Raw genomic sequence first — 54,584 nt, forward strand, 5'->3', positions numbered from 1 at the left:
GTGTCCGTGTGCAACACCACCTCATTGTCGGCGTAGGGCAGGGCGCCGAGGATCGATTGTTCGGCTTCGCTGGGCGCTGCCAACAGTTGCAGGGCCTGATCGCTGTGGCAGGCGAACACCACCTTGTCAAAACGCTCGCTCCCGGCGTGACTGTGGATAACGACACCCTCTGCATCGCGTTCGACTCGCATCACTGGGCAGTTGAGGCGGATTTTCTCGCGGAAGCTGGCGGTCAATGGCGCGATGTAGGCGCTTGAACCGCCTTCGATGACCTGCCATTGCGGCCGATTGCTCACGGACAGCAAGCCGTGATTCTTGAAAAACCTGACGAACGAGTGCAGCGGGAAGGCCAGCATGTCAGCCATGGGCATCGACCAGATCGCCGAGCCCATCGGCACAATGTAGTGCAGGATGAAACGCCCGCCGTAGCCGCCGGCTTTCAAGTAGTCGTCCAGCGTGGTATCGGGCTTGATCCGCTGTTCTTCCAGGTCACGCAGGGCTTGTTTGTTGAAGCGCAGGATGTCCCGCAGCATGCCCCAGAATCCCGGCGACAGCAGGTTGCGGCGCTGGGCGAACAGGCTGTTGAGGTTGTTGCCGTTGTATTCCAGGCCGCTGTCGGGGTCGGTGACTGAGAAGCTCATTTCGGTGGGCTTGAAGCCCACGCCGATCTGGCCCAGCAGACGAATGAAATTCGGATAGGTCCAGTCATTGAACACGATGAAGCCGGTGTCCACGGCATAGCGGTGACCATCGACGGTCACGTCCACCGTGTGGGTGTGGCCGCCGATCCAGTCGCTGGCCTCGAACAGGGTGATCTCATGGCTGCGATTGAGTAGATACGCACAAGTCAGCCCCGAGATACCGCTGCCGATAATGGCAATGTTCACGGCTCGTCCTTGATCGGTGGATGGCTGCGAACCATGCGTTTGCCGATCGCCAACTTCATCCGGCCGGGCAACTTCGACAAGGGCCAGAGGGCGGCCATGAACAACCCTGGAAACGCGATTTCCAGCGGTCGATCCTTGAGTTTGGCGAAGATGTGCCGCGCGGCTTTATCCGCCGGCCAACTGAGAGGCATGGGGAAGTCGTTTTTTGCGGTCAGGGGGGTGTCGACGAATCCGGGGCTGACCACGGTGACTTCGATGCCTTCCGGTGCCAGATCGATACGCAGCGATTCGAACAAATAACGCATCCCGGCCTTTGAGGCGCCGTAGGCTTCGGCCCTGGGCAGCGGCAGGTAGGTCACGGAACTGGCCACGCCCACCAGGTGCGGCGCAGTGCCTGCCCGCAACAGTGGCAGCGCGGCTTCGATGCAATAGCTGCTGGCAAGCAGGTTGGTACGCACCACATGTTCGATGATCGAGGCATCGAACTGCCGGGCATCCACGTACTCGCAGGTGCCGGCGTTGAGGATCACTGTATCCAGCGAGCCCCAGTCCTCGGCAATCTGTTCGCCGATTTCACGCACGGTCTGGCTGTTGGTCAGGTCTCCCGCCACCACCAGCACTTGTCCCGGATAACGTTTGGACAAGACTTTCAACGGGGCCACCGAGCGTGAGCTGACCGCCAGGTGGGCGCCGGTCTTGAGGATTTCTTCGGCCAACGCGGCGCCAATACCGCTGCTGGCGCCGGTCAGCCAGTATCTTCGTGGAGGTGTAATGCTCATCCCATTCTCCTTTTCAGCCAGGCAATCGCCCGGCCCAAAACCGGTAGATGTTCATAAAGCAGTGCCCCGGCATCGAAGTAATCCCGGTGGCAATAGACCTTGTCGCGCCAGCGCAGGTGCGAACAACCGTCGACCCGGATCAGCCGGCCACCCGCCAGGCGCGGATGGCGATAACTCATGACCCAGCGCAAATAGCCTTCGCCTTCAGTGATCTGGTCGAAACCATGAAGGTCGAAGCGCAGCTCGCTGACGTTGGCGTAAAGCTCGGTGAAGTAGCCGCGCAGTTGCCCGAGACCCTGCACTTCGTGCAGCGGATCGGTGAAGCGCACGTCGTCGGTGTACAACTCGCCGAGGCGTTGCAGATTGTCTTTATCCAATTGCGCAAACCGCTGGGCGAACTGGCGCAGGAAGCTACTCATCCTGACCTCCGGCGTTCTGGCGTGACGGCAGGTTCTTGAACGCCGCCAGGGCGCGAGCACGGGACGCGTTCAGATCGACGATCGGGGGCGGATAATCCGCCACGCCGAACAAGCCACCGAGTTTCGCCGGGTTGTGCACTTCCTTTTTGTTCAGCCCGGCCAGTTCCGGCAACCAGTGCTTGATGAACACGCCTTCGGCGTCGAATTTTTCCGACTGGCTCAGCGGGTTGAAAATCCGGAAGTAGGGTGCCGAGTCAGTGCCGGTCGATGAGCTCCATTGCCAGCCGCCGTTGTTGGCGGCCAGGTCACCATCGATCAGGTGACGCATGAAAAAGCGTTCGCCCTCGCGCCAGTCGATCAACAGGTTCTTGGTCAGGAACATCGCCACCACCATGCGCAAGCGGTTGTGCATCCAGCCGGTTTCCAGCAATTGGCGCATGGCCGCGTCGATGATGGGTACGCCGGTACGCGCTTCTTGCCAGGCCGTCAGTTCTTCTGGAGCGTCGCGCCAGGCCAGGGCTTCGGTTTCCGGGCGGAAGGCGCGGTGACGGGAAACCCGTGGGTAGCCCACCAGAATGTGTTTGTAGAACTCGCGCCACAGCAGCTCATTGATCCAGGTGACAGCGCCGACCTTGCCGCTTTCGAATTCGCCCTGATTGCTTTGCAGCGCCGCGTGCAGGCACTGGCGAGGGGAAATCACCCCGGCGGCGAGGTATGCGGAGAGTTGGCTGGTGCCGGGTTTTGCCGGGAAGTCACGCTCGCTCTGGTAGTAGTCGATCTGGACGTCGGCGAAGGTGTCGAGGCGGCGGCGGGCTTCGGCTTCACCGGCCGGCCACAACGCGCGCAAGCTGTCGCCGGGTGTATCGAAACCCTGGACCTGTGCCGGGATCGGATCGCTGATGATGTTCAGCGGCGCTTGAGCCCTTGGCGCGCTCACCAGGCGCGGCAATGATCGATGCAGGCGTTCGTAGCACACCTTGCGGAATTGGCTGAAGACCTGGAAGTAGCTGCCCGTCTTGGTCAGTACGCTGCCGGGCTTGAACAGCAGTTGATCCAGGTAACGGCGGGCGTCGATGCCTTGGGCCTTGAGCCGATCGGCCACCGCGGCATCGCGGCGGGTTTCATGCAGGCCGTACTCTTCGTTGAAGTGCACGGCGTCGACGTTCAACTGCCGGCACAGGTCCAGCAGCACCTGGGGTGCATCGTCCCAGCGCGGGGCGTTGCGGATCAGCAGTGGAATGTTCAGTTCGCCCAACGCCTGGCTCAGCGTCTTCAGGTTACGTAACCAGAAGTCGACTTTGCACGGCGCGTCATCGTGTTCCAGCCATTGCTCCGGGCTCGGCAGATACACCGCCACGCAGGGGCCAGCCGCAGCGGCGGCCGAGAGTGCGGTGTTGTCGTTCACGCGCAAGTCACTGCGCAACCAGATCAATTGCATGGGAATGCCCGCATTAAATAAGCCCGCGCTGAACCAGTACTTGATGAGCTGCCAAAGGATCTTCAGCCACGTACAGATCAGCGATCTCTGATGTTTTTACGGACAACTCGGCGTGGTGGATGCATACCGTTGGTCCGGCGATCATTTTTGGGCAACTCACGCCATTGAAAAGTTTCGGCAGCTGCGAAGGCGTGATGGCTTTGCTGGAATACAGCAGGACGCCACGGGGTTGCAGATGATCGACCGCCAGCGCCAGTTCGCCGGCGGGCAGGGGCCAGTCGAACACTTCCACCGGGCAATCGGCACTGCTGATCAGCCACGCGGTCAGCCACAGGTGTGGTTCCAGGGGCAGGTCCGAGTGGTTGATCAACAGCAACGGCGCGGTGTGTAGCTGACGATTGTTATGGTAGATGCGCGCGCCGAATTTGCTGCGCAGCCAGGAATACACAAACACCCGCTCCATTTGCGCACCGAACTGGCCTTGCCAGCGTTGCTCCAGGTCGGTGAGCAATGGCATCAGCAGTTGTTCGCACAAGGTCCGCGGTGGATACAGGGCCATGGCCTGGTTGACGGTGTCGTCCAGGGTGCGCTCGGATAACGTCGCAACGGCTTGCAACAAGGTCTGGCGAAGACGCTGCCAATCGTTCTCCGCGGACTCGCTGAAGTCTTGCGGGGTGTCGAGCAATTGCTTGACCTGGCTGACGGCCACGCCGCGATTGAGCCAGGTGAGGATGGTCAGGATGCGTTGCACATGTTCGGTCGAGAACAGTCGATGCCCCTTGGGCGTGCGCTGCGGCACGATCAGGCCGTAGCGTCGCTCCCAGGCGCGCAAGGTGATGGCGTTGACCCCGGTTTGCCGGGCCACTTCGCGGATCGGCAGCCAGCCCTCATCCAGGGCTTTCTTGAAATCGGCGCCAAGGTCTTCGCTGGCGCTACTGTCGAGAGGGACTTTCATCAGATGGCGTTTCGCAGGCTGAGGTTTTCCGGGTGCGGTTGCAGGTAAACCTGCTGCGCGATGTATGGGTCCGGGTGCTGGCGAAAGTAGTGCTTGAGCAGCGTCAGCGGCACCACCAATGGCACGATGCCGTGGCGGTACTGGCCAATGACGTGTTGCACTTCCTGTTTATCCTCGGCGCTGATTGCCTGTTTCAAGTAACCGCTGATGTGATGCAGAACGTTGGTGTGGGTGCGGCGGGTCGCGCATTTTTTCAGGGCTGCCATCAACTCGCTGAAATAGCGTGGGCCAAGCACCTTCGGGTCGGTGCGGCCCATGCTGCCCAGCAGATTGCCCAGGGTTTTGTATTGCACCGGGTTGTGGGCCATCAGCAGGTATTTGTAGCGCGAGTGGAAGTCTGTGAGACCGCGTCGGGTCAGGCCTTCTTTCAGCAATTGCTGCCATTCGCTGTAGGCGAATACACGGGTGAGAAAGTTTTCGCGCAGCACCGGGTCGTTGAGTCGGCCGTCTTCTTCCACCGGCAAATCCGGATGCAAGGAGCAAAACGCCTGGGCATAGATGCCTTGGCCGCCACCGTCCTGCGGTGCGCCATTGGCGCGGTAGACCTTGACCCGCTCCAGTCCGCAGGACGGCGATTTCTGCATGAAGATGTAGCCGCTGATATCGCGTAGCTCGGCCGCCATTTTGCGGCCGTAATCGGCCAATGGCTGAGTGACATTGATCTCGCGGTTGATCGTGCCGACGGCTTCGGGTTGATTCGGATCACCCACCAGCCGGATCGGCTCCCGGGGAATGCCAAGGCCAATCGCGACTTCCGGGCAGACCGGCACGAAATCGAAGTAGTCGGTGAGGACGCGGCTGCACAGTCGCGATTCCTTGTGCCCGCCGTTGTAGCGCACTTCTGCGCCCATCAGGCAGGCGCTGATGGCGATTTTTGGTTTGGCAGGAGATGGGAGCATTGGAGCACCTCAAAATCAAAACCTATACAGATGTCACGATCTGTACAACATAGGTTCATCATAGATTCAAAGGTGTACAAGTCAAACAATTTGCACAAGTTTTTCCGAGGCGTGCCTACAGCCAGCCGAACTTCCAGTGATCCTTATCGCAAAGGGCCTGCCACTTGAGCTGTTCGCTGCGTTGGGTCAACACCGCTTGCAACTCGACCTCCAGCACCTCCCCTTCGTCGTTGCGGATCAGCTCGGTCACCAGAAAGTGTTTCTCGCGGTTTTGCGGATGGGCTGCTGTCCATTTCGACAGCAGCAACTTGTTTGGGTTGATGCGGTTCACTGGAGGTGCTCATGCAAGCGGCGGGCGGCTTCCTGACCGCTGAGCCAGGCGCCTTCCACGCGTCCGGACAGGCACCAGTCGCCACACGCATACAGGCCCAGGTCGGCATCGGCCAGCGTGCCCCACTCATGGCTGCTCGCGGGACGGGCATAGAGCCAGCGGTGGGCGAGGCTGAAGCTCGGGGCGGGCATGGCACTGTGCAGCAACTCGGCGAAGGCGCCGTGCAGTTGTTCGATCACGGCTTCTTTCGGCAGGTCGATGTGTTGGCGACTCCAGGCGCTGGTGGCATGCAACACCCAGGTATCGAGGGTGTTGTCGCGGCCCGGTTTACTGCGGTTGCGTGCCAGCCAGTCCAGCGGACTGTCCTGCACGAAACAGCCTTCCATGGGGGTGTCCAGCGGGGTTTCGAACGCCAGTGCGACCGCCCAGGTAGGGTCCATTTTCACCCCGGCGGCGGCACCGGCAAGCTTCGGCGCGGAGGCCAGCAACGCGGTTGCCTGAGGCGCCGGCGTGGCGATCACCACATGGCTGAAGGGACCATGGGTGAAGCCTTCGGCGTCTTGCAGGTGCCAGTGTTCTTCGCCGCGATAGACCTCGGTGATGCGACAGGCGAAATGCACTTCCAGGTCGCCGAGCAAAGCGCGGGTGATGGCGCTCATGCGCGGCGTACCGACCCACCGGGTCTGTTCGTCCGGTGACAGGTTGAGCTGGCCGCCATGAAAGGTGTACAGCTGCGGCGTCCATTCGGCGACCCAGCCGTTGGCTTGCCAGCGCTGCACTTCGGTGACGAAGCGGCGATCGCGAGCGGTGAAATATTGTGCGCCCATGTCCAGGGCGCCCGCGTCGCTACGCTTGCTCGACATGCGTCCGCCACTGCCGCGGCTTTTATCGAAAAGTTGAACGACATGCCCTGCATCTGTCAGGGCTTGTGCGGCGGATAATCCGGCAATGCCGGTGCCGATGATCGCGATAGGTACAGTCATAAGGGCCTCGTTTACCTTTCTGTACAGACTACGCCGGGGTTTAAACCTGTACAATATTGTTTTTTGGTATAACTTTTAGCGTTCTTGTTCTGACAGCTTGGCCTATTGTTAAACACAGAGCCTGCCCGATACCAAAAGATCCCTTGCTTATAAAAATAGACTAGTGATCAGGGTAAAACGCCACGTGAGGAAGATGTCATGCACATATTGCTGACCGGCGGTACTGGTTTGATAGGACGTCAGCTCTGCCGACACTGGTCGAGTCAGGGGCATCGCCTGACAGTCTGGAGCCGGACGCCTGAAAAAGTCGCGAAAATCTGTGGCGATCAAGTGCGTGGAATCGCTCGGCTCGAAGACCTGGGCGCCGCCCCCGTCGATGCCGTGGTGAATCTCGCCGGCGCACCGATCGCGGACCGTCCATGGACTCACAAACGCAAAGCCTTGTTGTGGAGCAGCCGTATCACCCTGACTGAAACCTTGCTGGCCTGGCTTGAAGGCCGTGAGCACAAGCCACAGGTATTGATTTCCGGGTCGGCGGTCGGTTGGTACGGTGATGGTGGCGAGCGCGAGCTGACCGAGGAATCACCACCGATCAACGAAGATTTCGCCAGTCAGCTTTGCACCGCCTGGGAGGAAACCGCGCAGCGCGCCGAGGCTTTGGGGATTCGTGTGATCCTTATACGCACCGGGCTGGTGTTGTCGGCCGAAGGCGGCTTTTTGTCGCGGCTGTTGTTGCCATTCAAATCAGGGTTGGGCGGCCCGATTGGCAATGGTCGCCAGTGGATGCCATGGATCCATATCAACGACCAAATCGCCCTGATTGATTTTCTTCTGCATCGCAATGAAGCCAGCGGTCCATATAATGCCTGCGCACCGAAGCCGGTGCGCAATCGCGAATTTGCCAAAACGTTGGGCAGCGTGCTCCACCGCCCGGCGTTCATGCCGTTGCCGGCCTTTGTATTGAAGATCGGCCTGGGCGAGTTGTCATTGTTACTGCTGGGCGGTCAGCGAGCCACTCCGGTTCGTTTGCTACAGGCGGGTTTCACTTTCCAGTTCACTGATTTGCGCGCGGCCCTGGACGATCTGTCCGGCCGCCTCTGAAATAGGATGTTGCATGACGGATCACGCATTGCTTCTGGTCAACCTGGGCTCACCAGCCTCCACCTCGGTGGCGGATGTACGCAGCTACCTCAATCAGTTTTTGATGGACCCGTATGTGATCGACCTGCCATGGCCGGTTCGGCGCTTGTTGGTGTCGCTGATCCTGATCAAGCGCCCCGAGCAATCGGCCCATGCCTATGCCTCGATCTGGTGGGAGGAGGGCTCGCCACTGGTGGTGCTCAGCCGTCGCCTGCAACAGGCCGTGACTGCCCACTGGAAGCATGGCCCGGTGGAGCTGGCGATGCGTTATGGCGAACCGTCCATTGAGTCGTCGCTGCTGCGTCTGGTGGCGGCAGGAATCAAGCGAATCACCCTGGCGCCGCTTTATCCACAGTTCGCCGACAGCGCCACCACCACGGTGATCGAAGAAGCCAGGCGGGTGGTGCGCGAAAAGAAACTCGACGTGCAACTGTCGGTGCTCCAGCCGTTTTACGATCAGCCGGAATACCTCGATGCCCTGGTGGCCAGCGCCAAACCTTATCTGCAACAGGACTACGATCACCTGTTGTTGAGCTTTCACGGGTTGCCTGAGCGCCACCTGACCAAGCTCGATCCGACCGGCCAGCATTGCTTCAAGAATGACGAATGCTGCAGGAATGCTTCGCCGGCCTCCCTGGCGACCTGTTACCGCGCCCAATGCCTGCGTAGCGCGGCTGAATTTGCCAAGCGCATGGGCTTGCCGGACGGCAAGTGGTCGGTGTCATTTCAATCGCGACTGGGCCGCGCGAAATGGATTGAACCCTACACCGAAGCGCGCCTCGACGAACTGGCCAAGAGTGGCGTGAAAAAGGTGCTGGTGATGTGCCCGGCGTTCGTCGCCGACTGCATCGAGACACTGGAGGAGATCGGTGATCGCGGACGGGAGCAATTCCGCGAAGCGGGCGGCGAGGAGTTGGTGCTGGTGCCGTGCCTCAACGATGACCCGCAGTGGGCGCGGGCGTTGAGTGCGTTGTGCGAGCGAGCGCCGTTGGCGCTGTAGGCCTACAACCTGTGGCGAGGGAGCGAGCGCCCTCGCCACAGGGGATCATCTGTTACAGCAGCGGCTCATCCGCCTTCTTGTGCTTCCAGCTGTCATTGCCCGGCAGAATCAGGTTCAGCGCAATCGCCACCACCGCGCACAGCGCGATGCCTTTGAGGCCGAAGTCATCGGGGCCGGTGCCGGTGCCGACCAGTACGCCGCCAATCCCGAACACCAGGGTCACCGACACGATCACCAGGTTGCGTGCTTCGCCCAGGTCGATCTTGTGGCGAATCAGCGTGTTCATGCCCACGGCCGCGATCGAGCCGAACAACAGGCAGAGAATCCCGCCCATCACCGGCACCGGAATGCTTTGCAGCAGTGCGCCGAACTTGCCGATGAACGCCAGGCTGATGGCGAAGATTGCCGCCCAGGTCATGATTTTCGGGTTGTAGTTCTTGGTCAGCATCACCGCGCCGGTGACTTCGGCGTAGGTGGTGTTCGGTGGACCGCCGAACAGGCCGGCAGCGGTGGTGGCAATGCCATCGCCGAGCAGGGTGCGGTGCAGGCCGGGTTTTTTCAGGTAATCGCGACCGGTCACGCTACCCACGGCAATCACACCGCCAATGTGCTCGATGGCCGGAGCCAGGGCCACCGGAACGATGAACAGGATCGCCTGCCAGTTGAATTCCGGCGCAGTGAAGTGCGGGATGGCGAACCAGGGGGCGGCGGCAATTTTCGCGGTATCGACCACGCCAAAGTAGAACGCCATGGCAAACCCCACCAGCACGCCGGAAATGATCGGCACCAGGCGGAAAATGCCTTTGCCGAACACCGCGACGATCAGGGTGGTCAGCAACGCTGGCATCGAGATCATCATCGCCGTCTGGTAATGAATCAGCTCAGTGCCGTCACCGGCCTTGCCCATCGCCATGTTGGCGGCAATCGGCGCCATGGCCAGGCCAATGGAGATGATCACCGGGCCGATGACCACGGGCGGCAGCAAACGGTCGATGAAACCGGTGCCTTTGATCTTCACGGCCAGGCCGAGGAAGGTGTAGACGAAACCGGCCGCCATCACGCCGCCCATGGTCGCGGCCAGGCCGAACTGGCCTTTGGCGAGGATGATCGGGGTGATGAAGGCAAAGCTCGAGGCCAGGAACACCGGCACCTGACGCCCGGTGACGATCTGGAACAGAATCGTCCCCAGGCCGGCGGTAAACAGCGCCACGTTCGGGTCCAGGCCGGTGATCAGAGGCATCAGCACCAAGGCGCCGAAGGCCACGAACAGCATCTGTGCGCCGGACAGTACCGTGCGCCAGAGCGGATCGTTGAACTCATCCTGCATGGTCAAGCGTCCTTCTGCTTGGTGCCGAAGATCTTGTCACCGGCATCGCCCAGGCCCGGGATGATATAACCGTGCTCGTTCAATTTTTCATCGATGGAAGCGGTGTAGATGGTCACGTCCGGGTGAGCTTTCTCGACCACGGCGATGCCTTCCGGCGCAGCCACCAGCACCATGGCGCGGATGTCCTTGCAGCCCGCTTTCTTGAGCAGGTCGATGGTGGCGACCATCGAGCCGCCGGTGGCGAGCATCGGGTCGATGATCATCGCGAGCCGTTCGTCGATTTCAGGTACGAGTTTTTCCAGATAGGTGTGGGCTTCGAGGGTTTCCTCGTTGCGGGCAACGCCCACGGCGCTGACTTTGGCGCCCGGGATCAGGCTCAGCACGCCTTCGAGCATGCCGATGCCGGCGCGCAGGATCGGTACTACAGTGATTTTCTTGCCGGCGATTTTCTCGACCGACACCGTGCCGCACCAACCTTCGATATCGTAGGTTTCCAGCGGCAGGTCTTTGGTGGCTTCATAGGTCAGCAGGGCGCCGACTTCCTGAGCGAGTTCACGGAAATTCTTGGTGCTGATGTCTGCGCGGCGCATCAGGCCAAGTTTATGACGGATCAGCGGATGGCGGATCTCGAGGATGGGCATGGGAAAGGCTCCGGCGGCGGGCAAAAAAACCGGCCTAGATTAATCTATCCGAGGGTGTTGTCCTATAGACATTCAGTACGTTAGTCCACAAACGCTTGATCTGACCTCGCTTGATGCGTACCTTTGCCCGCTTTTCCCGAATCCGTCACCCCCTGGAGAGCACCATGTCCGCTGATCTCGAGCATATCCGTCAAATCATGCGAGAGGCTGACTGCCTGTACACCGAAGCTGAAGTCGAGGCGGCCATCGCTCGCGTCGGTGCGCACATCAACGAACAACTGGCGGACAGCAATCCGGTGGTGTTCTGTGTGATGAACGGCGGGTTGATTTTCGCCGGCAAACTGCTGACCCATCTGCATTTCCCGCTGGAAGCTTCCTACCTGCACGCCACCCGCTATCGCAACGAAACCAGCGGCGGCGAACTGTTCTGGAAGGCCAAGCCGGAAGTGTCGTTCATCGACCGCGACGTGCTGATCATCGATGACATCCTCGACGAAGGTCACACCCTGGGCGCGATCATCGACTTCTGCAAACACGCCGGCGCGCGCAAAGTGCACACTGCCGTGCTGATCGACAAGGACCATGACCGCAAGGCGCGTCCGGACCTCAAGGCCGACTTCGTCGGTCTGCCGTGCATCGACCGTTACATCTTCGGCTACGGCATGGACTACAAAGGCTACTGGCGCAACGCCAACGGGATTTTTGCCGTCAAGGGTATGTAAGACCATGACCAACGCGAGCTTTCTTGATCAAACGCTGTTCGCTGAGCTGGCCGAGAAAGCCGCGGCCAACCCTCGCGGGCGCCAGCATCACAATTTCCACCAGATGGAAGAGGCTTGTCACCGCATGGCGGTGGGGTTGCAGCCCTCGACCTATATTCCGCCTCACCGGCACCTGGGGGAAAACAAGGCTGAAACCTTGCTGGTCCTCAAGGGGAAACTGGGGTTGTTGATCTTCGACGAATCCGGCGCAGTGCTGAGCAAGTCTGTCCTGCAGGCTGGAGGCGATTGCGTTGGCGTGGACCTGCCAGCAGGCGTGTTCCATGGTCTGGTGGCGCTGGAGGCCGACAGCCTGATGTTCGAATGCAAGGCCGGTCCTTACCGTCCGGTGGGTGAAGGCGAGCAGGCCCACTGGGCACCGCGTGAAGGTGAACCGGGTGTCGCGGAGTATCACGCCTGGATGCGCGCGCAGTTCGACTGAACCATGACCTGCAGGAGCGAGCCTGCAAGAGATGTGTTCAGCCCTCCAGTCCTGTTGGCTCATGCTAGAGTGCTCAGCCCCGATTCCGGAGCCTGTCATGAGCCGTTCGATCCGCTGCTGCGCCGCCCTGTTGCTGACCCTCAGCCTTCCCCTGGCCGCCGCCCCGGCGCCGATGCATGCGCAGTTCCTGCCACCGGATGACCTGACCCTGCGCGATGCCGCGCCTGAGCAGCAACAACTGATGCAGGTCACCGACTATTCAGTGGTGGTTGGTGCGCAACGCCAGTCCAACCAGCAACCGATTCCGGTCACCTCGCCGCTGTCGATCCGCCTCAAGGGCAAATCCTTGAACAAGGGCGCCACGATCAATCAGGTGCTGGTCAACTTCGACGGTGAAAGCAAAAGCCTGAAAAAACCGGCCTACGACGACAAGAGCAAGACCCTGACACTCTATTACCCCCTGGCTCATTACCGGGTGGTGATGGACTTGCTACGCAATGACACGGTGTATTGCCAGTTCCTCAGTTATGCCAATGGCCATATCTGGGCCGATCTTCACACTGGCAGTGTTCGTCCGCGTTGAGTGCCGGGCCCGCGCAGGGGTAAACTGCCCGCCCCGTGAAATGTCTGCGAGCTGGAGTCGGCAATGCGTAAAGATAAGAAACAAGTGATTGGTGACGAGATCGGCGATGAGCAGATCAAGTTGTTCCTCGATTTCGAACCGGTCGACGCCACTTCGCCTTCGTTGCACAAACTGGTCAAGGCTTATCGTGGCCTGCGTATCGATGATTTCGAGCGTTTTCTGACGTTCTTCGTCGAGGCCGGTCTGGACCTGAACGGCAAGGACGAGCACGGCAATGATTTTGTCGCCCTGATCAAGGATCAGCGCAACGCAGCGGATTACATCGAGCTGATCGAGAAAGCGCGCGGCTGATTTGTAGCGAAGGAGCAAGCTCCGTCGCTACAACGATAGGTTGACCGCCCATAAAAAAACGCCCCGCTCTCAATGAGAACGGGGCGTTTTTTGTGTGGCTCAATCAAGCGTAGCTTTCGGTTTCGCTGCTTGCTTCAACCAGTTCCAGCGCGACGTTGTTCTGCGCGTTGATCTTGCGATACAGCGCAGCGTCGGTTTCCAGGACTTTCTCACGGGCCGGGAAGATTTCTGCCAGTTTGGCAGCCCATTCGCCCTTGGCTTTGCCCGGGAAGCATTTTTCGATCAGCTCGATCATGATCGAAACGGTCACCGAGGCACCCGGCGAGGCGCCGAGCAGCGCGGCCAGGGAACCGTCCTTGGCGGCGACCAGTTCGGTGCCGAATTGCAGGACGCCACCTTTCTTCGGGTCTTTCTTGATGATCTGTACCCGTTGGCCAGCCACTTCCAGGCGCCAGTCTTCGGCTTTCGCCTCCGGGTAGAAGCGGCGCAGGGATTCCAGACGCTGTTCCATCGATTGCATCACTTCGCTGACCAGGTACTTGGTCAGGTCCATGTTGTTTTTTGCCACGGCGAGCATCGGGCCGATGTTGCCGGCGCGAACCGACATCGGCAGGTCCATGAAGGAACCGTGCTTGAGGAACTTGGTGGTGAAACCGGCATAAGGTCCGAACAGCAGGGACTTCTTGCCATCGACGACCCGGGTGTCCAGGTGCGGTACGGACATCGGTGGCGAACCCACGGCAGCCTGGCTGTAGACCTTGGCCTGGTGATGCTTGACCACTTCCGGGTTGTCACAACGCAGCCATTGGCCACTGATCGGGAAGCCGCCGAAGCCTTTGCTCTCTTCGATGCCCGAAGCTTGCAGCAGTGGCAACGCCGCGCCGCCAGCACCGAGGAAAACGAATTTGGCATCGACATCACGGGAACTGCCGCTGTTGACGTCCTTGATGCTGACGGTCCAGCCGCCGTTATTGCGCTTCAGGCCGGTCACACGCTTGCAGTACTTGACCTGGGCATCGGGTGCGCTGGTCAGGTGCTTGAGCAACTGGTTGGTCAGGGCGCCGAAGTTGACGTCGGTGCCATTGATCACGCGGGTGGCGGCGAGGGTTTCGCCAGGGTCGCGGCCAGGCATCATCAATGGCATCCACTCTGCCATTTTAGCCTTGTCTTCGGTGTATTCCATGCTGGCGAAGGCGTGGTGCTTGCTCAGCACCTTGAAGCGTTCCTTGAGGAACGACACACCACTTTCACCCTGCACGAAGCTCAGGTGTGGAACCGGGCTGATGAATGATTTGCATGAGCCGAACGTGCCTTTCTTGGTCAGGTACGACCAGAATTGCTTCGACACCTCGAACTGGGTGTTGATGTGCACGGCCTTCTTGATGTCGACGGTGCCATCGGCAGCCTGGGGCGTGTAGTTCAACTCGCACAGGCCAGCGTGACCGGTGCCGGCGTTGTTCCAGGGGTTGGAACTCTCCGCAGCACCGGAATCCATCAGCTCGACGACTTCCAGCTTGATCGCGGGGTCGAGCTCTTTGAGCAGTACCGCGAGGGTGGCACTCATGATGCCGGCCCCAACCAGTACTACGTCGACTGCTTCGTTATGCGCCATTTAACGCGTCTCCAAAATCTGCAGCACCAAATTGACGGCATGGCTGCCAGGCGTTCCGGGGCGTGTCAGTGATGCCCCAGGTACTCATGGCCAGGATCGCCATGTCCGAATCTTCGCAATTTTTCGCAACTTCGACGGACGCTACCTGCCGGGCCTATGAGCCATATGAACTCATTTCAGCGCGCGGGAGGCAATTCGACTTATGGTCGATACATCCGTTTGTGCAACCAAATCCGTAGCGGACAGGCTTCAGGCTCCGGTGTTCGAGGAGTACTCGATCCTGTGTCGTTGGGCTGTTGTAGACGCTAATGGTGCATGTTCAGACGCAAAACTATTCATTTGCTCGCCACACTCTTGTGAAGTTGTGAAAACCCGTTTTTTTCACGCTCTTTTGAAGACGTGAACCTCAAAAAAGGGCTGTCCCAGCCTGGCACCGTGCCCGGATGGCTTGCCGCCAGGGAAACCATGGCAGGCAAAACGGGCAAACAGCTCAGTGACCGAGCGTAATGACAGCTCTACAGATTCGCGGTAAGTGGAGGTTTTGCCGAAGAAAACAGCAAGCGCGCCAGCTTCACTCGATCTGTGTGGGCGGCTCTCTGTGGGCGGTGCGGGGTGCCAATACCTGGGCATTGACGATGCTGCGAGGCCCGATCAGGAGACGTCCTTATAATCGGGGGGAGATTGTATCTAAGAAATGCAGGGAAATGGTCGTGTTTAATGACTTTTATTAGGCGTCTGGTCAGGTCGTTAGCAGATGTTGCACCCGCGAACGGGATTGATGCTGACTGATGCGGGCGCCAGCGGGCAGAGGTCGGTGCAACCAGTTGAGGCGAATTTCTTCGATTTCGACCCAGCCATCGCCCATCGGTTGAAGGCTGCATTGCTTGAATGCCTGGCAATGGCCCTTGCTGTCGAGCAGGGCAAAGCTGCGGTGGCGCGGACGTGGGGTGAACAGCGAAACGAGAAAGCGCATGGCGGATTACCTTTTGGGTGGTTACCGACAAAGGTGGCAGCCAGTCGTGACACACAAGTGAATGGCGGATGAAAAATGTGTGACAGGAACCGCGTGGGCGAGGGTGTGTCAGAGATTTCAGTAATCGTTGCATGACCCTAGTTAGCCGCAGTGGCGCACCGCTATACTGCCGGCCTGTTTGTGCCTGATTCTGGAGAGAAGAGCATGTTGCAACGCCTGTTGTTCGGTTTGATCACTGTGACCAGCTTGACGCTGGTCGGCTGCGCCCACAGTCCGCAACAACTGAGCCCGGAACCCAAGCTCACCGCTCAACTGGCGCCGGTGGGCCACGGTCAGCCGGTGGTGGTGCGTGTGGTGGACGGCCGTCCGTCGCCGACCCTGGGCACCCGTGGTGGCCTGTACCCGGAAACCAGCGCGATTACCGTGCAAGGCCAGCAGATCCTGCCGAAGTTGCAGGCTCAGGCCGAAGCCGCCGTGCGCCTGCTGGGCTTCACCCCGACAGCCAACGCGATGAATGCGCCACAACTGACCGTGACCCTGACCGAGCTGAAGTATCAGTCGCCCAAAGAAGGCATGTATGTGACCGAGGCGACCATCGGTGCGACCTTCCGCTCCGATGTGCAGAACGCCAATCGTCGCTACAGCGGTCGTTATGGTTCATCCCTGGACCAGCGTTTCGGCATGGCGCCGAACCAGGAAACCAACACCAAACTGGTTAGCGACGTGTTGAGCGATGCCTTGACCCGACTGTTCAAGGACCCGACCGTGGGGCAGATTCTCGGCGAGTAATGCGAGCCCCTGTAGGAGCGAGCCCGCTCGCGATGGACTTGAGGACGCCGCGGGGGCATCAGATACCCCGCGTAATCGTTAACGACCATCGCGAGCAGGCTCGCTCCTACAGGGGGACGTCGTATCAAGCTGCTTGCGAGTAAAAATCCAGCACACTCACACCCGTCAGCAAATCCGCTTCGGGCAAGTCGGCATGTTGATGGCCGCCCAGCGCGCAATACACCAGCCAATGGCGGTCCTGAACGTTGAAGGCGAGGCTGCCGACGAGGGCTTGTTGTTCGTCGCTGTGATTGATGAGGTAGAGGCGATCCTGGTTTTCTGCGTGCAACATGACACGGTCCCTGTCGGTTTCGAGGGGCGACAGACTGACCGATACAGATGACGATGCCGTGACGCAGGGCAACCGTTGGTCAAATGCTTGTTATTTGTCGGAAAGAGCGGGCAGACGCCCAGGCTTTCGGTAGAATTCGCGCGCGGTCGTCGGTTCGGCGTCTGCCACATCTGTTTCCCCCGAGGCCCATGATGTCGCTGCATTTGATGACGCTGTTTACCGCCCATCCCGCCAAATTGATCAATCTGCTGGCCTTGCTCTTTGCTTGCCCCGGCGGATGGCTGCTGCACGCGACCCGCCGCCGCGAGCAGCGCGCGATGGCCAGCCTCGAGGCGCATAGCCAGAGCCGTCGCATCGATGAGCCCATGTTGTTTCTTGATGGCGCGACCGTGCGCATGAACCGGTTTTTCTACAGCTTCGGTTTTGCCTGCCTGGGGTTGGCGTTGCTGGTGTCGTGGATCAGCACGCGGGTCTGAAGTTGACCTGAACCCTGTGTGGGTTGATCAGAAAAAACAAACGGCGCCCAAAGGCGCCGTTGTCGTATCCGCGAACAGCTTTACAGCGGCAATCCTGCCTTCACACGGTACTGATTGCGTACCGGCGTCGCATATTGCACCACCAGGAAGGGGCGGTGCTCCTCGGGGCAGGCGTCCAGGCGCTGTTGCCATTGCTCCTGGGCCTTGGCCAGTTCGTCGGCCGGGAATATCTTGGCGGCGCTCGGTACCTGCAATTGCGGGTCGGCGTCCTTCCATTGCGCATAGGCGAGGTAGTGCACCGGGAACAGGCGATAGCCGCCGAGGATTTGCTTGTCCATTTCGACGGCCAGTTGCTTGGTGTCTTCGAACAGCTCGGTGATCGGTGCGGCAAAGTTCACATGGACCCGACCCTTGTAGCCGGTAATGCCCTTGGCGATGCTGACGTCGTCCTCGCCTGGCACTTTGGTGTAGCTGCCGGTGGTGGCTCGGATATAAAGCTCACGGGCCTTGGCCAGGTCGCACGGGTCGTATTCGTAGCTGATCGACACCGGCGTGAGGTTCAGCGAGCGAATGACTTCGCCAAATGGCTCGTCCTTGCGGCTCATGTGGAACATCTTGAGGATGGCCGACTCGGTACGGTCGTCGCCGTCCTTGGCCCGGCCCTCGGCCTGGGCGATCCAGATCGAGGCGCAATCGTTGCGGATCGAATGATTGATGTACGCGGAGAGCAGTTGGTACGCCGCCATCTTCTCGCGGCGACCGCTGATCGAGCGGTGCACGATGAAGCTCTTGTTCAGGCGCATCAGGTCGCTGACGAAGGGCTTTTGCAGCAGGTTGTCGCCAATGGCGATGCGTGGCGTCGGCAGGCCGGCGTGGTACACGGCGTAGTTGACGAAAGCCGGGTCCATCACGATGTCGCGGTGGTTGGCGATGAACACGTAGGCGCTGCCGGACTTGAACTGCTCGACGCCGGTGTACGTCACACCGTCCGTGGCCCTCTCGATGGTGTGGTCGACATACACCTCGACTTTGTCCTGCAACGAGGCGACCGAATTGACGCCGGCGAACTCACGACGCAGCCGATGAGCTATAAGAGGTTTGAGCGCCCAGCCTAAAGCGCCAGCGAAACGCGGGAAGCGGAAGTGGGTGAGGATATCTAGAAACGCCTTGTCGCCGAGCAACCGTGCCAGCACCGCTGGGACTTCGCTGTCGTCGTAAGGTCGGATGGCATCGAATTCGCCCATCATGCTCTCTTGTTGGAAACGGCTAGGGTAAGTAAAGGTTTTGATCGAAAACCGACGGGGCACGGTCTGAAAAGTAGTCAGACAAAAATAGCCCTGCAAATAGACCGGCGATTATACGCACAAGTCACCTGGGAGACCGCGATGCTGGAAACCGAGCATTATCAATGTCCGTATTGTGGTGAAGTTTGCGAGGCGGTTCTGGACTTGTCTGGCGGTGATCAGCAGTACATTGAGGACTGTCCCGTGTGTTGTCGGCCGATTGTGTTCACGCTGCAAACCGATGGTCAGGAATGGATGCTCGACGTGCATGGCGAAAACGAGTGAGAGCCCTTTATGCAGCGCATCTACGAACCGGAAAACCTGATGGAAGGCGAGTTGCTGCAAAGCATGCTGGCCAGTGAGGGCATCGAGGCGCATCTGGTCGGTCGGGATCTGGTGGGCGGCGCCGGCGAACTGCCGATCTTCGGCCTGCTGGGATTGGCGGTGGAGAACGATCAGGCGCAATACGCCCGGGAGCTGATCACCGCGTACAATGCCGCGCTGCCGCTGTCCGGCGATGAACCGGACAGTTTTCCCGGCACGCTGGTCTGTTAGGCTGGCGTTCGTTTGATCAAGAGTCGTGTTGCCCCATGTGTGGACGTTATGCCCTGTTTCGCTGGAATCCCGCCTTTGCGGCCTTGCCCGGTTTTCCCGCCGATCAGCAGGCGCAGTGGAACATTTCCCCCAATGATTCGGTGTTGATGCTGCGTGCCGGTGCGGACGGTCAGCGCGAGTTGGCCCGTGCCCGTTGGGGCCTGACGCCGCCCTGGCTGACCGATCTGTCGCGCACCCCGGCCCACGCCCGCGCCGAAACCGTTGCCGAACAACCGATGTTTCGCCAGGCCTTGCGCGAACGTCGCTGCCTGTTGCCGGCCAACGGTTTCTACGAATGGCGCGGCACCACGCGCAAACGCCCGTACTGGTTGACGCCAGGGGAGGGCTCATCGTTGTTTTTCGCGGCCATCTGGGAGGCGTATCCGGTGCAGGAACAGGTGTGGTTGAGTACGGCCGTGATTACCCAGCCGGCCGCCAGTCAGCGCCGACCGTTGATTCTCGATGCGGCGGCGCAGGACATCTGGCTCGATCCCGAAACGCCATTGCATGCCTTGCAGGCATTGCTGGCCAGCGAGCCCGCCGCCTTGCGCGAACGGGTACTGGCGAACATGGTCAATGATCCGAAGCTCAATGGGCCGGAGTGTTTGACGCCGGGTTGAGTTCTTGGGCGACTGGACCGTCCCCATCGCTGGCAAGCCAGCTCCCACAGTGGATTTGTGAACACCACAGGTCTGTGTGGGAGCTGGCTTGCCAGCGATGAGGGCCCTCGAATCAAACCCTGAACTGATTGATCAACCGCCGCTGCTGTTCGGCCAGCTTGGTCAGATCCGCACTGGCCGCGCTCGATTCATCCGCGCCGCCGGCCACTTCATTGGCCACTTGGCCGATGTTGATCACGTTCCGGTTGATGTCGTCGGCCACCGCACTTTGCTCCTCGGCGGCGCTGGCGATCTGGGTGTTCATGTCATTGATTACCGACACCGCTTTGGTGATGGTTTCCAGCGCCTCCGCCGCTTTTGCCGCGTGTTGCACGCTTTCGTCCGTGCGATTCTGGCTATCTTCCATCACCCGCACCACATCCCGCGTGCCTTGTTGCAACTGCTGGATCATGGTCTGGATTTCTTCCGTGGCTTTCTGGGTCTTCTGCGCCAGATTGCGCACTTCGTCAGCCACCACCGCAAAACCGCGCCCCTGTTCACCGGCCCGTGCCGCCTCAATGGCGGCGTTCAAGGCCAGCAGGTTGGTCTGCTCGGCGATCCCGCGAATGGCGGTGAGGATTGCGTTGATGTTCTCGCTGTCCTTGGCCAGGGTCTGTACGACACCGACCGCGCGCCCGATTTCCAGCGCCAGTGCGCCGATGGAGGTCGAGGTGTCGCGGACGATTTGCATGCCCTGGCTGGCAGCCTGATCCGCGTGGCTGGCGGCTTGTGCAGCCTGGGTCGCATTGCGCGCCACGTCCTGGGCGGTGGCGGTCATTTCGTGCACCGCCGTGGCAACCTGGTCAATCTCGGCCATCTGCTTGTGCACCCCGGTGTTGGTGCGAATGGCGATGTCGGCGGTGTGTTCCGACGAATCGCTGACGCTCTGCACCGAAGCCACCACCTGAGTGATCATCGCCTGCAACTTGGCCAGGAAGGTGTTGAAGCCCTTGGCGATCGAACCCAGTTCGTCGGCACGGTCGCTGGTCAGGCGGCGGGTCAGGTCGCCTTCGCCCTGGGCGATGTCGTCGAGCATGGCGACCATTTGCTTGAGTGGGCGAGCAATGCCGTGGCCCACCAGCCAGATCACCAGCAAGCCGATGCCGGCAATCAACAGGCCGACCATGGCCATGCCGAAGGTGTCGGATTTGCGTTGGGTGTTGAGGTCAGCCTGAAGCTTTTGCAGATCGGCCATCACCGCGTCCAACGGCAGTTGCAGCATCAGGGTCCAGCGCGCGTCGGTCTGGCCGATGCCGAAGGGCAGGTACAGCTCGATCCGGCCCTGGTTTTTGTCGACGGTATAGGTGACTTCGCCGCGCTTGAGATTGGCCATGTTGGCGATCTGCTTGCTGTCGAGGATGTCGCTGACCTTTTCGCCGAACTTGGTCGAGTCCTTGGTATAGGCGACGATTCGGCCGTTGCCGCCGATCAGGGCCATTTCACCGGCACCGCTGTAGAGCTTCTGGTTGGCGCCCAGGAGCATCTCCTGAATGAAGTTCACCGACAGGTCAGCGCCGACGATGCCCTGGAACGCACCGTTGAGCATGATCGGTTCGATAAAGGAGGCGAGCATGACGATCTTGTCGCCGACCTTGTAGGGCGCCGGATCAATCACGCAGGATTTTTTGGTTTCCTTCGAGCACAGGTAGTACTCGCTGGCGCGCACGCCGGTGGACAGGGTTTTCTGGTCGTCGACGTCCACCAGTTTGTCGAGGCCGAGGCTGCCGTCCTCGTTGCGGAACCACCACGGCAGGAAGCGCCCGTTGGCGGGGTCGATGCCGACGACTTTGGTCCCGATGTAGGCCGCATCGTTGTGATCCAGTGCGTCCTTTTCCCAGCCGATGTAGGTGCCGAGGATTTTCGGGTTCCTGGCGACGTTTTCCTTGATCAGGCCGATCAACTGCTCACGGCTGAGGCTCAGCGAAGGCTGGCCATCGGCACCCGGCGTACCGATGAGTGCATTGACCCGCACCAGTCCGCCGGCGATCAGCAGTGGCGCTTCGAGTTCACGCTGAATCTGGCTGGCCTGGGTTTGCGCCAGCGACGTCAAGCGTTGTTCGATCACCTGCTCGAATTGCGCCTGGGTCCGCTCCTGGACCATGTCTTGCGTCCGTGCCCCGGAAAACAGTGCATAAACAACCAGTGCTGCCACGACACTTAGAACAATGGCGCCGGCAAGGGCTGCCACGGAAAACTGGATTGACTTGAATTTCATGGGGGCTCCGCACGGGAAAAGACGACTGCGGTGGTGTATCGGCAGGGAGTCGATCAGGCATTAGCAGACGTGGACGAAATGACTGTTTTGGCGTGTTCGAGGTCGTAAATGAACCATGAGCGGTCGTGGCGTGCATCGGTTTGTGAATTTTTTCCTGCAGCGGTGAGCGCTTTGCAAGAAATCAGCGTCTTACATCAGTTGTATCTGGCGTCGATACATTTGCGCGCATAGGATACGGGCATGTTTTTACGGAGTTTTTTGATGAACAAGACATGGGTGTTGTGTGGGCTGAGCGCGAGTCTGCTGCTTGCCGGCTGTCAGTCGGTCAACACGACCAGTGGTGGGGCCGTAGGTGTTGAACGCAAGCAATACATGTTCAGCATGTTGTCCACCGATGAGGTTAATCAGATGTACGCCCAGTCTTATCAAAAGACGGTAGGCGAGGCGAGCACTCAGGGTGTGCTGGACAAGACCAGTAACGATGCCAAGCGGATTCAGGCGATCTCCGATCGACTAATTGCCCAGGCTCCGGTGTTTCGTCCGGATTCGGCCCAGTGGAAGTGGGAAGTCAATCTGATCAAGAGCGATGAGCTCAACGCCAACTGCGGACCGGGTGGCAAGATCATTTTCTACACGGGCCTGATGGACAGCCTGAAACTGACCGACGACGAAATCGCCGCCATCCTCGGCCATGAAATCGCCCACGCCCTGCGCGAGCACGGTCGCGAGGCGATGTCCAAGGCCTATGGCATCGAAATGGCCAAGCAGGGCGCCGGTGCCTTGCTCGGATTGAGCCAGGACAGCCTGGCACTGGCCGACACCGTGGCCAACTACGGCATGACCTTGCCCAACAGCCGCGCCAATGAAAACGAGGCGGACTTGATTGGTCTCGAACTGGCCGCGCGCGCCGGTTACAACCCGAATGCCGCGATCACCCTGTGGAACAAGATGAGCAAGGCTTCGGAAGGTGCCCCACCGGAGTTCATGAGCACCCACCCGGCTTCGTCGAGTCGTATTGCGTCGTTGCAGGCGGCCATCCCGAAAGTCATGCCGCTTTACGAGCAGGCCAAGAAGTCCTGATCTTGCGGCAGTGATGATGTGGCGAGGGGGCAAGCCCCCTCGCCACAGGGTTGTGGTCAAACCCAGCCGCTGCTCTGCATCGCCTTGTACACCGCCACGATGGCGAGGATGAAAAAGGCCGAAGCCGCCAGCCGGCGAATCAGTGTCAGTGGCAATTTTTCAGCGGCAAAGTTACCCGCCAGAACCACGGGTACGTTGGCAATCAACATGCCCAGCGTGGTGCCGATAATCACCAGCCACAGCTCCGGATATTGCGCGGCGAGCATCACCGTCGCGATCTGAGTCTTGTCGCCGATTTCGGCGAGGAAGAACGCAATCAACGTGGTCAGGAACGGTCCGAACTTGCGGGCGGTGCTGGCTTCGTCGTCATCCATCTTGTCCGGCACGAGGGTCCACAGCGCAGTGGCGGTGAAGCTCGCCGCGAGAATCCAGTGCAGCATCGTATTCGAGAAGAAACTTCCCACCCAGGCGCCTACCGCGCCGGCTGCCGCGTGGTTGGCCAGGGTCGCGGCGATGATCCCGGCGATGATTGGCCAGGGTTTGCGGAAGCGAGCGGCGAGAATGAGCGCGAGCAGTTGCGTCTTGTCGCCGATTTCGGCCAAGGCAACGATTGCGGTAGGTACGAGTAGTGAATCCAGCATCAGGGGTTTTCCTAAGGGGCGGGTCGACACGGCTATGACACGTACAGCCTTCCCGCCCCGGGTAAGGTGTTCGTGTCATAGGTCTTGTCAAACCCCGGCGATCCATCTGATGTGGACGCTTGGGTCGCATACGCCATGGTCTGAGGACCAAGTATGTTGACGCATGCCGGACGAGCGTGGCGCTCGTGGGAGACTACTCCCCTAGGACGGAGCGGATTCTGCCTAGGCAAAATCCATTCGGCAAGCAGAAATTTCTTATCCGCGTTTGGCCCGGTAGATTCTGAAGCCCTGTCCCTCGGCCTTGATCGCGCACACGCCCAGATGCTCTTCGATCAGTGGCTGATACTTCAGGAAACTGTTCGCCACCAAGCGCAGTTCGCCGCCGTTTTTCAGATGTTTGGCGGCTTTTCGCAGCAAGTTCTCGGTGGCGAAGTAGTCGGTATGGACGCCGACGTGGAACGGCGGGTTACTCAGAATCGCACTCAAACCCATAGGCGCGGCGTCGATGCCGTCACCGGTTATGACGTCTGCTTCCAGACCGTTGGCAGCCAGGGTCAAGCGACTGCTGGCGGCGGCGAACGCATCCACGTCCAGCAAAGTGACCTGGTTGTGCGGGTAGCGACGTTTGACCGCCGCCCCCAGCACACCGGCGCCGCAGCCGAAATCCAGCAAATGGCCGCTCGGCAGTTTGTCCAGATGCTCCAGCAACAGCGCGCTGCCGCGATCCAGGCGACCATGGCTGAACACGCCCGGCAGGCTGATGACCTTGAGCGGGCCTTCCGCCAGCGGCAATTCGTATTCCTGGGCCAGGCTTTCCAGCGGTTTGGCTGCCGGTGCATTGACCACGGTGACTTGCCAGAGCTGGCAATGCCGCGCGCTGTCGAGCTTGCGTGGCTTGCCGAACGGGTTAAGTTGCTTGGCCGCCCCCTCGATACCGCTTTTTTTCTCGCCGACCAGAAACACCTCACGACCTTCCAGGCGCGAAGCCACGGCGTTGAGGATGTAGTCGGTCAGGTCCTTGGACTTGGGCAGGAACACCACCGCGCTGTCGAACTCGCGCTGCGGGACATTCACGCCAAAATGGCTGCGCTCGGCAAAGCGCGCATCCAGGGCCGCCTGGTCGCCGGCATGCCAGCACCAGCCGTGAGCGGCCGGCAGGCGACCGAGCAAGTCGTCGGCGGGCAAACCGGCCAGCAGCACCGAACCCTGGAATAACTCGGCCTGACGAAGCAGTACTTCACTGCGCGGATCCATAACTGCTCCTGTGGAAAAAAGTGCCGCAGTTTATCAACTGACGACCCGCAGCGCCTTACCGCTGAAGTACGCCAGAGCGTTTTCCGTGACTTGACCCACGATTCGTTGCCGCGCTTCGCGACTGCCCCAGGCGTTATGCGGGGTGACGATCAGTCGCGGGATGTCGTGGGCCAGCAGCGGATTGCCATGGGTCGGCGGTTCGACGCTCAAAACATCGGTGGCGGCGCCGCCCAGATGGCCGTTGCGCAAGGCATCGGCCAACGCCTGCTCGTCGATCAGGCCGCCACGGGCGGTGTTGACCACGAAAGCGCCGGGTTTCATCGAGGCCAGTTCGCGGGCGCCGATGAAATGGCGGGTGTGTTCGTTGAGCGGGCAGTGCAGGGTCAGCGCGTCGATCTGCGGCAGCAGTTCTTCCAGCGGCAAGCGATCCGGGCGGGCAGGGCGGCCTGGAATCTGACCCAACAGCACGCGCATGCCAAAGGCTTCGGCCAGGCGCGCGACGGCGCCGCCGAGTTCGCCGTGACCGAGCAAACCGAGGGTTTTGCCTTCCAGTTCGACGATCGGGTAGTCCAGCAGGCAGAACTGTTTGGCCTGTTGCCAGCGGCCTTCACCGACAGCTTTCTGATAATCAGCCAGACGTGTGGCCAGGTTGAGCAACAACATGAGGGTGTGCTGGGCCACCGAAGGCGTGCCGTAGCCCTGGCAGTTGCAGACGGTAATCCCGTGGGCGCGGGCGGCAGCGAGATCGACGTTGTTGGTACCGGTCGCCGTGATGAGGATCAGCTTCAGCTCGGGGCTGGCGGCCATGGCGGCGGCGTCGATCTGGATTTTATTGGTGATGGCGACAGTGGCGCCCTTGAGATGCTCGATCACCTGATCCGGCAGGGTCTGGGGGTATAGCTGCAACTCGCTGAAACAATCGCGGAGCGGGCTGAGGTCGAGGTCGCCCAGATCCAGGGACGGGTGGTCGAGGAAAACGGCGCGGCGAATGTTCGTCATCAACTGTACCTTTTGTGCAATGAACTGAAGGCGTAATCTGCGAGCCTACCAGATGAAACAACCAGTTACGCTTGTCCAAAAAGGAGCCTTCATGTACTGGACGGAGTTCTTGACCGTTGCCCTGATTCACCTGCTGGCCGTGGCCAGCCCCGGCCCGGACTTTGCCGTGGTGGTGCGTGAGAGTGTGACCCACGGTCGTCGTGCCGGGACCTGGACGGCACTCGGTGTCGGCACCGCGATTTTCCTGCACGTCGGCTATTCGCTGCTGGGCATCGGCCTGATCGTGTCGCAGTCGATCGTGCTGTTCAATGCCTTGAAATGGGCCGCTGCCGCTTACTTGCTCTACATCGGCTTCAAGGCCCTGCGGGCGCAACCGGCCAAACCGGTGGCGGATGATCTGCACAAGGAAGCGGGCGAACGCACGGCCCGTGGTGCGTTCACTTCGGGTTTCGTGACCAATGGCCTCAATCCGAAAGCCACGCTGTTTTTCCTGTCGCTGTTCACCGTCGTGATCAATCCTCACACACCGCTGATGGTGCAAGCCGGCTACGGCATTTACCTGGCCGCCGCGACCGCGACCTGGTTCTGCCTGGTGGCGATGCTGTTCAGCCAGCAACGTGTGCGTGCCGGTTTTGCCCGCATGGGACACTGGTTCGACCGCACCATGGGCGCCGTACTGATTGCAATCGGTGTGAAGCTCGCGTTTACCGAGATGCATTGATCCTACGTGGCGCCGAGTTCGCTCAGCTTGTTCAGGGTGTTCAGGTATTGCCGGGGATTTTCTCCCAGCAAACGACGGAACATCGCGCTGAACGCGCGGGCGCTGCCGTAACCCAGGTCCTGCGCCACGCTCTGCACGCTTTCCCCGGCGAGCAGGCGGGGCAGGGCTTCCATCAAGCGCAGTTGCTGGCGCCAGTCATTGAAAGTCATCTTGAGCTGTTGCTGAAACAGTCGTGCCAGCGTGCGTGAACTGGCGCCGACCTGCTGCGCCCAGTCCTCCAGCGTGTTGAGGTGATCAGGTTTTTGCAGCAGTGCCAGACAGATGCTCTGCAAGCGCCGATCCTCGGGCATGGGTATGTGCAGCGCAAGGTTTTCCAGGCTGGCCAGCTCTTGCAGCATCAGTTGCTGAATCAGAGGATTTTCAGCGTGCTGCGGGCCTTGCACTGCCCGCACGATCAGCTCGCGCAGCAGCGGCGTGACCGCCAGTACACAGCACTGCTGCAGGTTCGCCGGCGACAGTTCGGCGTCGATGAAGAGCGAGCGCATGCGCACCTCCCCGGACATGAAAATCTCATGTTCCACCCCTGGCGGAATCCACACGGCGCGGGTCGGTGGAATGATCCACGCACCCTGCGCCGTCACCACTCGCATCATCCCGCACACGGCATACAGTAACTGCGCTTCGCGATGTCGATGAAGTTCCTGGTGTGCGCCATCCACGTAATCTCGCGGATAGGCACTGACCGGCCCGTGCTGGAAATGGCTGATTAACATGTCAGATCCGATGACTTTGTTGTCAGGAATGCGCTTTTTCGCCAACTTAGCATAGGTCGCTCACTCCAACGTAAAAGCGTGCCGCGATGAACCAGTCCAGAAACGTAATCCGCTACATCAATGCCGCCCATGTGATCGACCACATGTTCATGCTCATATTTCCCGCCGCGGTGCTCGGCATGACGCAGGCGTTTGCCCTCGATTTCGCGGCGCTGATCGGCTTGTCCCTGGGCGGATTCATCGCCTTTGGCGCTTGTTCCTTGCCGGCCGGCTGGCTGGGGGATCACTGGAGCCGACGGCGAATGATGCTGGTTTTTTTCTTCGGCATTGGCGCTTCAGCGATTTTTACCGGCTTGAGTCACAGCGCGCCGATGTTGGTGCTGGGTCTGACGCTGATCGGTATTTTTGCAGCGATCTACCATCCGGTGGGCACCGCGATGCTGGTGGCCTACGCACAAAACCGTGGCCGGGAGATCGGCATCAATGGCATGTGGGGCAACCTGGGCGTGGCGTTTTCTGCGCTGATCACCGGGCTGCTGGTGGCGCACTTCGGCTGGCGTGCGGCGTTCATTCTGCCGGGTGTGGTGGCGATGGTACTGGGTGTCGGGTTCGCCTTGCAGGTGCGTGAGGAGCCTGTCCCCAAGCGTCCCCACACGCCGCTCAAAGGGGCGGGCGGCCAGCGAATCTCCATGGCGTTGGTGTTCGGCGTGCTGGCATTGGCCACGGCGACCGGCGGCGTGGTGTTCAACGCGACGACGATGACTTATCCGAAACTGTTCCAGGAGCGGTTGCATGAGTTGTTCGCTTCGCCGCAAACCTTGGGGGTCGTGGTCAGCCTGGCTTATGCCTTTGGCGCCGTGGCTCAGTTGAGCATTGGCCGGGTATTGCATCGCTTCAGTCTCAAGTGGCCGTTCGTGGTGCTGACGATGTGCCAGGCGCCGCTGCTCTACGCACTCGCCTATGGCGAAGGCTGGGGCGTGATTGCGTTGGGGGCGGCGTTCATGTTCGTGGTGTTCGGCCAAGTCACGGTCAACGATGCGATGGTTGCCAATTTCGTTGCGCCTCAATGGCAGTCACGGGTCTTTGCGTTGCGTTACTGCCTGTCTTTCGGCGCCAGCGCCACCGCCATCCCTCTGATCTCTTACGTCGAACCGGTCCATGGATTGGTCGGGCTCTATCTGATTTTGGCGGCGATTGCGGCATTGACCTTCGTCGCGGCCCTGGTCTTCCCGCGCACGCCCTCGGAGGCTTTGGCAGGACAAACGGCCTGAGCCCTGTGCATACCGACAAATGCTGGCGCAACGCCAGCATTTGTGCGGCTCTGCAAATCATTCCTTTGGCTGATTTGGCTGGCGATCAAGGGCACTAGAGTGCTTGCTTTCAGCCACGACCGTGCAGTCAGAAAAGGGATTCTTATGTTGCAGACTCGCGTTATCCCCCCAGCCGAAGGCGCTTACCAGTATCCGCTGCTGATCAAACGGCTGCTGATGTCCGGCGCGCGCTATGAGAAAACCCGCGAGATCGTTTACCGCGACCAGTTGCGCTACAGCTATCCGACCTTGATCGAACGGGTCGCTCGGTTGGCCAATGTGCTGACAGAGGCCGGGGTCAAGCCTGGGGACACCGTGGCGGTGATGGATTGGGACAGCCATCGTTATCTGGAATGCATGTTTGCCATTCCGATGATCGGCGCGGTCATCCACACCATCAACGTGCGCCTGTCGCCGGAACAGATCCTCTACACCATGAACCACGCCGTGGACCGGTTTGTACTGGTCAACAGCGAGTTCGTGGGGCTGTACAACGCAATTGCCGGGCACCTGACCACGGTCGAGAAAACCCTGCTGCTGACCGACCTGCCGGAAAAGACCGCCGACCTGCCGAACCTGGTCGGCGAGTACGAGCAACTGCTGGCGGCCGCGAGCCCGCACTACGACTTCCAGGATTTCGACGAAAACTCGGTCGCAACGACTTTCTACACCACCGGTACCACCGGTAATCCTAAAGGCGTTTACTTCAGCCATCGACAACTGGTGCTGCACACCATGGGCGTGTCGACGATCATGGGCGCGATCGACAGCGTGCGCCTGCTGGGCACCAACGACGTGTACATGCCGATCACGCCGATGTTCCATGTGCATGCCTGGGGCCTGCCCTATGTGGCAACCATGCTCGGGCTCAAGCAGGTTTATCCCGGGCGCTATGACCCGGAGTTTCTGGTGGAGCTGTGGCGCAAGGAAAAGGTCTCTTTCTCTCATTGTGTGCCGACCATCCTGCAAATGGTCCTCAATGCCAAGGCAGCGCAAAACACCGATTTCGCTGGCTGGAAAATCGTCATCGGCGGCAGTGCACTCAATCGTGCCCTGTACGAAGCGGCGAAGGCCAAGGGCATTCAGTTGACGGCCGCTTATGGCATGTCGGAAACCGGGCCGCTGATCTCCTGCGCGCACCTCAACGACGAGTTGATGGCCGGCACCGAAGACGAGCGCACCACCTACCGGATCAAGGCTGGCGTGCCGGGGCCACTGGTGGAAGCGGCGATCATCGACACCGAGGGCAATTTCCTGCCCGCCGATGGCGAGACCCAGGGCGAACTGGTGCTGCGTGCGCCGTGGCTGACCGAGGGGTATTTCAAAGAGCCGCAGAAGGGCGCCGAGCTCTGGGCCGGGGGCTGGCTGCACACCGGTGACGTGGCGACCCTGGACGGCATGGGCGTGATCGACATTCGCGACCGGATCAAGGACGTGATCAAGACCGGCGGCGAGTGGGTGTCCTCCCTGGACCTGGAAGACCTGATCAGTCGCCATGTGGCGGTACGCGAAGTAGCAGTGGTGGGCATTGCCGATCCGCAGTGGGGCGAGCGGCCGTTTGCCTTGCTGGTGGTCCGCGAAGGCCATGTTATCGATGCCCGGGAACTCAAGGAACACCTCAAACCGTTCGTGGAACTGGGGCACCTGAGCAAGTGGGCGATCCCGAGTCAGATCGCTCTTGTTACTGAAATTCCCAAGACCAGCGTCGGCAAGCTCGACAAGAAGCGAATTCGCGTCGATATCACCGAATGGCAAGCCAACAACAGCACCTTCCTTTCCACGCTTTAAGCGTGTTCCGGCGTGCCCAAAAGGGCACGCCGGCCCCACCAAGCAAGCGCTTGGCTTGTCAAATCAGAAAATTAAGCCATCCTTGCCCTGCCGACGGGCGTCGGTCTGGCAAAAGGACTGTTCCAGAGTGGCTGACAGGTGCAAATCACACTTTAGAGGGATCAAGCACTACTACCTGCTGGCTATAGTCCGCTCAAGGATTTTTAAGAACGGAGCAAACGCACAAAACGGGGCGATGCAATTTTGGAATGACTTCGGGATGCCTTGGCTCCCCGTCATCCACAACGTTTTTAGAAGTGCTCACTGCCATAACAATAAAATGCACATGGAGTAGCGTCGATGACATCAGTAAATCAGTTCTGGCGCCGGGCGAAACTGCCTCTGGCCGTCAGTCTTGCCTCTACGCTCGCCGGGCCAGCATTCGGCGTCAGTTTCAACGTTGGTGAAATCGAAGGCCAGTTCGACTCGTCCCTGTCCGTTGGTGCCAGTTGGTCTACCCAGCAGCCGAACAAGAACCTCATCGGCGTCAACAACGGCGGCCATGGCCTGTCCCAGACTTCCGATGACGGTCACCTGAACTTCAAGAGCGGTGAAACCTTCTCGAAGATCTTCAAAGGCATCCATGACCTGGAACTGAAGTACGGCGATACCGGTGTCTTCGTCCGTGGCAAATACTGGTACGACTTTGAGCTCAAGGACGAAAGCCGTCCGTTCAAGGACATCAGCGACGACAATCGCAAGGAAGGCGCCAAGTCTGCTGGTGGCGAGATCCTCGATGCCTTCGTTTATCACAACTATTCGATTGCCGATCAGCCAGGTTCCGTGCGTCTGGGCAAGCAGGTGGTGAGCTGGGGTGAAAGTACCTTCATCGGCGGCGGCATCAACTCCATCAACCCGATCGACGTGTCCGCGTTCCGTCGTCCGGGTGCCGAGATCAAGGAAGGCCTGATCCCGGTCAACATGTTCTACGTGTCCCAGAGCCTCACCGAAAACCTGTCGGCCGAAGCGTTCTACCAGCTGGAATGGGACCAGACCGTCGTTGACAACTGCGGCACCTTCTTCTCTCAGCCGGACATCATTGCCGACGGCTGCGACAACAACCTGCGTGTGCTGAACAAACGTTCGACCATTCCGGCCGCAGCCTTGCCTACGCTGACCCGACTGGGCGTCGACGTCGACAACGAAGGTGTGCTGGTGCGTCGTGCCGGCGACCGCGATGCACGGGACAGCGGCCAATGGGGCGCGTCCTTCAAGTACATGTTCGATCCGCTGGACACCGAATTCGGTGCCTATTTCATGAATTACCACAGCCGTGCGCCGATCTTCAGCGCCACCGGTGCTCCTGCGTCGACCTTTGCCGGGGTCAGGGCGCTGCCGGCGCAGTTGCAAGCACTGGCGCCGCTGATTGTCGCGGGTAACTCGAGCTACTTCGTCGAATACCCGGAAGACATTCGCCTGTACGGCTTGAGCTTCTCCACCACCCTGCCTACCGGTACGGCGTGGAGCGGTGAAGTCAGCTACCGCCCGAACGCACCGGTGCAGCTCAACTCCACCGACATCCTGTTCGCCGGCGTACGTCCTTTGGGCGGCGCGCTGACCAACGCTTCGCTGCTTTCTGCACCACCGGGCACGGATCTGCACGGCTATCGCCGTAAGGAAATCACCCAGTTCCAGACCACCCTGACGCACTTCTTCGATCAGGTCATGGGCGCCAGCCGTCTGACCCTGGTCGGTGAAGTGGGCGTGACCCACGTCGGCGGCCTGGAAAGCACCTCCGACGTCCGCTACGGCCGTGATCCGGTCTACGGGCCTGGCGAGCTGCCTGCCACCGGCGGCCAGAACACCTGCGTGGCGCTCAACACCAGCACCATCAACGGTGCAGGTCCAGGTGCTGCAACCAACAACCGCAGCCGTAACTGCAACGATGACGGCTTCACTACCGCCACTTCCTGGGGTTATCGCGGCCGGGCCATCTGGGAATACAACGACGTTTTCGCCGGCGTGAACCTCAAGCCCAACGTCGCCTGGTCCCATGACGTGAGCGGTTACTCCCCTGGCCCTGGCGGCAACTTCGAGGAAGGTCGCAAAGCGGTCAGCCTGGGTCTGGACGCCGAGTACCAGAACACCTACACCGCGAGCCTGGCTTACACCAACTTCTTCGACGGCAAGTACACCACCGTGGATGACCGCGACTTCGTTGCGCTCAGCTTCGGCGTGAACTTCTAAGCACTGTATTTTCAGGACGAACGCACATATGAAAATAACAAAGAGTCTGTTCCACGCCGGTGTTCTGGGGCTTTCGCTGCTGGCGACCAGTGTCATGGCGGCGGTCCCGGCAGCCGAGGCGGACAAACTGGGCAAGAGCCTGACCCCCATGGGGGCCGAAATGGCGGGTAACGCCGACGGTTCGATTCCGGCCTGGAAACCCATGCCGAAGAACGCCGGTTCCGTCGACAGCAAAGGTTTCCTGTCCAATCCGTACGCCAGCGAAAAACCGCTGTTCATCATCACGGCGCAGAACGTCGAGCAGTACAAGGACAAGCTCGCCCCGGGCCAGTACGCGATGTTCAAGCGTTACCCGGAAACCTTCAAGATGCCGGTTTACCCGTCCCATCGTGGCGCTACCGTGCCGGATGACGTGTTCGCCGCCATCAAGCGCAACGCCACCAATACCAATCTGGTATCCGGCGGCAACGGTCTGGAAAACTTCGAAACCGCAGTGCCGTTCCCGATTCCGAAAAGCGGCGTTGAAGTCATCTGGAACCACATCACCCGCTATCGCGGCGGCAGCGTAACCCGCCTGGTCACCCAGGCTACGCCGCAGCCAAACGGCTCGTTCAGCCTGGTGTACTTCCAGGACCAGTTCGTGTTCCGCGACAAGATGAAGGACTACGACCCGAAAAACCCGGGCAACATCCTGTTCTACTTCAAGCAGAAAGTGACCGCTCCGGCACGTCTGGCCGGTGGTGTGCTGCTGGTTCACGAAACCCTCGACCAGGTTAAGGAGCCGCGTTCGGCCTGGGTCTACAACGCCGGTCAGCGCCGTGTGCGTCGTGCGCCGCAAGTGTCCTATGACGGGCCGGGTACCGCAGCCGATGGCCTGCGTACCTCCGACAACCTGGACATGTACAACGGTGCGCCGGATCGTTACGACTGGAAACTCGAAGGCAAGAAAGAGATGTACATCGCCTCCGACGCCTACAAGCTCGACGACCCGAATCTGAAGTACACCGACATCATCAAGGCCGGTCACATCAACCAGGACCTGGCGCGTTACGAGCTGCGCCGCGTCTGGCATGTGGTCGCCACCTTGAAGGAAGGTCAGCGCCATATCTATGCCAAGCGTGACTTCTACATCGACGAAGACACCTGGCAAGCAGCGGTGATCGATCACTACGACGGTCGTAACCAACTGTGGCGTGTCGCCGAGGCTCATGCCGAGAACTACTACGACAAGCAAGTACCGTGGTATGCGCTGGAAGCCTTGTACGACCTGCAATCGGGCCGTTACCTGGCATTGGGCATGAAGAACGAAGAAAAGTCCGCGTACGACTTCGGCTTCACGGCCACCACCAGCGACTTCACCCCGGCAGCCTTGCGTCAGGATGGTGTTCGCTAACGTGCACTGAACAGAGGCCGCATCCTCTAGAAACGCCCCGACTGGTTCGGGGCGTTTTTTTTGTGCGTTGATAAAGCTGGCGGCCTCATTTCAACGTCGGCGCCATGGAGTGAAACGAGGCTGTGATCTTTTGTTCGTAGACTTTTTGTAGTCATTTGTAGCAACAACCTTCATAACCACTTCGTTTACCGCTAGTCTGCGGACATCTGCAACGCCGCCATCCGCAATTCAAACAAGAGCCGGCCATGACTGATCTGTCCCCACCACCAGGTCCTGCAAGCGTTGCCGTCGCCACGCTGGCCGGGCGTTTTTTCCGGCCACCCTTGCCCGACGGCCATGTGCTGCGGCCTCGTCTTTGCGAGCGTCTGAGTGCCGGGCTCAATGGTCGGCTGTTACTGGTCAGTGCACCGGCAGGGTTCGGGAAAAGTTCGTTGGCGGTGGAGTTCTGTCAGTCGCTGCCGGCCCATTGGCAAAGCCTTTGGCTGGGATTGAGCCCGCGAGACAGTGATCCGGGTCGATTCCTCGAACGCTTGCTCGAAGGCCTTCAGGACTATTTTCCACAACTGGGCAGGCAGTCCCTGGGGCTGTTGAAGATGCGCCAGCGGCATCAGCCGTTTGCTTTCGAGGAATGGCTGGACGGTTTGCTCGACGAGCTGGCGGTGCACCTTTCGACAGCGACGCCGCTGTTACTCGTGCTCGATGACTATCATCTGGCCCAGGGGCCGGTGCTTGATCGCTGCCTGCAGTTTTTCCTCAACCATTTGCCCGACGGCTTGCTGGTCATGGTCACCAGTCGCCAGCGCCCTGACTGGCATCTGGCGCGGCTGCGCTTGTCGCGGCAACTGCTTGAGCTGAATGAACAGGACTTGCGCCTGACCCACGACGAAGCCTTGACCTTGCTCGACCGGCACAGCAGTTCATTGCGCGGTGAGGCCCTGGAGAGCTTGATCCAGCGCAGCGAAGGTTGGGTAGCCGGGTTGCGCTTCTGGTTGCTGGCGGCCTCGGAGGCCGGCAGCCAAGGAGCATTGCCCCAGGCGCTACACGGCGGAGAGGGATTGATCCGCGATTACCTGCTTGAAGAAGTGATCGATTGCCTGCCCGCCGAGGTTCAGTCGTTCCTTTACGACACGGCGCCCCAGGAGCGTTTTTGCAGTGAGCTGTGCGACGCCATTCGCGACGCGCATGACAGCGCCGAGATCCTGCGTTTTCTGGCGGCACACCAGGTTTTTCTGGTGCCACTGGACGAACACGGCCACTGGTATCGTTATCACCATCTGTTCTCCGATCTGCTGCGCACGCGGCCTACCGCACAGCCAGTGGTGCCGGCCGCGAGCCTGCACCTGCGTGCCTGTCGCTGGTTCAACGCCCAGGGTCTGCTCGACGAAGCGGTGGAGCAGGCCTTGCGCGCCGGACACCTGGATGTGGCGGCGAACCTGGTACAAAACCTTTCCGAAGAGCAATTGCTGGCCGAGCAAAACGTCGGCATGTTGCTGCGCTGGAAAATGGACTTGCCCGACAGCTTGCTGATCAGCACGCCGCGTCTGATCGTCCTCTACAGCTGGGCGTTGGGGCTGGCCTGTCAACTGGATGCGGCCGAGGAGCTGTCGAGCCATTTGAGCCGCTTCCTGCCGGCCCCGTCAGCCACGGCGCAGAAATCCATGCTGGCGCAGTGGCTGGCACTGAGCGGGATCATTGCTCGCGGGCGCGGCAACCGCGAGCTCACGCTGCTCTATTGCAGCGAGGCGCTGGAAAGCCTTCCGAGCAAACGCTACGGGCAGCGTTTGATGTGCCTCTCGACCCTGTCCAATCTCGCCATCGCCGATGGCGACTTGTGGCGTGCACGCGAGTTGAACCGGGATTCTCTGGAGTTGGCACAGCGGGTTGGCAATCCGTTGTTCGAAGCGCTGGCTCACTACGACCGCGCCCGAGTGCTGCAGGCGCGCGGGGAAATCCTTCGTTCACTGGATGAAGTCCGTCAAGGTTTGCAACGTCTGCAAGGTTTATCTCCGCAACGGCTTTATGCGGTACGCGCGAGACTGGCCTTGTATGAAGGATTTCTGCTGGCGCAGCGCCTGCAACCACAAGCGGCGAAGGCGCGATTGCAGGTCGGGTTGAGCGAGGCACGTGCCTGTCGCGACATCAGCGTGCTGATCGGCCACTGCGTGATCGCGCGGCTGGAAGGCAGCAGTGGCGAGTTTGCCAAGGCCTTTGCCGAGCTGGCCGAAGCCGAACGGCTGATGCACATTTGGGACGTGCCGCCCATCTACTATCTGGCGATGATCACACTGGTCAAATGCGAACTCTGGCTGGCCCAGGGGCGCACCGATCTGGCCGAAGCATGGCTGACGAGATTGAGTCAGACCTACAACGGCGAACACCCGGCGGCGCCTCCTGAATTCCACCCGCAACTGCCACTGCACATCGAGCTGCAGCAAGCTTTGCTGGAGGTTATTCAGGGCCAACCGATGCTGGCCGAGGGGCGTTTGAATGCTTTGCTCGAACGTGGTCAGCAAACCGGTCGGCAGTTGCTCAGTACGATGGCACTGACGCAAATCACCTCGTTGTTGCTGAGCACTGGGCGCGAACCCGAGGCTCGAAAGGCCTTGGGACAGGCCTTAGAGGCGGCTGCCGGTGGCGTGCTGCAACCGTTCGACAGGTTGTTGGCCGAGCACCCGGATTGGCTGCGTGGACAGCTTCAACTCTGTGCGCCGACGACCGTTTGCCAGGACCTGGCCGAGAAACTTCCGACGCCCGTGGTCCGCCCGGCGCTGGAATCCACCGCAGCGACAGAACAGCTCAGTACGCGGGAACTGTCTGTGCTGCGCCTGATCGCCCAAGGCTGTTCGAACCAGGAAATCAGTGATCAGCTGTTTATTTCCCTGCACACGGTCAAGACCCACGCCAGCCACATCAACAGCAAGCTCGGGGTGGAGCGGCGTACGCAGGCGGTTGCACGGGCGAAGGAGTTGGGGGTGCTGGGTTAAGGGTGAAACTAAAGTTACACAGGGCGGTAAATTGCCGGGCGCCGATTTGTGCGAACATTACCCATCCCTGTTGATTGAGCCCTCTGCGATGTCCCCGCCAACCACCCTCATTCGAGAAACCTTCCCCGTCGGCCCTTTGCAGTGCAACTGCACAATCATCGGCGATCCGGTAACGAAAAAGGCCATTGTTGTCGACCCGGGAGGCAACCATGAGTTGATCCTGGCTCGGCTCGATGCATTGGGCCTCAAAGTGGTCAGCATCATTCACACTCACGCGCATCTCGATCACTTCCTGGCCTCCGGTCAGTTGAAGGAGAAAACCGGCGCCACCTTGCACCTGCACAAAGAAGATCAATTCCTCTGGGACAATCTGGAGATGCAGTGCCAGATGTTCGGCGTGCCCTACACGCCAGTGCCATCACCGGACCGTTGGCTGGCCGATGATGAAGAGCTGGCTTGCGGTTGCGGTGTGGCGCTGCACACGCCCGGGCATACGCCGGGGTCCATGAGCTTCTGGTTTTCCGACGCGAAGCTGTTGATTGCCGGCGATACCCTGTTTCGCCGCGGAGTGGGGCGCACGGATTTGTGGGGCGGCGATCAGGCGACTATCGTGCGCTCGATCAAGCAGCGTCTGTACACCCTCGACGAGGAAGCCATCGTGGTGGCCGGCCATGGTCCCGACACCCGGCTCGGCGATGAAATGCGCGAGAATCCTTTTGTTCGGGTTTGAATTGTAACGGGCGGAATTTTTGCTCGGCGAGACGATCCAACGCCCGCAATGGTTCGATGCTTAAGTTCGTTGCACCACAGAATGTAAAAGTAGGAGCTCTACATGTTCACCACGCGTCGTTTGATTATTGTTGCTACTGCCGTGGCGCTGTTGTCCGGTTGTGCCTCGCCCAACCCGTACGACGGCCAGGGTCAGGCGGATAGCGGCTCCACGGGTATGAGCAAAACCGCCAAATACGGTGGTCTCGGCGCTCTGGCAGGTGCTGTGGCGGGTGCGGCCATCAACCACGATAACCGTGGCAAAGGGGCATTGATCGGCGCGGCGCTGGGCGGTGCCTCCGCTGCCGGTTATGGCTATTACGCCGACCAGCAGGAGAAAAAACTGCGGGCCAGCATGGCCAATACCGGTGTTGAAGTGCAGCGCCAGGGCGATCAGATCAAACTGATCATGCCGGGTAACATCACGTTCGCCACCGATTCGGCGAACATTGCTCCGAGCTTCTACCAGCCACTGAACAACCTGGCCGGCTCGCTGAAAGAGTTCAACCAGAACCAGATCGAGATCGTCGGTTATACCGATAGCACCGGCAGCCGTCAGCACAACATGGACCTGTCCCAGCGTCGTGCGCAGAGCGTGGCGACCTACCTGACGTCGCAAGGCGTGAGCGGTGCCAACCTGAGCGCCCGTGGCGCCGGCCCGGATAACCCGATTGCCAGCAACGGCGACGTCAATGGCCGTGCGCAGAACCGCCGTGTCGAGGTTAACCTCAAGGCGATTCCGGGTCAGCAGTATGGCGGCCAGCAACAAGGCACCGTCCAGCAATACCCTTGATCGCCTGACTGAATCCCAGGCGTGAAAGAGCCGCCCGATCCTTAATAGATCGGGCGGTTTTTTGTCGTTGATTGCGGCCCCATCGCGAGCAGGCCCGGCAAAGAAGACTTCAAAAACAAAAAAAAGCCCTCGGACGATCACTCGTCCGGGGGCTTTTTCATACCTGAAACCAGATTACTTCTTCAGGCCGTAATGCTCGTCGAGCATGCCCGGTGCGTTCGGGGCTTTAGGCGCGTAGTCACGCGGTGGTTCCTGATTGCGCGGCGGCGTCAGGCGTTCCCGTGGAGCCTGCGCCGCGTCGGCGTGCAGGGAGGCCAGCAGGCGTTGGCGGGTCTGCTCGTCCAAGGCCAGGCGGTTGGCGCCTTCGGCGAGATGATCCTGCACTTCCTGGTAGCTCTGAGTCAGTTTCTTGACCAGTGTTGCAGTGCTGTTGAAGTGGGTCACCACCTCATTCTGATAACTGTCGAAACGTTCCTGAATATCGTCCAGCTGACGTTGCGTGCTGCTAGGCGCGGCATTCGGCGCAAGGCGAGCGATCAGGAATCCAATGGCGACACCCACAACCAGGGCAAGAGTCGGCAACAACCAAACTAAGAGCGAGTGTTCCACGAGTCCTTCCTCTATAAACGGCTTTGCTTTACGTTAACGGCTCGAACCTGCGCTGTATACCGCGATTCACTCGCAATAGACAGCGACAGACAATTTGCTAGACGAGTCGACCCGATTCGAGGTCACGGAGTTCCTTCCTTGCTTATGCGTGAAACCCCTGTAGTGATTGATGGCCCGGTCGGTCAACTGGAAGCACTTTACCTGGATAACGAACAGCCGCGCGGCCTGGCGCTGATCTGCCATCCTAACCCGGTGCAGGGCGGCACCATGCTCAACAAAGTGGTCTCGACCCTGCAGCGCACCGCACGCGATGCCGGTTTGATTACCCTGCGTTTCAACTACCGTGGCGTCGGTGCCAGCGAAGGCACCCACGACATGGGCACGGGCGAAGTCGATGATGCCCAGGCCGTGGCCAAGTGGTTTCGGGCCCGGCACCCGGATTTGCCACTGAACCTCTTCGGTTTTTCCTTCGGCGGTTTTGTCGCCGCCAGTCTCGGCGGGCGCCTGGAAGCGCAGGGCGAGCGTCTCAAGCATCTGTTCATGGTCGCGCCGGCGGTCATGCGCCTGGGGGATCAGGATCAGCTGCCGCAGAACGGCGAACTGACCCTGATTCAGCCGGAAACCGACGAAGTCATTGATCCGCACCTCGTTTACCAATGGTCCGACAAGCTCGAACGTCCCCATGAGCTGCTGAAAGTGGCAGAATGCGGACACTTTTTTCATGGCAAGCTGACCGATCTCAAGGATCTGATCCTGCCGCGTCTTTCGAAATGATTGCAGTCTGACAAGCGATTACCCATGACGACTCGTACCCGTATCCTCACCGGCATCACCACCACCGGCACGCCGCACCTGGGCAACTACGCCGGCGCCATTCGCCCGGCGATCGTCGCCAGCCGTGACAGCAATGCCGATTCGTTCTACTTCCTGGCGGACTACCACGCCCTGATCAAATGCGATGACCCGCTGCGCATCCAGCGCTCGCGTCTGGAAATCGCCGCGACCTGGTTGGCCGGTGGCCTGGATGTGGACCGCGTGACTTTCTACCGCCAGTCCGACATCCCGGAAATCCCTGAACTGACCTGGCTGCTGACCTGCGTTGCCGCCAAGGGCCTGCTCAACCGTGCCCACGCCTACAAGGCATCGGTGGACAAGAATGTCGAGACCGGCGAAGACCCGGACGCCGGCATCACCATGGGCCTGTACAGCTACCCGGTGCTGATGGCAGCGGACATTCTGATGTTCAACGCGCACAAGGTGCCGGTCGGTCGCGACCAGATCCAGCACGTGGAAATGGCCCGGGATATCGGTCAGCGCTTCAACCACCTGTTCGGGCAGGGCAAAGAGTTCTTCACCATGCCCGAGGCACTGATCGAGGAAAGCGTTGCCACGCTGCCAGGCCTCGACGGTCGCAAGATGTCGAAAAGCTACGACAACACCATCCCGTTGTTCAGCAGCGCCAAAGAGATGAAGGACGCGATTTCGCGGATCGTCACCGACTCCCGCGCGCCGGGCGAAGCGAAGGATCCGGACAATTCGCACTTGTTCACACTGTTCCAGGCGTTCGCCACACCGGCGCAATCCGACGAGTTCCGCAGCGAACTGCTGCAGGGCCTGGGTTGGGGCGAGGCGAAGAACCGCCTGTTCCAGTTGCTGGACAATGAATTGGGCGAGTCGCGCGAACGCTATCACCAGTTGATCGAGCGCCCGGCGGACCTGGAAGACATCCTGCAGCACGGCGCGAAAAAGGCCCGCTCAGTGGCGACACCGTTCCTCAACGAACTGCGTGAGGCGGTGGGTCTGCGTTCGTTCGTTGCCCAAACCCAGGTTGCAGCGACCACCAAGAAAAAAGCGGCAAAAGCTGCACGTTTTGTCAGCTTCCGCGAAGACGACGGCAGTTTCCGCTTCCGTATGTTGAGCGCTGATGGAGAGCAAATGTTGCTATCCCGCAATTTTGCCGACGGTAAAACTGCGGGAAGTTTTAGCAAGTTGCTTCAGGCGGATGAACAGGTGGAGGTGCGCGTCGAAGCTTTGAGTTTCAGCGTATGGATAGGTGGCATCGCAGTTGCAGACAGTCCGCAGTTCGCCGACGCTGCTGCGCGGGACGTAGCCATCGACGCTCTACGCGTCGCGCTGACCCCGGTTCAGGAATAATCAACGGCACGGCCCGACCAAGGGCTGATTGCCATTCCCACGGGCCATCGCTACAGTGACGGCCCGTTTTTGTTGCCTTGCTAACGAATTATGACGCCCCTAGAACGATATCAAGCTGATCTGAAACGCCCGGAATTCTTCCATGACGCTGCGCAGGAAACGGCTGTGCGTCATTTGCAGCGCCTGTACGACGATCTGGTCGCAGCCGAGCAGAACAAACCGGGCCTGCTGGGCAAACTGTTTGGCAAGAAGGATCAGACCCCGGTCAAAGGCCTGTACTTCTGGGGTGGCGTGGGTCGCGGCAAGACTTACCTGGTCGACACCTTCTTCGAGGCGCTGCCGTTCAAGGAAAAGTCTCGCACTCACTTCCACCGCTTCATGAAGCGCGTGCACGAAGAGATGAAGACCCTGGGCGGCGAGAAAAACCCGCTGACCATCATCGCCAAGCGTTTCGCCGCCGAAGCCCGGGTGATCTGCTTCGATGAATTCTTCGTTTCCGACATCACCGATGCCATGATTCTCGGCACCCTGATGGAAGAGCTGTTCAAGAATGGCGTGACCCTGGTCGCGACCTCGAACATCGTGCCGGACGGCCTGTACAAGGACGGCTTGCAGCGCGCGCGCTTCCTGCCGGCCATTGCGCTGATCAAGCAGAACACAGAGATCGTCAACGTCGACAGCGGTGTCGATTACCGTCTGCGTCACCTCGAACAAGCGGAGCTGTTCCACTTTCCGCTCGACGAAGCGTCCCACGAAAGCCTGCGCAAAAGCTTCCGTGCGCTGACGCCAGAGTGCACGGCAGCGATCGAGAATGACGTGTTGATGATCGAAAACCGCGAAATCCTTGCCCTGCGCACCTGCGATGACGTGGCCTGGTTCGACTTCCGGGAGCTGTGCGACGGCCCGCGCAGCCAGAACGACTACATCGAACTGGGCAAGATCTTCCACGCTGTGTTGCTCAGCGGTGTCGAGCAGATGAGCGTCACCACCGACGACATCGCCCGACGCTTCATCAACATGGTCGACGAGTTCTACGACCGTAACGTGAAACTGATCATTTCTGCCGAAGTCGAGCTCAAGGATCTCTACACCGGCGGTCGCCTGAACTTTGAGTTTCAGCGCACCCTCAGCCGTCTGCTGGAAATGCAGTCCCACGAATTCCTGTCGCGTCCGCACAAGCCGTAGGGTATTTCGGAATACAAAAAGGGCCTGCACATGCAGGCCCTTTTTTTATGCCTTCTGACTCGCCACAAACCCTTTGGGAGCGAGCTTGCTCACACATTGGCGTTGGCTTGACGTTCAGGCCTAGGCCGCCTGCTGAAACTGCTGCCGATACTGGTTCGGCGACAGGTCCGTGTGCTGGCGGAACAGGCGGGCGAAGAAGCTCGCATCGTCGTAGCCGACTTCGTAGCTGATGGTCTTGATGCTCTTGCGGCTCCCGGACAGCAGCCCCTTGGCGGTTTCGATGCGCAGGCGTTGCAGGTAGTGCAGGGGCTTGTCGCCGGTGGCGGTCTGGAAGCGGCGCATGAAGTTGCGGATGCTCATGCCGTGTTCGCGGGCGACATCTTCGAAGCGGAACTTGTCGGCAAAGTGTTCTTCGAGCCAATGCTGGATCTGCAGGATGATCACGTCTTGATGCAGCTTTTGTCCGCCAAAGCCGATGCGACCCGGTGAGTAGCTGCGCTGGACTTCGTAAAGAATGTCCCGTGCCACGGCCTGGGACACATTGGCGCCGCAGAAACGCTCGATCAGATAGATATAGAGATCACACGCCGATGTGGTGCCGCCAGCGCAGTACAGGTTGTCAGCGTCGGTCAGATGTTTGTCCTGGTTGAGCTGGACCTGCGGGAAGCGTTCGGCGAAGGCATTGAAGAAGCGCCAGTAGGTGGTCGCTTCCTTGCCGTTTAGCAGTCCGGCCTCGGCCAGCCAGAACACGCCGGTCGCTTCGCCGCAGAGCACCGCGCCACGGGCATGTTGCTGGCGCAGCCAGGGCAGGACCTGTGGATAACGTTTGCTCAGGGTGTCGAAATCGTCCCAGAAGGCCGGAATGACAATGATGTCGGCATTTTCCAGGCCGCCGTCTACCGGGATCTTCACATCACTGAACGTGTTGACCGACTGGCCGTCGGGGCTGACCAGGCGTGTTTCGAACGCCGGTGTCAGGCCGTGGCCCAGCTGTTTGCCGTAGCGCAGGCTGGCGAGGTGGAAGAAATCCTTGGCTTGCATGAGGGTGGAAGCGAAAACCCGGTCGATAGCCAGGATGCTGACGCGCCGCAGGGGCGTGGAGGCTTGGTTAGACATAATTCAACTTTATTCTTATAGGGGAAAGTGGTCACCAGACGGCTGGATCGTCTTATTTTTTGTCGGATGTGTCCAGTGTCCTGTATCGGACGCGGGGCTTAGTCTCTGAAGGTTCATTCCTGCCAATACCAAGAAAGGTGCCGCATGATTCCCAGAACCTTGTTCAGTTCCGAGCACGAACTTTTTCGTGACAGTGTGCGAACGTTCCTCGAAAAAGAGGCCGTGCCGTTCCACGGACAATGGGAAAAACAGGGCTACATCGACCGTCAACTCTGGAACAGGGCAGGGGAGGCGGGAATGTTGTGCTCGCATCTGCCGGAGGAATACGGCGGGTTGGGCGCAGACTTTCTCTACAGTGCGGTGGTGATCGAAGAGGTGGGGCGCCTGGGGTTGACCGGTATCGGTTTTTCCCTGCATTCGGACATCGTGGCGCCCTACATCCTGCATTACGGCAGTGAAATGTTGAAACACAAATACCTGCCGAAACTGGTTTCCGGGGAGCTGGTCACCGCCATCGCCATGACCGAACCTGGCGCCGGTTCCGACCTCCAGGGCGTCAAGACCACGGCAGTGCTGGACGGCGACGAATACGTGATCAACGGCTCGAAGACCTTTATCACCAACGGTTTTCTCGCCGATCTGGTGATTGTCGTCGCCAAGACCGATCCCAAGGCTGGCGCGAAAGGCACCAGCCTGTTCTTGGTAGAAGCCAATACGCCCGGCTTTGAAAAGGGCAAGCGCCTGGAAAAGGTCGGCATGAAGGCCCAGGACACCTCGGAATTGTTTTTCCAGGACGTGCGGGTGCCTAAGGAAAACCTGCTGGGCCAGGCCGGGATGGGGTTTGCGTACCTGATGCAGGAATTGCCTCAGGAGCGCCTCACCGTGGCCATCGGCGGCCTCGCGTCGGCCGAAGCGGCACTGCAATGGACGCTGGAGTACACCCGCGAGCGCAAGGCGTTCGGCAAGGCGATTGCGGACTTCCAGAACACCCGCTTCAAACTGGCGGAGATGGCGACAGAGATCCAGATCGGTCGAGTTTTTGTGGATCGCTGCCTGGAGTTGCATCTGCAAGGCAAGCTCGACGTGCCAACCGCTGCGATGGCCAAGTACTGGGGCACTGACCTGCAATGCAAGGTCCTCGATGAGTGCGTGCAGTTGCATGGCGGTTACGGCTTCATGTGGGAATACCCGATCGCCCGGGCGTGGGCGGATGCGCGGGTACAGCGGATCTATGCCGGGACCAATGAAATCATGAAGGAGATTATTGCCAGATCGCTTTGATCGACGTTGGCAGGGTGGACGCCATCGCGGGCAAGCCTTGCTCCCACAGGTTCAATGACTCCTGTATGGGGCTTGCCCGCGATGGGTTCTACGATTCGATCAAGGCGCAGGGTTCGGCTGATCCTTGTGGATCGCTTCGATCCCTTCCAGCACTTCTTCTGACAGCTTCAGATCGAAACTGGCGATGTTGCTGTCCAGTTGCTCAAGTGTGGTCGCGCCAATGATGTTGCTGGTCACGAACGGCTGCTGTGTCACGAACGCCAGGGCCATTTGCGCCGGGTCCAGGCCGTGTTCTCGAGCCAGCGCCACATAACGGCTGCAAGCAGCTTCCGACTGCGGGTTGAAGTACCGGCTGAAGCGGCTGTAGAGACTCAAGCGACCTTTTGGTGGGCGCGCGCCTCCTTCGTATTTGCCGGACAGAAACCCGAACGCCAGCGGTGAATAGGCGAGCAGGCCGCACTGTTCACGAATGGCGATCTCCGCCAGGCCGACCTCGAAGCTGCGATTGAGCAGGTTGTAAGGGTTCTGGATCGACACCGCGCGTGGCCAGCCTCGTGCTTCGGCCAGGGCGAGGAAGCGCATGGTGCCCCAGGGTGTCTCGTTGGACAGGCCGATGTGGCGGATCTTGCCGGCCTTGACCTGCTCGTCCAGTGCTTCGAGGGTGTCTTCCAGGGGCGTCAGGTTGGCTTCGATCTTGTGCTTGTAACCCAGTTGACCGAAGAAATTGGTGCTGCGCTCCGGCCAGTGCAACTGGTACAGGTCGATGTAATCGGTCTGCAGGCGTTTCAGGCTGGCATCCACGGCTTCGGTGATGTGCTGTCGATTGTGCCGCAGGTTCTTGTCGCGGATGTAATCGATGGTGTTGCCCGGGCCGGCGATCTTGCTGGCCAGGATCCAGTCGGTCCGGTCGCCGCGGCTTTTGAAGTAATTACCGATGTAGCGTTCGGTGGTGGCGTAGGTTTCGGCCTTGGGAGGCACCGGATACATTTCGGCGGTGTCGATGAAGTTGATCCCGGCACTCTTGGCCCGTTCAATCTGCGCGAAGGCTTCAGCCTCGCTGTTTTGCTCGCCCCAGGTCATGGTTCCGAGGCAGATGGCACTCACGTTGAGATTGGTCCGGCCTAGCTGGCGATAGTCCATCGGGTGCTCCTTGGGCAAAACAATCATAAAAGCAGGTTGAATTATTTTTCGCAATCTGCATAATTGCGCACCTCTTTCTGCAGTGGAAGTGATGCGCCGCCGCCGAAGAATCTTGCCGTTGAACGGACGCGCCGACCCGAGCCCCCGAAAGCGTCTGTATCCGGCTGCCTTTGACTTGTCAAAGTACGCACTATTCAGTAAGATCCGCCGTCTAATTTACAGGGCGGCCCCTGAGGCTATAAAGAATGAAAACTTTTACTGCTAAACCGGAAACAGTAAAGCGCGACTGGTTTGTCGTCGACGCTGCTGGTCAGACCCTGGGTCGTCTGGCCACCGAAATCGCGAGCCGTCTGCGTGGCAAGCACAAGCCTGAGTACACTCCTCACGTTGACACCGGCGACTACATCGTCGTAATCAACGCTGAGCAGATCCGTGTTACCGGTGCTAAAACCACTGACAAAATGTACTACTCCCACTCCGGTTTCCCGGGCGGCATCAAGTCGATCAACTTTGAAAAGCTGATCGCCAAAGCCCCTGAGCGCGTGATCGAGACCGCGGTCAAAGGCATGCTGCCTAAGAACCCGCTGGGTCGCGACATGTACCGTAAGCTGAAAGTCTATGCGGGCGCTGCACACCCTCATACTGCTCAGCAGCCCCAAGAACTGAAGATTTAACGGAATAGTTCATTATGTCGGCGACTCAAAATTACGGCACTGGCCGTCGCAAGACCGCAACCGCACGCGTTTTCCTGCGTCCGGGTACTGGTAACATCTCCATCAACAACCGTTCGCTGGATAATTTCTTCGGCCGCGAAACTGCCCGCATGGTAGTTCGTCAGCCGCTGGAATTGACTGAGACTGTCGAGAAGTTCGACATCTACGTCACCGTGATCGGTGGTGGTGTAAGTGGTCAAGCTGGCGCAATCCGCCACGGCATCACTCGCGCTCTGATGGATTACGACGAGACTCTGCGCAGCGCTCTGCGTAAAGCCGGCTTCGTAACCCGCGATGCACGTGAAGTTGAACGTAAGAAAGTTGGTCTGCGTAAAGCGCGTAAGCGTCCGCAGTACTCGAAGCGTTAATTCGCTTCCACGTTCAAAAAAAGAACGCCCAGTTTCCTCACGGAGCTGGGCGTTTTTTTATGCGTGCGATTTATCAAAGAATTGCTCTGTGACAACTTGCCACACGCGCAGAGCCCCTATACTACAAGGCTTGGGAGTGGTGCCCTCAGGTAATTACCTTGTCAGAATTGGGGGTTTTCATTACCATTCGGCAAAATTTTTATAAGTACAGAGTTTTACTTAGTAGATGCCTGATTTAACAGGCCACAAAGCTGATGGGAGAGGACTGAATGAGCAATGACGGCGTGAATGCAGGCCGGCGTCGCTTCTTGGTAGCAGCCACATCCGTGGTGGGTGCTGCAGGAGCGGTGGGGGCTGCGGTCCCGTTCGTGGGGTCATGGTTTCCCAGTGCCAAGGCGAAAGCCGCAGGTGCACCGGTGAAAGTGAATGTCAGCAAAATCGAGCCAGGCCAGCAGATGATTGCTGAGTGGCGCGGTCAGCCGGTATTCATCGTCCGCCGTACGCAGGAAATCCTGGGGAATCTGAAGAAGATCGAGGGCCAGTTGTCTGACCCTACCTCCAAGAACTCGACTCAACCGACCTATGTAGATCCGGAAACCCGTTCGATCAAACCTGAGGTTCTGCTGCTGATTGGTATCTGCACGCACCTCGGTTGCTCGCCGACTTTCCGTCCGGAAGTCGCTCCCGCGGATCTTGGCAAAGACTGGGTAGGTGGCTATTTCTGCCCATGCCACGGCTCCCACTACGACCTGGCTGGCCGCGTCTACAAGTCGCAACCCGCGCCTTTGAACCTGCCAGTTCCCCCGCATTCCTATGAGACCGATGACATCATTGTCATTGGCGTCGATACGGAGAAAGCGTGATGAGCAAGTTCATGGATTGGGTTGATGCGCGCTTTCCCGCGACCAAGATGTGGGAAGACCATCTCAGCAAGTACTACGCCCCGAAAAACTTCAACTTCTTCTATTTCTTTGGCTCCCTGGCCCTGCTCGTTCTGGTCAACCAGATCGTTACCGGTGTCTGGCTGACCATGAGCTACACCCCGTCGGCGGAAGAGGCGTTTGCTTCCGTCGAATACATCATGCGCGACGTCGAGTACGGCTCGATCCTGCGTCTGCTGCACTCCACCGGCGCTTCGGCGTTCTTCATCGTGGTCTATCTGCACATGTTCCGTGGCTTGCTCTACGGTTCGTACCAGAAGCCGCGTGAGCTGGTGTGGGTCTTCGGCATGCTGATTTACCTGGCGCTGATGGCTGAAGCCTTCATGGGTTACCTGCTGCCATGGGGCCAGATGTCCTACTGGGGTGCCCAGGTGATCATCTCGCTGTTCGGTGCGATCCCGGTCATCGGTAACGACCTGACCCAGTGGATCCGTGGTGACTACCTGATTTCGGGTATTACGCTGAACCGCTTCTTCGCCTTGCACGTGGTTGCCTTGCCGATCGTTATTCTCGGCCTGGTCGTGCTGCACGTTCTGGCATTGCACGAAGTCGGTTCGAACAACCCGGACGGCGTGGACATCAAGAAGCACAAGGACGAAAACGGTGTACCGCTGGACGGCATTGCCTTCCACCCGTACTACACCGTGAAAGATATCGTCGGCGTGGTGGTGTTCCTGTTCATCTTCTGTTCGATCGTGTTCTTCTTCCCGGAAATGGGCGGCTACTTCCTTGAGAAGCCGAACTTTGAACCGGCGAACGCTTTCAAAACGCCTGCGCATATTGCTCCGGTTTGGTATTTCACTCCGTTCTACGCGATCCTTCGGGCTGTTCCTGACAAGCTCCTGGGTGTAATCGCGATGGGTGCTGCCATTGCTGTGCTGTTCGTCCTGCCTTGGCTGGACCGTAGTCCGGTCAAGTCGATGCGCTACAAGGGCTGGCTGAGCAAGATCTGGCTCTGGGTGTTCTGCATCGCGTTCGTGATCCTGGGCGTTCTGGGCGTTCTGGCTCCAACCCCTGAGCGGACGCTGCTGTCGCAGGTATGTACCTTCCTGTACTTCGCCTACTTCATTCTGATGCCGTTCTACACCAGGCTTGAGAAGACCAAACCGGTTCCGGAAAGGGTGACTGGCTGATGAAAAAGTTATTTGCAGTTTTGATTCTTGCTGCGCTTCCTGTCGTGTCTTTTGCCAACGCTCTTGAGCCTGAGCTCGAAAAGGTTGAGATCGACGTTGCTGACAAAGCCGCCTTGCAAGATGGTGCGCGTACATTCACCAACTATTGCATGGGCTGTCACAGCGCGAAATACCAGCGCTATGAGCGAGTGGCCAATGATCTGGATATCCCTGCGGATCTGATGCAAAGCCATTTGATATTCACTGGCGCCAAGATTGGCGACCACATGAGCATCGGCATGCAGCCAGCTGACGCCAAGACCTGGTTCGGTGCGGCTCCGCCCGACCTGACGCTGGTTGCCCGCGTTCGTGGTACTGACTGGCTCTATGGCTACCTGAAGTCGTTCTACGAAGATCCGGCGCGCCCATGGGGTGTGAATAACAAGGTCTTCCCGAATGTTGGCATGCCAAACGTCCTGGTCGGCCTGCAAGGTCGTCAGGTTGTCGGTTGCAAACAGGTTCAGATCGTCGAAGACGGCAAGAAGCAATTTGATCCGCTCACCGGTACGCCGCTGACACATGAGGCGTGCGATCAGCTGACGATTGTGCCGAAAAGTGGTGCTTTGACCGAAGAGCAGTTCGATGAGAAGGTCAAGAATCTGGTAACCTTCCTGGCTTACTCGGCTAACCCGGTTAAGCTGCAGCATCAGCGCATCGGTACGTATGTATTGCTGTACCTGGCGTTCTTCTTCGTATTCGCCTACTTGCTCAAGCGCGAATACTGGAAAGATGTGCACTGATAAAGCTTTAAGCATTTGCTGTTAATCGCGCGCGCCCAAGGGCGTCTCTGAAGGTGTAACGAGTCTGGTGATCCAGGCGTTACGGGAGGCGCCCTCTGGGCGCGCTCGTTTTTCCGCTTCCGATAATTTCTACAAGCGAGGAGGATCGCCATGGGCGTGACCAATCGGTTGGCCTGTTACTCCGACCCCGCCGACCACTATTCCCACCGAGTGCGAATCGTACTGGCAGAGAAGGGTGTAAGCGCCGAGATCATTTACGTGGAAGCTGGCCGCCAGCCGCCTAAACTGATCGAAGTGAACCCTTATGGCAGCTTGCCCACCCTGGTCGATCGTGACCTGGCGTTGTGGGAGTCAACGGTGGTGATGGAATATCTGGATGAGCGTTATCCGCACCCGCCACTACTGCCGGTTTATCCGGTGGCGCGTGCCAACAGTCGTTTGCTGATTCATCGTATTCAGCGTGACTGGTGCGGTCTCGTGGATCTGATCCTGGATTCGCGGACCAAAGAGGCCGCTCGCGCCGTAGCGCGTAAAGAACTGCGCGAAAGCCTGACCGGCGTGTCGCCGTTGTTTGCCGACAAGCCGTTTTTCCTCAGCGAGGAACAAAGCCTGGTGGATTGCTGCCTATTGCCAATACTCTGGCGATTGCCGATTCTGGGTATAGAACTGCCGCGGCCAGCCAAGCCGCTGCTTGATTACATGGAGCGCCAGTTTGCGCGTGAGGCTTTCCAGGCGAGTCTGTCTGGTGTCGAACGCGATATGCGCTAAGGCTTAAGGAGCCGCTATGAACTCCAGTCGACCTTATCTGGTCCGCGCGCTCTATGAGTGGATTGTGGACAACGATTGCACCCCGCACATGCTGGTCAATTCCGAGTATCCGTCGGTGCAGGTGCCGCAGGGTTTTGCCAGTGATGGACAGATTGTCCTGAATGTATCGCCGCAAGCCGTGCGTCATTTGCACATGGATAACGAAGCGGTCAGTTTCGAGGGGCGCTTCGGCGGTGTACCACACACGCTGTACGTGCCTATCGCATCGATCCTGGGTATCTATGCCCGGGAGAATGGCCAGGGTATGGTGTTCGATCTGGAGTCGCCCATGGAAGACGATGAGGGGCTCGAGCCGGATGACGATATTCCGCCACCCGACAGCGAGCCGCCGCGTCCCAGCGGTCGACCTAGTTTGAAAGTGGTGAAATAAAAAAAGGGTGATCCGCAAGGATCACCCTTTTTATTTCAGCGCCTTCAAACGATGTAGGAGCGAGCCTGCTCGCGATGGGCGTGAACGATAACGCGGGCTGTCTGAATGAACGTATTCATCGGACGTTTTTCGCGAGCAGGCTCGCTCCTGCAGGCCTTAATCGATGTATTCGAACAGCTTGACGATCTTCTGCACGCCAGAAACGCTTTGCACCAAATTGGTCGCCTGAGCGGCTTCCTGTTTGGTCAGAAGGCCCAGCAGGTAGACGATGCCGTTCTCGGTGACAACCTTGATGCGCGAGCCGGGGATGTTCGGATCGGTGAGCATCTGGGCCTTGATCTTGGAGGTCAGCCAGGTGTCGTTCTGGCGGGCAAGGAAACCGGAGGGTGGCAGGATCTGCAGTTCGTTGTGGACCGTCTTCACGCGCTGAACGGCGGCAGCGGCCTGTTCGGCCTTGGCCTTGAGGTCGGCACGTGGGGTTTGCCCGGCAAGCAGTACCACGCCGTTGAAGCTGGTGACGACGATATGCGAGTCGTTGTCCAGGGCCGGATCGGCCTTGGCGATGTTCACCCCGACCTTGGTGTCGATCAGCGAGTCGTCGATCTTGCTGCCGAAGGTGCGGGTGCCGCGGTCATCTTCGATCGGTGCTTCACGGCTGGCATTCACCACAGAGGTGCAGCCGCTGATGCCGAGGCACAGGGTCAGGGCCAGTAGGCCGAGGCGATTAGGGGTCATTCTTCACTCCCGAACAGTTGGCTGTCGATCAAGTCGCATAGGCAATGGATCGCCAGCAGGTGGACTTCCTGGATACGTGCGGTGACGTTGGCCGGTACGCGAATCTCGACGTCCTCGGGCAATAGCAGCGACGCCATGCCGCCGCCATCGCGACCGGTCAATGCTACGACAATCATTTCGCGATCATGTGCGGCCTGGATCGCTTGAATAATGTTTGCCGAGTTGCCGCTGGTGGAAATTGCCAGCAAAACGTCACCCGGCTGACCAAGGGCGCGGATCTGTTTGGAGAATATTTCGTTGTAGCTGTAGTCGTTGGCGATCGAGGTGATCGTCGAGCTGTCAGTGGTCAGTGCAATGGCCGGCAGGCTCGGGCGTTCGCGCTCGAAGCGGTTGAGCAGCTCGGACGAAAAGTGCTGGGCGTCGCCTGCAGAGCCGCCGTTGCCGCAGGAAAGCATTTTGCCTTCGTTCAGCAGGGCATTGACCATCACCTGGCTGGCTTGCTCGATGTGCGGTGCAAGTACGTCCATCGCCTGTTGCTTGGTGTCGATACTGGCCTGAAAAAGCTGGCGAATTCGGGATTGCATGTCCATCTGTGTGACCTTAATGAGCGCGGCTGTCCGGCACGTGAATGTGCAGCCCGCAAAACAAAGAGCAAAAATGTTGTCGGGTGTCCGGTTCGGAGCGTAAACGATCAGCCGTCGAAAGCATTCTGCAACCAGTTCAACTGATCGAGTTTACTGTCGATGGCAACCACGTCGAAACGGCAAGGGGAATTGGCCCAGCGCGACTCGCACTGAAGAAAATACTGCGCGGCAAAAATCAGTTTCTGCCGTTTGCGCTCATCGATGCTATCGAGCGCGCCACCCCATTGAGTGTTTTTTCTGTAGCGAACTTCAACGAATACTACTGTATCGCCATCAAGCATGACCAGATCAAGCTCGCCGCGTTTACACAACCAGTTCTGCGCCAGCAGGCGCAGACCTTGTTGTTGAAGATGCTCGAGCGCATGGCGCTCGGCATCCTTACCGCTTTGCTGGCGTGACCTGTCAGGCATCAGCGTGGAGTGTCCGGCAGGCGTTGAACCTGGCCATTGACGAACTGGGCCCATGGCAACTGCCTTACGATGCGCTGGTTCTGCGTCATGCCCAGGCTGCCCGATTGACCTTCGACACGGCTTTCAGGCAAGGCCTTGAGTTGGCCCAGGCGTGGAGCCAGGCGATAGGCGTCGACGCCCATCGCATACAGGCGCCCCAGGCTGCCGGCAGCCTGTGGCCATTGTGCGGTGACCTGACGACGCAGCGGATCATTAGCCTCCAGCAGCCATGGGGTTTCGCAGAAGCGAATGCCGTTCATGTCGTTGTACTGGTTCACATCGCCGCTGGCACTGAAGACGTGGGAAGTGGCGTAAACCGGAACATCACCCGCGTACTGGAAGTTCAGGGTCGGTTTGATTTGTTGGGCCTGTTGCGGGGTGGCAGCCAGGAAGATGAATTCGATGTCCTGACGGCGCGAAGGTTGGGCGGCAACCTGCGAGCCTATGGTGCTTTGCAGGCTCTTGGCGCGACCTTCGCTCTGACGCAGCTGGAACATGTCGGCAATTTGCTGGGCCAGTTGCACTGGCTGGTCGACGCGTTCGGTGGCGACGACGCTGCCGCCGTTGGCTTGCCAGTCCTGGCTGAAAGCCTTGAGGACGCGATCGCCCCATTCACCTTTCGGCACCATGATGGCGGCGCGATGCAGGCCGTCGGCGCGAGCGCGGCGCGATACTTCACGTGCCTCGTCTTCCGCTGCAAGACCAAACTGGAACAGTTGGGCCGGACCTTGCTCGCCTTCGCTGTAGTTCAGTGCCAGGGTGGTGATCGGCAGTTGTGGGCGAGTGCTGAGTTGTTTGACCAGTGGCTTTTCCAGTGGGCCGACGACCAGCTGCACGCCATCGGCCTGGGCCTTGCGGTAGAACTCGTCGAGATTGGTCAGGCGCGAACTGTCATAGAACTCGATGGCTGGCGGCTTTTGTCCGGCCTGTTGCGCCTGATAGTGGGCGGCCATGAAACCTTCGCGCAGTGCCTTGCCCACCGACGCCAGCGGGCCGTCTTGAGGCAGCAGCAGGGCAATCTTGTTCAAGGGTTGGCTGGCCAGTTGCTTGAGGTTGGTCAATGGCAATGGCAGTTGGATAGCGGCGGGGTGCTTCGGGTTCTGGGTGCGCCAGTTGTCGATCGCGGCCTGCTGCTGTTCCAGGGTGCCGGCCGATTTTACGGCCAGTGCCAGCGCCATCCAGCCGCCGAGGTCATCGGTAGTGCTTGGCTGCAATTGATCGGTTGGCAGCGAAGCGATCAGTGCCCAGATGGCTTCGTGGTTTTTGCGAGCGGCGTCGCCGCTCAGCATCGGCGCGATGAAGATCCGTTCCTTTGCGGCGGCCAGCGTCTGACCATCGGCTTCAAGGGCGCGGGCGTGAACCGTGCCGGTGCGGACCTGTTGCTCGGCAGGCATTTCGCTCAGGCGCTGCAGGCTGGGGTGGCTCAAGGCGCTCAGCGCGGCTTTGGGCTGATTGCGGGTCATGGCCAGTTCCGCCGCCAGGGT

The 54,584-nt window shown here is 59.6% G+C and carries 57 protein-coding genes, 1 pseudogene and 1 riboswitch (2 of these 59 cut by a window edge); of the genes and pseudogenes, 31 read left to right on the top strand and 27 right to left on the bottom strand.

From position 1 onward, the window contains the following. The 8 genes from ACX3YD_RS03955 to ACX3YD_RS03990 all read right to left on the bottom strand — a co-directional run. Nucleotides 1–887: the 5' portion of an NAD(P)/FAD-dependent oxidoreductase gene (locus ACX3YD_RS03955; RefSeq protein WP_458959306.1), read on the bottom strand. It extends 361 nt beyond the left edge of the window; 887 of the gene's 1,248 nt are visible here — the first part of the coding sequence; its start codon is at nucleotides 885–887; its stop codon lies off the left edge, out of view. Further along, complete coding sequence (locus tag ACX3YD_RS03960; protein WP_458959307.1) at nucleotides 884–1,666, bottom strand: SDR family NAD(P)-dependent oxidoreductase; 783 nt, start codon at nucleotides 1,664–1,666, stop codon at nucleotides 884–886. Before ACX3YD_RS03960 ends, ACX3YD_RS03955 begins: the two co-directional genes overlap by 4 nt. Beyond that, nucleotides 1,663–2,085 (bottom strand): nuclear transport factor 2 family protein, encoded by a 423-nt coding sequence (locus ACX3YD_RS03965; RefSeq protein WP_458959308.1) that lies wholly within the window; start codon nucleotides 2,083–2,085, stop codon nucleotides 1,663–1,665. The genes ACX3YD_RS03960 and ACX3YD_RS03965 overlap by 4 nt, the downstream gene beginning before the upstream one ends. Further along, a complete protein-coding gene (phrB, locus tag ACX3YD_RS03970) occupies nucleotides 2,078–3,523 on the bottom strand; it encodes a deoxyribodipyrimidine photo-lyase (protein ID WP_458959309.1) in 1,446 nt (481 codons plus the stop codon). The genes ACX3YD_RS03965 and phrB overlap by 8 nt, the downstream gene beginning before the upstream one ends. Nucleotides 3,524–3,536: 13 nt before the next feature. Beyond that, nucleotides 3,537–4,478 carry a MerR family transcriptional regulator gene (locus tag ACX3YD_RS03975; protein ID WP_103405125.1) on the bottom strand — a complete coding sequence of 314 codons (942 nt, stop codon included), beginning with the start codon at nucleotides 4,476–4,478 and terminating at the stop codon, nucleotides 3,537–3,539. Continuing rightward, a complete protein-coding gene (locus tag ACX3YD_RS03980; protein ID WP_458959310.1) occupies nucleotides 4,478–5,437 on the bottom strand; it encodes a YbgA family protein in 960 nt (319 codons plus the stop codon). Before ACX3YD_RS03980 ends, ACX3YD_RS03975 begins: the two co-directional genes overlap by 1 nt. A gap of 115 nt (nucleotides 5,438–5,552) precedes the next feature. Further along, complete coding sequence (locus ACX3YD_RS03985) at nucleotides 5,553–5,768, bottom strand: TIGR02450 family Trp-rich protein (protein WP_103405127.1); 216 nt, start codon at nucleotides 5,766–5,768, stop codon at nucleotides 5,553–5,555. After that, on the bottom strand, nucleotides 5,765–6,751 hold the full coding sequence (locus ACX3YD_RS03990) for an NAD(P)/FAD-dependent oxidoreductase (protein WP_047533123.1): 987 nt from the start codon (nucleotides 6,749–6,751) through the stop codon (nucleotides 5,765–5,767). The genes ACX3YD_RS03985 and ACX3YD_RS03990 overlap by 4 nt, the downstream gene beginning before the upstream one ends. 198 nt (nucleotides 6,752–6,949) lie before the next feature. Between ACX3YD_RS03990 and ACX3YD_RS03995 the strand changes: the two genes are divergently transcribed. Further along, a complete protein-coding gene (locus ACX3YD_RS03995) occupies nucleotides 6,950–7,852 on the top strand; it encodes a TIGR01777 family oxidoreductase (protein WP_458959311.1) in 903 nt (300 codons plus the stop codon). A gap of 13 nt (nucleotides 7,853–7,865) precedes the next feature. Continuing rightward, on the top strand, nucleotides 7,866–8,891 hold the full coding sequence (gene hemH / locus ACX3YD_RS04000) for a ferrochelatase (protein WP_458959312.1): 1,026 nt from the start codon (nucleotides 7,866–7,868) through the stop codon (nucleotides 8,889–8,891). A 52-nt stretch (nucleotides 8,892–8,943) separates the two neighbouring features. Here hemH and ACX3YD_RS04005 read toward each other — a convergent pair whose 3' ends face one another. Together ACX3YD_RS04005 and upp are read right to left on the bottom strand one after the other, a co-directional pair. Next, a complete protein-coding gene (locus ACX3YD_RS04005) occupies nucleotides 8,944–10,218 on the bottom strand; it encodes a uracil-xanthine permease family protein (protein ID WP_047533114.1) in 1,275 nt (424 codons plus the stop codon). Nucleotides 10,219–10,220: 2 nt separating this feature from the next. After that, nucleotides 10,221–10,859: a uracil phosphoribosyltransferase gene (gene upp, locus ACX3YD_RS04010; protein WP_047533111.1), complete on the bottom strand. Its 639-nt coding sequence runs from the start codon at nucleotides 10,857–10,859 to the stop codon at nucleotides 10,221–10,223. 164 nt (nucleotides 10,860–11,023) lie between these two features. On the opposite strand from upp, the gene ACX3YD_RS04015 reads away from it, so the two are divergent. From ACX3YD_RS04015 to ACX3YD_RS04030, 4 genes are all read left to right on the top strand, one after another. Further along, nucleotides 11,024–11,581 carry a hypoxanthine-guanine phosphoribosyltransferase gene (locus tag ACX3YD_RS04015; protein WP_047533108.1) on the top strand — a complete coding sequence of 186 codons (558 nt, stop codon included), beginning with the start codon at nucleotides 11,024–11,026 and terminating at the stop codon, nucleotides 11,579–11,581. 4 nt (nucleotides 11,582–11,585) lie between these two features. Beyond that, a complete protein-coding gene (locus ACX3YD_RS04020) occupies nucleotides 11,586–12,059 on the top strand; it encodes a WbuC family cupin fold metalloprotein (RefSeq protein WP_458959313.1) in 474 nt (157 codons plus the stop codon). Between the two features lie 97 nt (nucleotides 12,060–12,156). Then, entirely contained in the window at nucleotides 12,157–12,642 is a 486-nt protein-coding gene (locus tag ACX3YD_RS04025; protein ID WP_090465012.1) for a hypothetical protein, read from the top strand. 63 nt (nucleotides 12,643–12,705) lie between these two features. Continuing rightward, nucleotides 12,706–12,993 carry a PA4642 family protein gene (locus tag ACX3YD_RS04030; RefSeq protein ID WP_090465008.1) on the top strand — a complete coding sequence of 96 codons (288 nt, stop codon included), beginning with the start codon at nucleotides 12,706–12,708 and terminating at the stop codon, nucleotides 12,991–12,993. A gap of 103 nt (nucleotides 12,994–13,096) precedes the next feature. Here the strand turns inward: ACX3YD_RS04030 and mqo are convergent, their stop codons facing one another. Then, nucleotides 13,097–14,605, bottom strand: coding sequence for a malate dehydrogenase (quinone) (gene mqo, locus ACX3YD_RS04035; protein WP_103405131.1), 1,509 nt, complete (start codon nucleotides 14,603–14,605; stop codon nucleotides 13,097–13,099). A gap of 739 nt (nucleotides 14,606–15,344) precedes the next feature. Then, the gene (locus ACX3YD_RS04040; RefSeq protein ID WP_047533099.1) at nucleotides 15,345–15,578 is read right to left on the bottom strand and encodes a hypothetical protein; all 234 of its coding nucleotides are present in this window, start codon (nucleotides 15,576–15,578) and stop codon (nucleotides 15,345–15,347) included. 204 nt (nucleotides 15,579–15,782) lie between these two features. On the opposite strand from ACX3YD_RS04040, the gene ACX3YD_RS04045 reads away from it, so the two are divergent. Beyond that, the gene (locus tag ACX3YD_RS04045; RefSeq protein WP_090325093.1) at nucleotides 15,783–16,367 is read left to right on the top strand and encodes a YajG family lipoprotein; all 585 of its coding nucleotides are present in this window, start codon (nucleotides 15,783–15,785) and stop codon (nucleotides 16,365–16,367) included. A gap of 124 nt (nucleotides 16,368–16,491) precedes the next feature. Here the strand turns inward: ACX3YD_RS04045 and ACX3YD_RS04050 are convergent, their stop codons facing one another. Beyond that, nucleotides 16,492–16,698, bottom strand: a complete 207-nt coding sequence (locus ACX3YD_RS04050) for a hypothetical protein (protein WP_047533094.1) — start codon at nucleotides 16,696–16,698, stop codon at nucleotides 16,492–16,494. A gap of 191 nt (nucleotides 16,699–16,889) precedes the next feature. On the opposite strand from ACX3YD_RS04050, the gene ACX3YD_RS04055 reads away from it, so the two are divergent. Further along, nucleotides 16,890–17,174, top strand: a complete 285-nt coding sequence (locus tag ACX3YD_RS04055) for a hypothetical protein (protein WP_458959314.1) — start codon at nucleotides 16,890–16,892, stop codon at nucleotides 17,172–17,174. Nucleotides 17,175–17,254: 80 nt separating this feature from the next. Here ACX3YD_RS04055 and ACX3YD_RS04060 read toward each other — a convergent pair whose 3' ends face one another. Then, entirely contained in the window at nucleotides 17,255–18,418 is a 1,164-nt protein-coding gene (locus tag ACX3YD_RS04060) for a 1-acyl-sn-glycerol-3-phosphate acyltransferase (protein WP_177329333.1), read from the bottom strand. Between the two features lie 141 nt (nucleotides 18,419–18,559). On the opposite strand from ACX3YD_RS04060, the gene ACX3YD_RS04065 reads away from it, so the two are divergent. The 3 genes from ACX3YD_RS04065 to ACX3YD_RS04075 are packed head-to-tail and all read left to right on the top strand — an operon-like array spanning nucleotide 18,560 to nucleotide 19,671. After that, entirely contained in the window at nucleotides 18,560–18,742 is a 183-nt protein-coding gene (locus ACX3YD_RS04065; protein ID WP_047533087.1) for a CPXCG motif-containing cysteine-rich protein, read from the top strand. Between the two features lie 9 nt (nucleotides 18,743–18,751). Further along, nucleotides 18,752–19,012: a putative signal transducing protein gene (locus tag ACX3YD_RS04070; RefSeq protein ID WP_103405134.1), complete on the top strand. Its 261-nt coding sequence runs from the start codon at nucleotides 18,752–18,754 to the stop codon at nucleotides 19,010–19,012. Nucleotides 19,013–19,047: 35 nt separating this feature from the next. Continuing rightward, nucleotides 19,048–19,671, top strand: a complete 624-nt coding sequence (locus ACX3YD_RS04075) for an SOS response-associated peptidase (protein WP_047533082.1) — start codon at nucleotides 19,048–19,050, stop codon at nucleotides 19,669–19,671. Nucleotides 19,672–19,783: 112 nt separating this feature from the next. Here ACX3YD_RS04075 and ACX3YD_RS04080 read toward each other — a convergent pair whose 3' ends face one another. Both ACX3YD_RS04080 and ACX3YD_RS04085 read right to left on the bottom strand, forming a co-directional pair. Continuing rightward, entirely contained in the window at nucleotides 19,784–20,626 is an 843-nt protein-coding gene (locus ACX3YD_RS04080; protein WP_458946224.1) for a methyl-accepting chemotaxis protein, read from the bottom strand. Nucleotides 20,627–20,638: 12 nt separating this feature from the next. Further along, nucleotides 20,639–21,925: pseudogene (locus ACX3YD_RS04085) on the bottom strand (methyl-accepting chemotaxis protein); the annotation flags it as partial. Between the two features lie 261 nt (nucleotides 21,926–22,186). Between ACX3YD_RS04085 and ACX3YD_RS04090 the strand changes: the two are divergent. Then, complete coding sequence (locus ACX3YD_RS04090) at nucleotides 22,187–23,005, top strand: M48 family metallopeptidase (RefSeq protein ID WP_103405136.1); 819 nt, start codon at nucleotides 22,187–22,189, stop codon at nucleotides 23,003–23,005. Between the two features lie 56 nt (nucleotides 23,006–23,061). Here ACX3YD_RS04090 and ACX3YD_RS04095 read toward each other — a convergent pair whose 3' ends face one another. The 3 genes from ACX3YD_RS04095 to ACX3YD_RS04105 form a co-directional block, all read right to left on the bottom strand. Beyond that, nucleotides 23,062–23,646 carry a TMEM165/GDT1 family protein gene (locus tag ACX3YD_RS04095; RefSeq protein ID WP_047533074.1) on the bottom strand — a complete coding sequence of 195 codons (585 nt, stop codon included), beginning with the start codon at nucleotides 23,644–23,646 and terminating at the stop codon, nucleotides 23,062–23,064. A gap of 89 nt (nucleotides 23,647–23,735) precedes the next feature. Next, nucleotides 23,736–23,861, bottom strand: a riboswitch (yybP-ykoY riboswitch). 40 nt (nucleotides 23,862–23,901) lie between these two features. After that, nucleotides 23,902–24,900 (bottom strand): class I SAM-dependent methyltransferase, encoded by a 999-nt coding sequence (locus ACX3YD_RS04100; RefSeq protein WP_130208263.1) that lies wholly within the window; start codon nucleotides 24,898–24,900, stop codon nucleotides 23,902–23,904. Between the two features lie 33 nt (nucleotides 24,901–24,933). Beyond that, the gene (locus tag ACX3YD_RS04105; RefSeq protein WP_458959315.1) at nucleotides 24,934–25,899 is read right to left on the bottom strand and encodes a 2-hydroxyacid dehydrogenase; all 966 of its coding nucleotides are present in this window, start codon (nucleotides 25,897–25,899) and stop codon (nucleotides 24,934–24,936) included. A gap of 91 nt (nucleotides 25,900–25,990) precedes the next feature. On the opposite strand from ACX3YD_RS04105, the gene ACX3YD_RS04110 reads away from it, so the two are divergent. After that, entirely contained in the window at nucleotides 25,991–26,620 is a 630-nt protein-coding gene (locus ACX3YD_RS04110; protein WP_090464985.1) for a LysE family translocator, read from the top strand. A gap of 2 nt (nucleotides 26,621–26,622) precedes the next feature. Here the strand turns inward: ACX3YD_RS04110 and ACX3YD_RS04115 are convergent, their stop codons facing one another. Then, complete coding sequence (locus ACX3YD_RS04115) at nucleotides 26,623–27,393, bottom strand: AraC family transcriptional regulator (protein WP_103405149.1); 771 nt, start codon at nucleotides 27,391–27,393, stop codon at nucleotides 26,623–26,625. An 86-nt stretch (nucleotides 27,394–27,479) separates the two neighbouring features. Between ACX3YD_RS04115 and ACX3YD_RS04120 the strand changes: the two genes are divergently transcribed. From ACX3YD_RS04120 to ACX3YD_RS04150, 7 genes are all read left to right on the top strand, one after another. Next, nucleotides 27,480–28,664: an MFS transporter gene (locus ACX3YD_RS04120; RefSeq protein WP_458959316.1), complete on the top strand. Its 1,185-nt coding sequence runs from the start codon at nucleotides 27,480–27,482 to the stop codon at nucleotides 28,662–28,664. A 144-nt stretch (nucleotides 28,665–28,808) separates the two neighbouring features. Then, complete coding sequence (locus ACX3YD_RS04125; RefSeq protein WP_458959317.1) at nucleotides 28,809–30,491, top strand: fatty acid--CoA ligase; 1,683 nt, start codon at nucleotides 28,809–28,811, stop codon at nucleotides 30,489–30,491. 339 nt (nucleotides 30,492–30,830) lie between these two features. Beyond that, a complete protein-coding gene (locus tag ACX3YD_RS04130) occupies nucleotides 30,831–32,717 on the top strand; it encodes a DUF1302 domain-containing protein (RefSeq protein ID WP_103405141.1) in 1,887 nt (628 codons plus the stop codon). A 28-nt stretch (nucleotides 32,718–32,745) separates the two neighbouring features. Then, nucleotides 32,746–34,110 (top strand): DUF1329 domain-containing protein, encoded by a 1,365-nt coding sequence (locus ACX3YD_RS04135; protein ID WP_047533054.1) that lies wholly within the window; start codon nucleotides 32,746–32,748, stop codon nucleotides 34,108–34,110. A gap of 245 nt (nucleotides 34,111–34,355) precedes the next feature. After that, complete coding sequence (locus ACX3YD_RS04140) at nucleotides 34,356–37,094, top strand: LuxR C-terminal-related transcriptional regulator (RefSeq protein WP_458959318.1); 2,739 nt, start codon at nucleotides 34,356–34,358, stop codon at nucleotides 37,092–37,094. A gap of 88 nt (nucleotides 37,095–37,182) precedes the next feature. After that, nucleotides 37,183–37,824: an MBL fold metallo-hydrolase gene (locus ACX3YD_RS04145; RefSeq protein ID WP_458959319.1), complete on the top strand. Its 642-nt coding sequence runs from the start codon at nucleotides 37,183–37,185 to the stop codon at nucleotides 37,822–37,824. Between the two features lie 102 nt (nucleotides 37,825–37,926). Beyond that, the gene (locus ACX3YD_RS04150) at nucleotides 37,927–38,655 is read left to right on the top strand and encodes an OmpA family protein (RefSeq protein ID WP_047533045.1); all 729 of its coding nucleotides are present in this window, start codon (nucleotides 37,927–37,929) and stop codon (nucleotides 38,653–38,655) included. 174 nt (nucleotides 38,656–38,829) lie between these two features. On the opposite strand, the gene ACX3YD_RS04155 is transcribed toward ACX3YD_RS04150, so the two are convergent. Continuing rightward, nucleotides 38,830–39,264 (bottom strand): Z-ring associated ZapG family protein, encoded by a 435-nt coding sequence (locus ACX3YD_RS04155; protein ID WP_047533043.1) that lies wholly within the window; start codon nucleotides 39,262–39,264, stop codon nucleotides 38,830–38,832. Between the two features lie 144 nt (nucleotides 39,265–39,408). On the opposite strand from ACX3YD_RS04155, the gene ACX3YD_RS04160 reads away from it, so the two are divergent. The 3 genes from ACX3YD_RS04160 (at nucleotide 39,409) to zapE (ending at nucleotide 42,603) form a co-directional block, all read left to right on the top strand. Beyond that, nucleotides 39,409–40,038 carry an alpha/beta hydrolase gene (locus tag ACX3YD_RS04160; RefSeq protein ID WP_103405144.1) on the top strand — a complete coding sequence of 210 codons (630 nt, stop codon included), beginning with the start codon at nucleotides 39,409–39,411 and terminating at the stop codon, nucleotides 40,036–40,038. A gap of 24 nt (nucleotides 40,039–40,062) precedes the next feature. Then, on the top strand, nucleotides 40,063–41,418 hold the full coding sequence (locus tag ACX3YD_RS04165) for a tryptophan--tRNA ligase (RefSeq protein WP_458959320.1): 1,356 nt from the start codon (nucleotides 40,063–40,065) through the stop codon (nucleotides 41,416–41,418). A gap of 90 nt (nucleotides 41,419–41,508) precedes the next feature. Next, on the top strand, nucleotides 41,509–42,603 hold the full coding sequence (gene zapE / locus ACX3YD_RS04170; RefSeq protein ID WP_103405146.1) for a cell division protein ZapE: 1,095 nt from the start codon (nucleotides 41,509–41,511) through the stop codon (nucleotides 42,601–42,603). Between the two features lie 120 nt (nucleotides 42,604–42,723). Here zapE and ACX3YD_RS04175 read toward each other — a convergent pair whose 3' ends face one another. After that, nucleotides 42,724–43,644, bottom strand: coding sequence for a GlxA family transcriptional regulator (locus tag ACX3YD_RS04175; protein WP_178083162.1), 921 nt, complete (start codon nucleotides 43,642–43,644; stop codon nucleotides 42,724–42,726). Nucleotides 43,645–43,863: 219 nt separating this feature from the next. Between ACX3YD_RS04175 and ACX3YD_RS04180 the strand changes: the two genes are divergently transcribed. Continuing rightward, the gene (locus ACX3YD_RS04180; RefSeq protein WP_458959321.1) at nucleotides 43,864–45,000 is read left to right on the top strand and encodes an acyl-CoA dehydrogenase family protein; all 1,137 of its coding nucleotides are present in this window, start codon (nucleotides 43,864–43,866) and stop codon (nucleotides 44,998–45,000) included. Nucleotides 45,001–45,099: 99 nt separating this feature from the next. Here the strand turns inward: ACX3YD_RS04180 and ACX3YD_RS04185 are convergent, their stop codons facing one another. After that, nucleotides 45,100–46,140: an NADP(H)-dependent aldo-keto reductase gene (locus ACX3YD_RS04185; protein ID WP_103406180.1), complete on the bottom strand. Its 1,041-nt coding sequence runs from the start codon at nucleotides 46,138–46,140 to the stop codon at nucleotides 45,100–45,102. A 245-nt stretch (nucleotides 46,141–46,385) separates the two neighbouring features. Between ACX3YD_RS04185 and rplM the strand changes: the two genes are divergently transcribed. From rplM to ACX3YD_RS04220, 7 genes are all read left to right on the top strand, one after another. Then, nucleotides 46,386–46,814: a 50S ribosomal protein L13 gene (gene rplM, locus ACX3YD_RS04190; RefSeq protein WP_003228062.1), complete on the top strand. Its 429-nt coding sequence runs from the start codon at nucleotides 46,386–46,388 to the stop codon at nucleotides 46,812–46,814. Nucleotides 46,815–46,828: 14 nt separating this feature from the next. After that, entirely contained in the window at nucleotides 46,829–47,221 is a 393-nt protein-coding gene (gene rpsI, locus ACX3YD_RS04195) for a 30S ribosomal protein S9 (protein WP_003228056.1), read from the top strand. Nucleotides 47,222–47,490: 269 nt separating this feature from the next. Continuing rightward, nucleotides 47,491–48,084, top strand: coding sequence for a ubiquinol-cytochrome c reductase iron-sulfur subunit (gene petA / locus ACX3YD_RS04200; RefSeq protein ID WP_047533009.1), 594 nt, complete (start codon nucleotides 47,491–47,493; stop codon nucleotides 48,082–48,084). Next, complete coding sequence (locus ACX3YD_RS04205) at nucleotides 48,084–49,295, top strand: cytochrome b (protein WP_047533006.1); 1,212 nt, start codon at nucleotides 48,084–48,086, stop codon at nucleotides 49,293–49,295. The genes petA and ACX3YD_RS04205 overlap by 1 nt, the downstream gene beginning before the upstream one ends. Further along, nucleotides 49,295–50,074 (top strand): cytochrome c1, encoded by a 780-nt coding sequence (locus tag ACX3YD_RS04210; protein ID WP_103406179.1) that lies wholly within the window; start codon nucleotides 49,295–49,297, stop codon nucleotides 50,072–50,074. The genes ACX3YD_RS04205 and ACX3YD_RS04210 overlap by 1 nt, the downstream gene beginning before the upstream one ends. Nucleotides 50,075–50,224: 150 nt before the next feature. After that, nucleotides 50,225–50,842 (top strand): glutathione S-transferase N-terminal domain-containing protein, encoded by a 618-nt coding sequence (locus ACX3YD_RS04215; protein ID WP_007972581.1) that lies wholly within the window; start codon nucleotides 50,225–50,227, stop codon nucleotides 50,840–50,842. Between the two features lie 16 nt (nucleotides 50,843–50,858). Then, on the top strand, nucleotides 50,859–51,272 hold the full coding sequence (locus ACX3YD_RS04220; RefSeq protein WP_047532998.1) for a ClpXP protease specificity-enhancing factor: 414 nt from the start codon (nucleotides 50,859–50,861) through the stop codon (nucleotides 51,270–51,272). A 156-nt stretch (nucleotides 51,273–51,428) separates the two neighbouring features. Here the strand turns inward: ACX3YD_RS04220 and ACX3YD_RS04225 are convergent, their stop codons facing one another. The 4 genes from ACX3YD_RS04225 to ACX3YD_RS04240 all read right to left on the bottom strand — a co-directional run. Further along, nucleotides 51,429–52,007, bottom strand: a complete 579-nt coding sequence (locus tag ACX3YD_RS04225) for a BON domain-containing protein (RefSeq protein ID WP_047532995.1) — start codon at nucleotides 52,005–52,007, stop codon at nucleotides 51,429–51,431. Beyond that, nucleotides 52,004–52,597, bottom strand: a complete 594-nt coding sequence (locus ACX3YD_RS04230) for a phosphoheptose isomerase (RefSeq protein WP_007904374.1) — start codon at nucleotides 52,595–52,597, stop codon at nucleotides 52,004–52,006. Before ACX3YD_RS04230 ends, ACX3YD_RS04225 begins: the two co-directional genes overlap by 4 nt. A 101-nt stretch (nucleotides 52,598–52,698) precedes the next feature. Continuing rightward, nucleotides 52,699–53,061 (bottom strand): YraN family protein, encoded by a 363-nt coding sequence (locus ACX3YD_RS04235; protein ID WP_081997945.1) that lies wholly within the window; start codon nucleotides 53,059–53,061, stop codon nucleotides 52,699–52,701. Then, a protein-coding gene (locus ACX3YD_RS04240) for a penicillin-binding protein activator (RefSeq protein WP_458959322.1) crosses the window boundary here: on the bottom strand, nucleotides 53,061–54,584 show its 3' portion. Its footprint extends 288 nt past the window's final position; the window shows 1,524 of its 1,812 coding nt (coding positions 289–1,812); its start codon lies beyond the right edge, outside the window; its stop codon occupies nucleotides 53,061–53,063. Before ACX3YD_RS04240 ends, ACX3YD_RS04235 begins: the two co-directional genes overlap by 1 nt.

It is taken from the genome of Pseudomonas fluorescens group sp. PF-1, from assembly GCF_054481335.1.

Bases quoted from the DNA above. Each gene is read 5' to 3' on its own strand.
- ACX3YD_RS04225 (WP_047532995.1), bottom strand. From the start codon at position 52,007: ATGACCCCTAATCGCCTCGGCCTACTGGCCCTGACCCTGTGCCTCGGC.
- ACX3YD_RS04135 (WP_047533054.1), top strand. From the start codon at position 32,746: ATGAAAATAACAAAGAGTCTGTTCCACGCCGGTGTTCTGGGGCTTTCG.
- ACX3YD_RS04110 (WP_090464985.1), top strand. From the start codon at position 25,991: ATGTACTGGACGGAGTTCTTGACCGTTGCCCTGATTCACCTGCTGGCC.
- hemH (WP_458959312.1), top strand. From the start codon at position 7,866: ATGACGGATCACGCATTGCTTCTGGTCAACCTGGGCTCACCAGCCTCC.
- ACX3YD_RS04120 (WP_458959316.1), top strand. From the start codon at position 27,480: ATGAACCAGTCCAGAAACGTAATCCGCTACATCAATGCCGCCCATGTG.
- ACX3YD_RS04100 (WP_130208263.1), bottom strand. From the start codon at position 24,900: ATGGATCCGCGCAGTGAAGTACTGCTTCGTCAGGCCGAGTTATTCCAG.
- mqo (WP_103405131.1), bottom strand. From the start codon at position 14,605: ATGGCGCATAACGAAGCAGTCGACGTAGTACTGGTTGGGGCCGGCATC.
- ACX3YD_RS04175 (WP_178083162.1), bottom strand. From the start codon at position 43,644: ATGCAAGCCAAGGATTTCTTCCACCTCGCCAGCCTGCGCTACGGCAAA.
- ACX3YD_RS04230 (WP_007904374.1), bottom strand. From the start codon at position 52,597: ATGGACATGCAATCCCGAATTCGCCAGCTTTTTCAGGCCAGTATCGAC.
- ACX3YD_RS04140 (WP_458959318.1), top strand. From the start codon at position 34,356: ATGACTGATCTGTCCCCACCACCAGGTCCTGCAAGCGTTGCCGTCGCC.
- ACX3YD_RS04060 (WP_177329333.1), bottom strand. From the start codon at position 18,418: ATGGGCGAATTCGATGCCATCCGACCTTACGACGACAGCGAAGTCCCA.
- ACX3YD_RS04090 (WP_103405136.1), top strand. From the start codon at position 22,187: ATGAACAAGACATGGGTGTTGTGTGGGCTGAGCGCGAGTCTGCTGCTT.
- ACX3YD_RS03990 (WP_047533123.1), bottom strand. From the start codon at position 6,751: ATGACTGTACCTATCGCGATCATCGGCACCGGCATTGCCGGATTATCC.
- ACX3YD_RS04185 (WP_103406180.1), bottom strand. From the start codon at position 46,140: ATGGACTATCGCCAGCTAGGCCGGACCAATCTCAACGTGAGTGCCATC.
- ACX3YD_RS04145 (WP_458959319.1), top strand. From the start codon at position 37,183: ATGTCCCCGCCAACCACCCTCATTCGAGAAACCTTCCCCGTCGGCCCT.
- ACX3YD_RS04115 (WP_103405149.1), bottom strand. From the start codon at position 27,393: ATGTTAATCAGCCATTTCCAGCACGGGCCGGTCAGTGCCTATCCGCGA.
- ACX3YD_RS04220 (WP_047532998.1), top strand. From the start codon at position 50,859: ATGAACTCCAGTCGACCTTATCTGGTCCGCGCGCTCTATGAGTGGATT.
- ACX3YD_RS04095 (WP_047533074.1), bottom strand. From the start codon at position 23,646: ATGCTGGATTCACTACTCGTACCTACCGCAATCGTTGCCTTGGCCGAA.
- phrB (WP_458959309.1), bottom strand. From the start codon at position 3,523: ATGCAATTGATCTGGTTGCGCAGTGACTTGCGCGTGAACGACAACACC.
- petA (WP_047533009.1), top strand. From the start codon at position 47,491: ATGAGCAATGACGGCGTGAATGCAGGCCGGCGTCGCTTCTTGGTAGCA.
- rplM (WP_003228062.1), top strand. From the start codon at position 46,386: ATGAAAACTTTTACTGCTAAACCGGAAACAGTAAAGCGCGACTGGTTT.
- ACX3YD_RS03975 (WP_103405125.1), bottom strand. From the start codon at position 4,478: ATGAAAGTCCCTCTCGACAGTAGCGCCAGCGAAGACCTTGGCGCCGAT.
- ACX3YD_RS04055 (WP_458959314.1), top strand. From the start codon at position 16,890: ATGTCGCTGCATTTGATGACGCTGTTTACCGCCCATCCCGCCAAATTG.
- ACX3YD_RS04020 (WP_458959313.1), top strand. From the start codon at position 11,586: ATGACCAACGCGAGCTTTCTTGATCAAACGCTGTTCGCTGAGCTGGCC.
- ACX3YD_RS04075 (WP_047533082.1), top strand. From the start codon at position 19,048: ATGTGTGGACGTTATGCCCTGTTTCGCTGGAATCCCGCCTTTGCGGCC.
- ACX3YD_RS04160 (WP_103405144.1), top strand. From the start codon at position 39,409: ATGCGTGAAACCCCTGTAGTGATTGATGGCCCGGTCGGTCAACTGGAA.
- ACX3YD_RS04210 (WP_103406179.1), top strand. From the start codon at position 49,295: ATGAAAAAGTTATTTGCAGTTTTGATTCTTGCTGCGCTTCCTGTCGTG.
- ACX3YD_RS04125 (WP_458959317.1), top strand. From the start codon at position 28,809: ATGTTGCAGACTCGCGTTATCCCCCCAGCCGAAGGCGCTTACCAGTAT.
- ACX3YD_RS04205 (WP_047533006.1), top strand. From the start codon at position 48,084: ATGAGCAAGTTCATGGATTGGGTTGATGCGCGCTTTCCCGCGACCAAG.
- ACX3YD_RS04040 (WP_047533099.1), bottom strand. From the start codon at position 15,578: ATGCGCTTTCTCGTTTCGCTGTTCACCCCACGTCCGCGCCACCGCAGC.
- rpsI (WP_003228056.1), top strand. From the start codon at position 46,829: ATGTCGGCGACTCAAAATTACGGCACTGGCCGTCGCAAGACCGCAACC.
- ACX3YD_RS04070 (WP_103405134.1), top strand. From the start codon at position 18,752: ATGCAGCGCATCTACGAACCGGAAAACCTGATGGAAGGCGAGTTGCTG.
- ACX3YD_RS04080 (WP_458946224.1), bottom strand. From the start codon at position 20,626: ATGATCACTCAGGTGGTGGCTTCGGTGCAGAGCGTCAGCGATTCGTCG.
- ACX3YD_RS04030 (WP_090465008.1), top strand. From the start codon at position 12,706: ATGCGTAAAGATAAGAAACAAGTGATTGGTGACGAGATCGGCGATGAG.
- ACX3YD_RS04180 (WP_458959321.1), top strand. From the start codon at position 43,864: ATGATTCCCAGAACCTTGTTCAGTTCCGAGCACGAACTTTTTCGTGAC.
- ACX3YD_RS04130 (WP_103405141.1), top strand. From the start codon at position 30,831: ATGACATCAGTAAATCAGTTCTGGCGCCGGGCGAAACTGCCTCTGGCC.
- ACX3YD_RS03995 (WP_458959311.1), top strand. From the start codon at position 6,950: ATGCACATATTGCTGACCGGCGGTACTGGTTTGATAGGACGTCAGCTC.
- ACX3YD_RS04015 (WP_047533108.1), top strand. From the start codon at position 11,024: ATGTCCGCTGATCTCGAGCATATCCGTCAAATCATGCGAGAGGCTGAC.
- ACX3YD_RS03965 (WP_458959308.1), bottom strand. From the start codon at position 2,085: ATGAGTAGCTTCCTGCGCCAGTTCGCCCAGCGGTTTGCGCAATTGGAT.
- ACX3YD_RS04065 (WP_047533087.1), top strand. From the start codon at position 18,560: ATGCTGGAAACCGAGCATTATCAATGTCCGTATTGTGGTGAAGTTTGC.
- ACX3YD_RS03980 (WP_458959310.1), bottom strand. From the start codon at position 5,437: ATGCTCCCATCTCCTGCCAAACCAAAAATCGCCATCAGCGCCTGCCTG.
- upp (WP_047533111.1), bottom strand. From the start codon at position 10,859: ATGCCCATCCTCGAGATCCGCCATCCGCTGATCCGTCATAAACTTGGC.
- ACX3YD_RS04050 (WP_047533094.1), bottom strand. From the start codon at position 16,698: ATGTTGCACGCAGAAAACCAGGATCGCCTCTACCTCATCAATCACAGC.
- ACX3YD_RS04150 (WP_047533045.1), top strand. From the start codon at position 37,927: ATGTTCACCACGCGTCGTTTGATTATTGTTGCTACTGCCGTGGCGCTG.
- ACX3YD_RS04105 (WP_458959315.1), bottom strand. From the start codon at position 25,899: ATGACGAACATTCGCCGCGCCGTTTTCCTCGACCACCCGTCCCTGGAT.
- ACX3YD_RS04005 (WP_047533114.1), bottom strand. From the start codon at position 10,218: ATGCAGGATGAGTTCAACGATCCGCTCTGGCGCACGGTACTGTCCGGC.
- ACX3YD_RS04045 (WP_090325093.1), top strand. From the start codon at position 15,783: ATGTTGCAACGCCTGTTGTTCGGTTTGATCACTGTGACCAGCTTGACG.
- zapE (WP_103405146.1), top strand. From the start codon at position 41,509: ATGACGCCCCTAGAACGATATCAAGCTGATCTGAAACGCCCGGAATTC.
- ACX3YD_RS04215 (WP_007972581.1), top strand. From the start codon at position 50,225: ATGGGCGTGACCAATCGGTTGGCCTGTTACTCCGACCCCGCCGACCAC.
- ACX3YD_RS04235 (WP_081997945.1), bottom strand. From the start codon at position 53,061: ATGCCTGACAGGTCACGCCAGCAAAGCGGTAAGGATGCCGAGCGCCAT.
- ACX3YD_RS04025 (WP_090465012.1), top strand. From the start codon at position 12,157: ATGAGCCGTTCGATCCGCTGCTGCGCCGCCCTGTTGCTGACCCTCAGC.
- ACX3YD_RS03960 (WP_458959307.1), bottom strand. From the start codon at position 1,666: ATGAGCATTACACCTCCACGAAGATACTGGCTGACCGGCGCCAGCAGC.
- ACX3YD_RS04165 (WP_458959320.1), top strand. From the start codon at position 40,063: ATGACGACTCGTACCCGTATCCTCACCGGCATCACCACCACCGGCACG.